The 56,971-nt window shown below is 68.5% G+C and carries 40 protein-coding genes and 2 pseudogenes; 19 read left to right on the top strand and 23 right to left on the bottom strand.

Annotation, left to right across the window (positions count from 1 at the left end; genetic code table 11):
* Positions 1-87: 87 nt before the first annotated feature.
* The 3 genes from dmpG to LDQ05_RS07010 are packed head-to-tail and all read right to left on the bottom strand — an operon-like array spanning position 88 to position 2,878.
* The gene (gene dmpG, locus LDQ05_RS07000) at positions 88-1,116 is read right to left on the bottom strand and encodes a 4-hydroxy-2-oxovalerate aldolase (RefSeq protein WP_226436177.1); all 1,029 of its coding nucleotides are present in this window, start codon (positions 1,114-1,116) and stop codon (positions 88-90) included.
* On the bottom strand, positions 1,116-2,057 hold the full coding sequence (locus LDQ05_RS07005; RefSeq protein ID WP_226436178.1) for an acetaldehyde dehydrogenase (acetylating): 942 nt from the start codon (positions 2,055-2,057) through the stop codon (positions 1,116-1,118). Before LDQ05_RS07005 ends, dmpG begins: the two co-directional genes overlap by 1 nt.
* Complete coding sequence (locus LDQ05_RS07010; protein ID WP_226436179.1) at positions 2,054-2,878, bottom strand: 2-keto-4-pentenoate hydratase; 825 nt, start codon at positions 2,876-2,878, stop codon at positions 2,054-2,056. The genes LDQ05_RS07005 and LDQ05_RS07010 overlap by 4 nt, the downstream gene beginning before the upstream one ends.
* 70 nt (positions 2,879-2,948) lie before the next feature.
* Between LDQ05_RS07010 and LDQ05_RS07015 the strand changes: the two genes are divergently transcribed.
* Positions 2,949-3,710: an IclR family transcriptional regulator gene (locus tag LDQ05_RS07015; protein ID WP_226436180.1), complete on the top strand. Its 762-nt coding sequence runs from the start codon at positions 2,949-2,951 to the stop codon at positions 3,708-3,710.
* A 3-nt stretch (positions 3,711-3,713) separates the two neighbouring features.
* Here LDQ05_RS07015 and LDQ05_RS07020 read toward each other — a convergent pair whose 3' ends face one another.
* Genes LDQ05_RS07020 through LDQ05_RS07035 form a run of 4 tightly spaced genes read right to left on the bottom strand, consistent with a single transcriptional unit; the run spans position 3,714 to position 10,232 of the window.
* A complete protein-coding gene (locus LDQ05_RS07020; protein WP_226436181.1) occupies positions 3,714-4,844 on the bottom strand; it encodes a DUF3322 domain-containing protein in 1,131 nt (376 codons plus the stop codon).
* Positions 4,841-8,149 (bottom strand): ATP-binding protein, encoded by a 3,309-nt coding sequence (locus LDQ05_RS07025; RefSeq protein ID WP_226436182.1) that lies wholly within the window; start codon positions 8,147-8,149, stop codon positions 4,841-4,843. The genes LDQ05_RS07020 and LDQ05_RS07025 overlap by 4 nt, the downstream gene beginning before the upstream one ends.
* Positions 8,146-8,763 carry a DUF4194 domain-containing protein gene (locus LDQ05_RS07030; protein ID WP_226436183.1) on the bottom strand — a complete coding sequence of 206 codons (618 nt, stop codon included), beginning with the start codon at positions 8,761-8,763 and terminating at the stop codon, positions 8,146-8,148. Before LDQ05_RS07030 ends, LDQ05_RS07025 begins: the two co-directional genes overlap by 4 nt.
* The gene (locus LDQ05_RS07035) at positions 8,760-10,232 is read right to left on the bottom strand and encodes a DUF3375 domain-containing protein (protein ID WP_226436184.1); all 1,473 of its coding nucleotides are present in this window, start codon (positions 10,230-10,232) and stop codon (positions 8,760-8,762) included. The genes LDQ05_RS07030 and LDQ05_RS07035 overlap by 4 nt, the downstream gene beginning before the upstream one ends.
* Before the next feature lie 164 nt (positions 10,233-10,396).
* Here LDQ05_RS07035 and LDQ05_RS07040 point away from each other — a divergent pair, with 164 nt between their 5' ends.
* Positions 10,397-11,446: a zinc-dependent alcohol dehydrogenase family protein gene (locus tag LDQ05_RS07040; RefSeq protein WP_226436214.1), complete on the top strand. Its 1,050-nt coding sequence runs from the start codon at positions 10,397-10,399 to the stop codon at positions 11,444-11,446.
* A gap of 27 nt (positions 11,447-11,473) precedes the next feature.
* Here LDQ05_RS07040 and LDQ05_RS07045 read toward each other — a convergent pair whose 3' ends face one another.
* From LDQ05_RS07045 to LDQ05_RS07060, 4 genes are all read right to left on the bottom strand, one after another.
* Positions 11,474-12,235: an 8-oxoguanine DNA glycosylase OGG fold protein gene (locus LDQ05_RS07045; protein WP_226436185.1), complete on the bottom strand. Its 762-nt coding sequence runs from the start codon at positions 12,233-12,235 to the stop codon at positions 11,474-11,476.
* Positions 12,236-12,292: 57 nt separating this feature from the next.
* Positions 12,293-12,865 carry a DUF3558 family protein gene (locus LDQ05_RS07050; RefSeq protein WP_226436186.1) on the bottom strand — a complete coding sequence of 191 codons (573 nt, stop codon included), beginning with the start codon at positions 12,863-12,865 and terminating at the stop codon, positions 12,293-12,295.
* Between the two features lie 125 nt (positions 12,866-12,990).
* On the bottom strand, positions 12,991-15,216 hold the full coding sequence (locus LDQ05_RS07055; RefSeq protein WP_226436187.1) for a glycoside hydrolase family 3 C-terminal domain-containing protein: 2,226 nt from the start codon (positions 15,214-15,216) through the stop codon (positions 12,991-12,993).
* Positions 15,217-15,225: 9 nt separating this feature from the next.
* A complete protein-coding gene (locus LDQ05_RS07060) occupies positions 15,226-15,798 on the bottom strand; it encodes a DinB family protein (protein WP_226436188.1) in 573 nt (190 codons plus the stop codon).
* Positions 15,799-15,860: 62 nt separating this feature from the next.
* Here LDQ05_RS07060 and LDQ05_RS07065 point away from each other — a divergent pair, with 62 nt between their 5' ends.
* Entirely contained in the window at positions 15,861-16,811 is a 951-nt protein-coding gene (locus LDQ05_RS07065; protein ID WP_226436189.1) for a helix-turn-helix transcriptional regulator, read from the top strand.
* Between the two features lie 119 nt (positions 16,812-16,930).
* Positions 16,931-18,754: a TerD family protein gene (locus tag LDQ05_RS07070; protein WP_226436190.1), complete on the top strand. Its 1,824-nt coding sequence runs from the start codon at positions 16,931-16,933 to the stop codon at positions 18,752-18,754.
* Positions 18,755-18,844: 90 nt separating this feature from the next.
* Here LDQ05_RS07070 and LDQ05_RS07075 read toward each other — a convergent pair whose 3' ends face one another.
* The 3 genes from LDQ05_RS07075 to LDQ05_RS07085 all read right to left on the bottom strand — a co-directional run bounded on the left by LDQ05_RS07075 (position 18,845) and on the right by LDQ05_RS07085 (position 22,411).
* Positions 18,845-19,747 (bottom strand): PDDEXK family nuclease, encoded by a 903-nt coding sequence (locus LDQ05_RS07075; protein WP_226436191.1) that lies wholly within the window; start codon positions 19,745-19,747, stop codon positions 18,845-18,847.
* A 334-nt stretch (positions 19,748-20,081) separates the two neighbouring features.
* Complete coding sequence (locus tag LDQ05_RS07080; protein ID WP_226436192.1) at positions 20,082-20,624, bottom strand: DUF3558 domain-containing protein; 543 nt, start codon at positions 20,622-20,624, stop codon at positions 20,082-20,084.
* A gap of 77 nt (positions 20,625-20,701) precedes the next feature.
* Positions 20,702-22,411 carry an alpha/beta hydrolase gene (locus LDQ05_RS07085; RefSeq protein WP_226436193.1) on the bottom strand — a complete coding sequence of 570 codons (1,710 nt, stop codon included), beginning with the start codon at positions 22,409-22,411 and terminating at the stop codon, positions 20,702-20,704.
* 189 nt (positions 22,412-22,600) lie between these two features.
* Between LDQ05_RS07085 and LDQ05_RS07090 the strand changes: the two genes are divergently transcribed.
* The 3 genes from LDQ05_RS07090 to LDQ05_RS07100 all read left to right on the top strand — a co-directional run bounded on the left by LDQ05_RS07090 (position 22,601) and on the right by LDQ05_RS07100 (position 28,845).
* Positions 22,601-23,248, top strand: a complete 648-nt coding sequence (locus LDQ05_RS07090; protein ID WP_226436194.1) for an Rv1352/Rv1906c domain-containing protein — start codon at positions 22,601-22,603, stop codon at positions 23,246-23,248.
* 29 nt (positions 23,249-23,277) lie between these two features.
* Positions 23,278-23,586 carry a hypothetical protein gene (locus LDQ05_RS07095; protein WP_226436195.1) on the top strand — a complete coding sequence of 103 codons (309 nt, stop codon included), beginning with the start codon at positions 23,278-23,280 and terminating at the stop codon, positions 23,584-23,586.
* Positions 23,587-23,868: 282 nt separating this feature from the next.
* On the top strand, positions 23,869-28,845 hold the full coding sequence (locus LDQ05_RS07100; RefSeq protein WP_226436196.1) for a PDDEXK-like endonuclease domain-containing protein: 4,977 nt from the start codon (positions 23,869-23,871) through the stop codon (positions 28,843-28,845).
* Positions 28,846-28,862: 17 nt separating this feature from the next.
* Here the strand turns inward: LDQ05_RS07100 and LDQ05_RS07105 are convergent, their stop codons facing one another.
* Entirely contained in the window at positions 28,863-30,149 is a 1,287-nt protein-coding gene (locus LDQ05_RS07105; protein WP_226436197.1) for a DUF7373 family lipoprotein, read from the bottom strand.
* Positions 30,150-30,227: 78 nt separating this feature from the next.
* Here LDQ05_RS07105 and LDQ05_RS19705 point away from each other — a divergent pair, with 78 nt between their 5' ends.
* Both LDQ05_RS19705 and LDQ05_RS07110 read left to right on the top strand, forming a co-directional pair.
* Positions 30,228-30,362: a hypothetical protein gene (locus LDQ05_RS19705; protein ID WP_264184562.1), complete on the top strand. Its 135-nt coding sequence runs from the start codon at positions 30,228-30,230 to the stop codon at positions 30,360-30,362.
* A gap of 192 nt (positions 30,363-30,554) precedes the next feature.
* Positions 30,555-35,534 (top strand): PDDEXK-like endonuclease domain-containing protein, encoded by a 4,980-nt coding sequence (locus LDQ05_RS07110; protein WP_308013169.1) that lies wholly within the window; start codon positions 30,555-30,557, stop codon positions 35,532-35,534.
* Positions 35,535-35,730: 196 nt separating this feature from the next.
* Here the strand turns inward: LDQ05_RS07110 and LDQ05_RS07115 are convergent.
* A pseudogene (locus LDQ05_RS07115) lies at positions 35,731-36,579 on the bottom strand (3'-5' exonuclease); the annotation flags it as partial.
* Between LDQ05_RS07115 and LDQ05_RS07120 the strand changes: the two are divergent.
* From LDQ05_RS07120 to LDQ05_RS07140, 5 genes and pseudogenes are all read left to right on the top strand, one after another.
* Positions 36,571-37,825, top strand: a pseudogene (locus LDQ05_RS07120) (FAD-dependent oxidoreductase); the annotation flags it as partial. The pseudogenes LDQ05_RS07115 and LDQ05_RS07120 overlap by 9 nt on opposite strands.
* Entirely contained in the window at positions 37,822-38,646 is an 825-nt protein-coding gene (locus LDQ05_RS07125; RefSeq protein ID WP_226436199.1) for a sugar phosphate isomerase/epimerase family protein, read from the top strand. The pseudogene LDQ05_RS07120 and the gene LDQ05_RS07125, both read left to right, overlap by 4 nt.
* Before the next feature lie 260 nt (positions 38,647-38,906).
* Positions 38,907-39,962: an excalibur calcium-binding domain-containing protein gene (locus tag LDQ05_RS07130; RefSeq protein WP_226436200.1), complete on the top strand. Its 1,056-nt coding sequence runs from the start codon at positions 38,907-38,909 to the stop codon at positions 39,960-39,962.
* Between the two features lie 418 nt (positions 39,963-40,380).
* A complete protein-coding gene (locus LDQ05_RS07135; RefSeq protein ID WP_226436201.1) occupies positions 40,381-41,619 on the top strand; it encodes a hypothetical protein in 1,239 nt (412 codons plus the stop codon).
* On the top strand, positions 41,606-44,425 hold the full coding sequence (locus LDQ05_RS07140; RefSeq protein WP_226436202.1) for an FtsW/RodA/SpoVE family cell cycle protein: 2,820 nt from the start codon (positions 41,606-41,608) through the stop codon (positions 44,423-44,425). The genes LDQ05_RS07135 and LDQ05_RS07140 overlap by 14 nt, the downstream gene beginning before the upstream one ends.
* Positions 44,426-44,437: 12 nt before the next feature.
* Here LDQ05_RS07140 and LDQ05_RS07145 read toward each other — a convergent pair whose 3' ends face one another.
* From LDQ05_RS07145 to LDQ05_RS07155, 3 genes are all read right to left on the bottom strand, one after another.
* Positions 44,438-45,427, bottom strand: coding sequence for a rod shape-determining protein (locus LDQ05_RS07145; RefSeq protein WP_226436203.1), 990 nt, complete (start codon positions 45,425-45,427; stop codon positions 44,438-44,440).
* 333 nt (positions 45,428-45,760) lie between these two features.
* Positions 45,761-46,456: a hypothetical protein gene (locus LDQ05_RS07150; RefSeq protein WP_226436204.1), complete on the bottom strand. Its 696-nt coding sequence runs from the start codon at positions 46,454-46,456 to the stop codon at positions 45,761-45,763.
* Between the two features lie 74 nt (positions 46,457-46,530).
* Complete coding sequence (locus LDQ05_RS07155) at positions 46,531-47,271, bottom strand: hypothetical protein (RefSeq protein ID WP_226436205.1); 741 nt, start codon at positions 47,269-47,271, stop codon at positions 46,531-46,533.
* 446 nt (positions 47,272-47,717) lie between these two features.
* On the opposite strand from LDQ05_RS07155, the gene LDQ05_RS07160 reads away from it, so the two are divergent.
* Positions 47,718-47,978: a hypothetical protein gene (locus LDQ05_RS07160; RefSeq protein ID WP_226436206.1), complete on the top strand. Its 261-nt coding sequence runs from the start codon at positions 47,718-47,720 to the stop codon at positions 47,976-47,978.
* A 400-nt stretch (positions 47,979-48,378) separates the two neighbouring features.
* On the top strand, positions 48,379-48,741 hold the full coding sequence (locus tag LDQ05_RS07165; RefSeq protein WP_226436215.1) for a VOC family protein: 363 nt from the start codon (positions 48,379-48,381) through the stop codon (positions 48,739-48,741).
* Here the strand turns inward: LDQ05_RS07165 and LDQ05_RS07170 are convergent.
* Positions 48,719-49,312: a hypothetical protein gene (locus LDQ05_RS07170; protein ID WP_226436207.1), complete on the bottom strand. Its 594-nt coding sequence runs from the start codon at positions 49,310-49,312 to the stop codon at positions 48,719-48,721. The genes LDQ05_RS07165 and LDQ05_RS07170 overlap by 23 nt on opposite strands.
* Before the next feature lie 289 nt (positions 49,313-49,601).
* Between LDQ05_RS07170 and LDQ05_RS07175 the strand changes: the two genes are divergently transcribed.
* On the top strand, positions 49,602-50,567 hold the full coding sequence (locus LDQ05_RS07175) for a trypsin-like serine peptidase (protein ID WP_226436208.1): 966 nt from the start codon (positions 49,602-49,604) through the stop codon (positions 50,565-50,567).
* The gene (locus LDQ05_RS07180; RefSeq protein WP_226436209.1) at positions 50,555-50,815 is read left to right on the top strand and encodes a hypothetical protein; all 261 of its coding nucleotides are present in this window, start codon (positions 50,555-50,557) and stop codon (positions 50,813-50,815) included. The genes LDQ05_RS07175 and LDQ05_RS07180 overlap by 13 nt, the downstream gene beginning before the upstream one ends.
* Positions 50,816-50,862: 47 nt before the next feature.
* Here LDQ05_RS07180 and LDQ05_RS07185 read toward each other — a convergent pair whose 3' ends face one another.
* Positions 50,863-51,168 carry a protealysin inhibitor emfourin gene (locus tag LDQ05_RS07185; protein WP_226436210.1) on the bottom strand — a complete coding sequence of 102 codons (306 nt, stop codon included), beginning with the start codon at positions 51,166-51,168 and terminating at the stop codon, positions 50,863-50,865.
* On the bottom strand, positions 51,165-52,346 hold the full coding sequence (locus LDQ05_RS07190) for a M4 family metallopeptidase (protein WP_226436211.1): 1,182 nt from the start codon (positions 52,344-52,346) through the stop codon (positions 51,165-51,167). Before LDQ05_RS07190 ends, LDQ05_RS07185 begins: the two co-directional genes overlap by 4 nt.
* A 592-nt stretch (positions 52,347-52,938) precedes the next feature.
* Between LDQ05_RS07190 and LDQ05_RS19835 the strand changes: the two genes are divergently transcribed.
* Entirely contained in the window at positions 52,939-56,052 is a 3,114-nt protein-coding gene (locus tag LDQ05_RS19835) for a DEAD/DEAH box helicase (protein WP_226436212.1), read from the top strand.
* A gap of 288 nt (positions 56,053-56,340) precedes the next feature.
* Here the strand turns inward: LDQ05_RS19835 and LDQ05_RS07205 are convergent.
* The coding region (locus LDQ05_RS07205; protein WP_226436213.1) for a hypothetical protein at positions 56,341-56,971 on the bottom strand (631 nt) is incomplete at its 5' end.

Here is a 56,971-nt window from a genome sequence, read left to right on the forward strand (position 1 = left end):
GTGGGCGGGGCGCATGTACGACCCCGGGCCGACCGGGCGACCACGACTGGTAGCTCCAGCTACCAGAAACGCGCACGGGTGGGGGTGTCAGGCGTTCGCGGCCTCGCGCTCGGCGACGAGGTTCAGCGCGATGTCGACGATCATGTCCTCCTGACCACCGACCAACTTGCGCTTGCCCGCCTCGAGGAGCAGGGTGCGCACGTCGATGCCGTAGCGGGCCGACGCCGCTTCGGCGTGACGCAGGAAGCTCGAGTACACACCCGCGTAGCCGAGGGTGAGGGTCTCGCGGTCCACGCGCACCGGGCGGTCCTGCAGCGGCCGGACGATGTCGTCGGCGGCGTCCTGCAGCTTGAACACGTCGCAGCCGTGCTTCCACTCGTACAGGTCGGCGACGGCGATGAACGCCTCGATCGGGCAGTTGCCGGCACCGGCACCGTGACCGGCGAGCGACGCGTCGACGCGGAACACGCCCTCCTCGACGGCGACGACCGAGTTCGCCACCGACAGCGACAGGTTCTCGTGCGCGTGGATACCGATCTCGGTGCCCTCGTTCAGCACATCCCTGTAGGCGCGGACGCGGTCGCGCACACCGTTCATGGTCAGGCGTCCACCCGAGTCGGTGACGTACACGCAGTGCGCGCCGTACGACTCCATCAGCTTCGCCTGCTTCGCGAGTTCCTCGGCGGGGGCCATGTGGCTCATCATCAGGAAGCCGGAGACGTCCATGCCGATCTCACGGGCCGTCCGGATGTGCTGCGCGGACACGTCGGCCTCGGTGCAGTGCGTCGCGATGCGCACCGACCGCACACCCAGATCCCAGGCGCGCTGCAGGTCGTGGACGGTACCGACGCCCGGCAGCAGCAACGTGGTCAGGCGGGCGTTGCGCAGCACCTCGGCCGCGGCCTCGATCCACTCCCAGTCGGTGTTCGAACCCGGACCGTAGTTGACCGAACCGCCGGCGAGACCGTCGCCGTGCGCGACCTCGATCGCGTCGACCCCGGCGTCCTCGAGCGCGCCGACGATGCGCTTGACGTCGGCCGGGGTGATCCGGTGACGCACCGCGTGCATACCGTCGCGGAGCGTGACGTCCTGAACGAAGATGGTGGTGTTGCTCATCAGGCGTTGTCCTTCTTCTGTGCGATGCGCTCCGCGATCTGCAGCCCGGCGGAGGTCATGATGTCCAGGTTTCCGGCGTACGCGGGCAGGTAGTGGGCGGCACCTTCGACCTCGAGGAAGATCGACACCTGGTGGGTGGGGCGGTTACCGTCCACCAGCAGGGTCTCCACCGGCTGGTCCTCGGGGATCTCGGTGATCTGCACCTGCTGCTTGAGGCGGTAGCCGGGTACGTACGCGGCGACGTCGCCGACCATCTTCTCGATGGACTGCCGGATCTCGTCGTGGGTCGCCGGGTCCGGCGCGTCCACGAGGCAGAACACGGTGTCGCGCATGATCAGCGGGGGCTCCGCCGGGTTCAGGATGATGATGGCCTTGCCGCGGCGGGCACCACCGACCGTCTCGATCGCCGACGACGTGGTCTCGGTGAACTCGTCGATGTTCGCGCGGGTACCCGGACCGGCCGACTTCGAGGCGATCGACGCGACGATCTCGGCGTACGCGACCGGCACGACGCGGGACACGGCCGCGACCATCGGGATGGTGGCCTGACCACCGCACGTCACCATGTTCACGTTCTGCGCGTCGAGGTGCTCGTCGCCGTTGACGGCGGGAACCACGAACGGGCCGATCGCGGCGGGCGTGAGGTCGATCAGGCGCTTGCCCAGCGGTGCGAGACGCTCGTTGTTCGCGATGTGCGCCTTCGCGGAGGTTGCGTCGAACACGATCTCGATCTCGTCGAAGTTCGGCAGATTCACCAGGCCTTCGACGCCTTCTGCGGTGGTGGGCACCTTCAGGCGCGCGGCGCGGGCGAGGCCGTCGGATTCGGGGTCGATGCCGACCATGGCACCCATCTCGAGAACCTCGGAGGTGCGCAGAACCTTGATCATCAGATCGGTGCCGATGTTGCCCGATCCGATGATCGCGACCTTGGTCTTGCTCATGCTTGCTTTCCTTCCACGAAACGGGCGGTCACGGTGCCGAGACCGGAGACGGTCACCGAGACCGTGCTTCCGGAGCCGACGGCCGCCATCGGACCCAATGCACCGGACAGGATCACCTGGCCGGCCTTCAACGGCTGCCCGAGCTCGCGGGCGGTCTGAGCGAGCCACACGACGGCGGCGACCGGATCACCGAGGCACGCTGCCCCGTTGCCGGTGGACACCTCGGTGCCGTCGATCGACATCGACATGGTGACGTCGACGGGGGTGACCTCGTCGAGGGTGCGACGTTCGGTGCCGAGGACGTACACACCCGACGATGCGTTGTCGGCGACGGTGTCGCCGAAACGGATGTCCCAGTCGGAGATCCTGCTGTCGCAGATCTCGAGCGCCGCGACGGCGTAGTCGATCGCGTCGCGTACCTGGGCGTCGTCGAGGGGACCGTCGACGAGGTCCTTCTTCAGCACGAACCCGACCTCACCCTCGACCTTCGGCTGGATGAGCCGGGTCATGGGGATGTCCGCGCCGTCGTCGAAGGCCATGTCGTCGAACAGCACACCGAGGTCGGGCCGGTCGACACCGAGCTGGTCCTGGACGGCCTTCGACGTCAGGCCGATCTTGCGGCCCACGACGACGGCCCCGGCCTGCGTGCGGGTCTCGTTGAAACGCTGCTGCACGGCGTACGCGGCGACGAGGTTGCTCTCGCCGATCAGCTCACGGATCGGGGTGCACGGGGTGCCGCTCGCGGCGGCGGACACGAGGCGGTCCGCTGCGGCGGCGATGTCGGCATCGCTGACCGCGGTGGTGTTCGTGGGTTGGCTCATGACCTCTACTTTCCTGCCTGCCGGGCCCACGTCACAACGTTTCGTCTCACTCAGCGATACGCTCGGGCGCATGGTGGCCCCAGCGAACCTCGACACCGTCCTCGGCAAGGCCGTCACCATCCTGCGTGCGTTCCGCCCGGACGACCACACCGTGCCCCTCGCCGAACTCGTCCGCCGCACCGGACTGCACAAGGCCACGGTGCACCGGCTCGCCGGAGAACTCGTCACCAACCGGCTCCTCGACCGTGTCGACGGCGGCTACCGGCTCAGCGGCGGACTGTTCGAACTGGGAATGCGCGCCTCCGTCGAACGCAGCCTGCTGGAGATGGCCATGCCGTTCCTGCAGGACCTCTACGAACGCACCCACGAAACGGTGCACCTCGGTGTCCGCGACGGATTCGAGGTCGTCTACGTCGCGAAGATCGGCGGCCACCGCCAGGCGAACTCGCCGTCGCGCACCGGCGGGCGGAATCCCTGGCACTGCACCGCCATCGGCAAGGCCCTCATCGCGCATTCCGACCCCGACGTCGTCCGTGACGCACTGTCGGCGCCGATGGTGCGCCGCACCCCGCACACCCTCGTCGCACCCGGGCTCCTGCGCACCCAGCTCGATCGGGTCCTCGAAACCGGGGTCGCGTTCGAACGTGAGGAGTCCGCGCTCGGCATCACCTGCGTGGCCGCCCCCGTCTTCGGGGTCGACGACACGGTCGTCGCCGCCGTCAGCGTCACCGGGCCCACCGGCCGGTTCGTGCCGGAGAACCACGTCGCCGCGGTCCGGGCCGCGGCCGAGGGGCTGCGCAGCACCGTCGCCCGCCGCGACCACCTGGTGTGAAGCTCACAGGGCCGCGACCCGGTCGAGGACGTACGGCCACGGGATCCGTTCCTGCTCGAGGCGCATCCCCTCGTCGCGGACCAACTCGAACGCCTCCCGTTCGCCGTCGGTGAGCCCCACGGGAACGTGCCCGGCGGGCGTGGGCTCCGGTACCGCGAGCTCCCGCCAACGTGCGAACGTGCCCGCATCCATCAACAGACTCCGCACCTGCGGTACCCGCCGCCGGAACCTGTCCAGGATCGCGAAGCCGTGCGTGTCGAGATCACCCCAGTACACGACGTCCGACGCCACGAGCCACGGCACGTCCGCGAGTTCGTGCACCGCATAGCCGCCGCCGTGCACTGCGACCGTCGCCGGACGATCCGGTAACGCGTGCACACCTTCTTTGTTCTCGAGCACCACCGTGACCGTCGGCCGCAGCGGCAACGCCGCCAACTCACCCAGTGACGTCGCGAAGATCCGCGGCGCCGCGGGCAGCAACGTCCGGTCCAGGACCGCCACCTCGCACAGGCGGGGCAGTGCCCGCACCCCGAGATCGCGGTCGCCGCGTACCCCCTCGAGCACGGATTCGACCGTGCCGCGATGCTGCGCGAGCCACTTCGTGTCCACACCCGGTATCGGAAGCTGCCGCACCAGCAATCCCGACGACGGGTTCGCGGCGAGCCAGCGCACCGTTGCGACGAGCCGTCCGAAATCGGTGTCGTCGAGGCCGAGCCAGCGCGAGTGCGTCGCCGCCACCGCCGCCGCCAGCCCCGCAGTGCCCGGACCCAGCTCGGCGAGCAACCGCTGTCGACGGTCGGTCAGCGTCCGCCATTCGGCGGCACGGCCGGCGGCCGCGGCGATCTCCGCGGCACCGGACAGCACCACCCGCACGGGCACGTCCTGGGTGCCGAAGCTCCGCCACCGGCGGGTCTCCCACGCGACGGTGCCGTGTCCGGCATAGCCGTGCCAGGTGCGCACCCACGCCACCGCCGCATCGGGGTCGGCGGCGACCGCCGTCTCCGACGGAGGGTGCAGCGCCACCGTCACCGACGCGGAGGCCGCGGCATCCGGATCGGCGATCCACCGGCCGCGCCGATTACGGTAGGTGGTGCGGGCCTTGTCGACGACCGCCGACGGCGCAACAGACTTCATCCGTCGCCTCCACCGGCGGCATCGCGGATCGGCACCAGCGACAACTGCGAGTACTGCTTGTCACGGATGCTCACGGTCGTGACGCCGTCGACGTAGTCGTCGAGGGTGCGCAGCAACTTCAGCGGGGTGGCGAGCACCATGTGGAAACCGAACCGGGTGAACACGTCCAGCGCCCGACGAGTGTAGGCGGGGTCGGCGCGGTCGAACGCCTCGTCGAGGATCACCGTGCCGTAGCGGGGCAGCTCCGCACCCGCCGGTGCCAGCTGATATCGCAGAGCTGCTGCGAGACAGAAGAACACGAGCTTCTGAGCCTGCCCGCCCGACAGCCCGGAACTCGAATCGTGATAGTTCGTGTCGTTGCCCTCCGGATCGACCTCCACCCCGACGAACCCGACGTGCAGGCGGGTGTCGAGCACCAGCCGCCGCCACCGCACGTCCGCGGGTTCACCGGAATCGAGTCGCTCGAGCACCGCCGCCATCCGCTCGAACCGCTGCTCCGCGTCGGCACGGTCCTCCTGCTTCCACGACCCGCTGACGAGCGAGACGAGTTCGGCGAGGAACTCCGACGCGGTCGCCGACCGGCGGTCCTTCACATCGATCCGCAGGATCCGGTCCGTGTCGAACGGCGACCGCCGCAGCGACTCGTTGACCGGTTCGATGCGCGACCGGATCTCACCCGGCGCACGCTGGATCGCGCGGGTCAGTTCGCCGATGTTGCGATGCGATTGCTCGCTGAGCAGCCGGAAGAACTCGTCCTCGTACGCCGGCAGACCGTCGTTGCGCAACCGCGACAGCACCGCCAGGGCCTCGTCGACGAACTCGGCCTCGGATCGCATCTCCGACCGCCGCGCCTCCCATTCGGCGAGATACGCGGTCAGGATGCGGGTGATGTCCCGTTCGGCGCCGCTGATCGCACCCGCCTCGACACGCTGCTCGTCGCCGATGGTCTTCCCGACGGTGTGCAGGGCACGGTCGATGTTGTCGTACGTGACGCGCCGCACCACCGTGTCGAAACGCGCCCGGATCCGGCCCGCCACCTCCTCCGGGGCGGCGGCGCCCATGTCCTCGCGGGCCCGACCGAGGCGGGTGGTGAGCGCGGTGAGTTCGGCGCGGTGCGCCCCGAGCGCGGCCTCCGCGGCCACCCGAGCCTCCCGAGCGCTGCGTTCCTCGTCCTCGGCGCGTTCGAGTGACGCTGCGAGCGTGGCGTATTCGGTGTTGCCGCGGAGCCACTCCCGCAACCGTTCGTCGAGCGTCGCGAGCTGCTGCTCCGCCGTGTCCACGTCGATCTCGGTCCACGTCACGTCCCGGAGCGTCGCGGCGGCGTGGCGGCGCCGCTGGATCTCGGCGTCGTCCTCCTCGAACCGGTCGCGCCGCTGCTCGAGCTCGGCGATCTCCGCGTCGACGGTGGCGATGCGGTCGCGCAACGCCACGAGTTTCGCTTCGTTGTCGAATCCGAGGACCCACCGGCTGCGGTCGCCGATGCGACGCCGATCGTCCTTCTCGAACCGGTCGCCGCCGTGCTTGACCTGACCGGCCCGGGTCACCCCGCGAGGGACGCGCCGCAGGTCGTCGACGGTGTCGACACACGCGTAGTCGAACCGCTCCGCGAGGTGGTGCCGGACCCATCCCGTGAGCGACCCGGCCTGCACGTCGAGCTTCCGGACGAGGGAGTTCTCGCCGGTGCTCGCGGTGCCCGGTGCCGTCGCCGCCAGGCGCACCCGCCGGTACACCAGGCGGGCACCGAGATGGTGCGCGTCGACCGCCGCTGCGACCCGCGGATACACCTCGTCCGGCACCAGGAGGGTGCGGCCGAACCCTCCCAGTACCCGCTCGATCGCCCCGCTCCACTCCGTGTGCTCGGGCAGCACCTCGATCAGTTCACCCGCGAACGGCAGCGTCTCCTCTGCGAGACCCGCTGCCGCACAAACCAGTTCACGGGCATGGAGCAGGTCGGTGTCGAGATTGGACCGGCGTTTGGCGAGTGCCTCCCGGTCGTCCAGGAGCGCGCGCCGCACCTTCTGACGTTCGGCGACAGCAGCGATCGCGGTGTGCTGCTGCGCGCGGCGCTCGGCGGCGCGGGCGTCGAGTTCGCGCAGCTCGGTATCGATCTGCGCGCGGAGATGCGTGAACTCGTCCGCGGTCGCGGGGGCGTGCGCTCCCCACGCCGCGAGCGCCGGACCGACGGTCCGCAGCTGCCGCGCCACCCGGTCGCGGGCGTCCTCGGCGGTGTCCCGCCGCAGCCGCAGCGTCGCGAGCTGTCCGTCGCCGGCGCCCGCGAGCCGTTCCTTGATGGAGAGGACGAGGTCGGCCGCGCTGTCCGCTTCGGTGGCGGTCTTGTCGGCCGCGGCCTCGAGCAGCGCGGTCTGCGCCGTTGCTTCCTCCACTCGTTCGGCGAGCAACTGCACGGTCATCGCGGCGTGCACCGCGTCGAGGTGGTCGGCCTCGTCCTGCAGTTGCCGCTGCCTCTGCAGGCCGTGGTCGCGGGCCGCGGCCAGCGCGACGAGCGGGTCGAGTGCCTCCACCTGCCGCCGCGCGTCGACCACCACGCGGTGCGCTTCGCGCAGGTCACGGAACTGTGTTGTGGCGCGCTCGGCGATGCCGAACGTGCCGGGTTCGTCGAGCATGTAGTCGCGGAGCAGCTGGTCGAGGCTGCCGAGGCTCTTCGCCGACAGGGTGCGGTGCAGCAGTCGTTGCGCGGCCTCCGAGGAGATACCGAGCCTGGTGCGGAACGCCCGCGCGAACGGTGCGTACCCCGGGTTGACGGTGGCGTCGGGCCACCGTTTGCGGATCGCGCGGGTGTCGATGCCGCGGCCGACGAACGGTTCGAACTCGGTGAGGTCGATGTCGGCGTCCACGATCAGGTGCAGCACCGACACGTCGCTGTTGGTGTTCGCGGCCCGCGCGAGATGCATCAGCTTGATCAACGTGGCCGGGGGAGTGTCGTCGCCGGTGCGGTAGGTCAGCGCGACGGCGCTCCACGTCGCACCGGTCCGCAGGTAGGAGGCGGTGAGCGCGTCGGTGTCGGCGTCCGCCTCGCGGCGCCATGCCCCGCGGATGTAACTGACCAGGTTGCGGCCCGCGCCGGAGGTCGTCTCCTGAGCGGCGGCATTGAACTTGACGCTGCCGACCGGCATGAGTACCGCCGAGATCGCGTCGACGAGCGTCGACTTGCCGGATCCGGAGGCACCCGTGATCAGAAAACCCTTGCGCGCCACCGGAATGTCGTGGTGGCCGTGGAGCGTGCCCCAATTGACGACCTGGATGCGGGCGAGCCGGAACTGGGTGGGGTGAATCGTGGCGGTCACGGCTCCTCCGCCCGCCCGGCGGGACCGTTCTCCTCGACGATGCGCCGGAACTCCGCCTCCACCGCGGCGACCTGGTCGGCGTCGAACAACTGACGCAGCACCGGCGACACCTCCATGCGTCCCTCGGTGGTCGTGGACACCAACAGCGAGTAGTCCTTCAGCTTGTTCCACGACGAGTTCACCCGCTTGCGGAATCCCGCCGGATCGGTGCTCGTCGCCGCCCGGTACACCTCGAGATGCCCGGCGACCTCGTCGAAGTCGACGATGACGCGTTCGCCGGGTTGTGCGCGCAGCAACCGGTGCCGCAACGCGAGGATCATGACGGTGTCCATGAACGTCAGCCGCTGGGTGCGCAACACCGTCGGTGTCCTGTGGTCGCCGGTGTCGGCGGGGCGGGTGAACGCGAGCTGTTCGTCCTCGTCGACGACGAGGTCGAGGAAGACGTCGGCGAGACGTGACCGCAGCACCCGCTCGTCGCGGATGATGGTGCGCCACACCTCCGGATGCTTGCCGGCGGTGACGAGCGGTCCCTTCAGCAGCTGCACGAGCGCCCGCCGTGCGTCGAGGTCCAGTTCACCGGTGTCGCCCGGGTACAGCCCGGCGGTGTCGGTCATGATCGCTCCCGGAGAGTGAAGGCGGGGTCGGTGGGGTCGAAGCGGTGACGACGGATCGTCGCGACCCGTCGCCCGCCGTGCGGGGCCGTCCACTCGATGTCCTCGGAGCCGTCGACGGGGTGGCCGTGTTCGGTGGCGAGCACGAGCAATCCCACGGCGCTCGCCAATCCCTGCGTGGCCGGGTGATCCTGCAGGACGTCGCCGATCGTCGCGGTACCCCGCTCGTGCAAGGTGGCGGCGACGTCGTCGACGAGTTCGTCCATGTCGATCTCGGATTCGCGGACGATGCGCCGCAGATCCTCGAGATCCACCTCGCCGACCCGGTTCGTCGCGACCGGTTCGGCGACGAGATCGTCGGCGGGGTTGTGCAGGTGCAGCGCCGCAACGGAATCGATGCTCATGCCGATCCGGACGAGTTCCACGTCGAGCACATCGTATGGTTTGCGCAACGGTGCGGCCCGCGTCGCCTGCTGTTGCGCCGACCGCAGCAGCCGCTGCAACCGACGGTGTTCCTCGTAGTGCCGCGACTGCACGAAGTGCCGCAGCGACCGCGACAGCGACGTCATCGTCGCGTGCACCTCGCTGCCCGCGACCTCCATCTCGGTGAACAGCGCCCGGAAACGACGCCGCTGCTCGGACCCGAGAAGCTGCGCGAACGGGCGCTGCAGCACCGTTTCGATCCACTCGTCGATCCGCGACGACCGTTCCGGGTCGATGATCATGTCGTAGAAGCCGGTGAAGCTGCGGCCGGCGTCGGAGTTGCCGATCAGATCGACGCCGCGGAACACCTCACCGAGGGTGTCGCCGCGATCGCGGTCGTCGTCGAGGATCCGTGCACGCAACTCCCGGTTGAGTGCGTCGAGTTCGGTGCGGACCCGCGCGAAGTCGCCGGGAATCTCCCCGGCCAACGCCAGGATCTCCCGGGACCGTTCGACGGCGCGGGTGCCGTCGAGGACGGAGAAGCGACCCGATGCGACGGCCTCGATCTCCCGGTCCAGTGCGTCACGTTCGGCGCGCAGCGCCGCGAGCCGGGTCTCGCTGCGCGGATCGGAGTTGCGGGCCAGATCCTGAAGCTGCCCGGCGAGTGTCGTCAGCCGCGATTCGGTGACGGAACTGGTGGTACCGGCCAATCCGGCGACGAACGCGAGCGCAGCGAACGTCGCCTCACTGGGCTCGAGTGTCTCCTCCCGCGACTCGGTGTCGGCGCGGCGCAGCAGGAATCCGGCGCGCACCCAGTCGGCGCAGTATGCCTGGCCGGTGCGGGGGAGGTCGAATCCTTCGTCGCGCATCGCCTGCAGGTCGACGTCGATCCGCGCGAACAGTTCGGGGGCGGGCAGCCTGCGGGTGCCGTGATCGAAATGTGCGCCCAGCAGCGACAACGTCACCGCGGCGTTGTCGGCGCGCAACAGCGCCCACGCCGCGTTCTCGCGTTGCAGGCGGGTGAGTCGGTGCAGGTCGGCGGTTGCCACGGAGTCCTCTCGGCGGGTGCGCCCATGCTGGCACACACCGCCGACATGTCCGCTGCGCGGTGGCGGAGGTCGGTGCCCACGGTGATCCGCGCAACGCGGCACGGTCGGCCCGCGAGCGTGGGATCCTGGTACACGGACCGGAGACCTACTCGGCGAAAGGGCCGATCACGAAGGCGCTGGTGTTCCACGGACCGGGCAGGCGAGCCTGGGAGGACGTTCCCGACCCCGCCGTCACCGACCCGACCGACGCGATCGTACGGGTCGACGCCGTCACCATCTGCGGCACCGATCTGCACATCCTCGGCGGCGACGTTCCCGCGGTCACCGACGGCCGCATCCTCGGTCACGAAGCCGTCGGCACCGTCGTCGAGGTGGGGCCGGGCGTGCAGACCCTGGCGCCCGGCGACCGGGTGCTGGTCTCGTGCATCACATCGTGCGGGCGCTGCCGCTACTGCCGCGAGGGCAGCTACAGTCAGTGCCTCGGGGGCGGCGGCTGGATCCTCGGACACCTGATCGACGGCACCCAGGCCGAACTCGTGCGGGTCCCGTTCGCCGACAACTCCACCCACCGCATCCCCGACGGAGTGTCCGACGAGCAGATGCTGATGCTCGCCGACATCCTGCCCACCTCCTACGAGGTCGGGGTGCTCAACGGCCGGGTGAAACCGGCCGACACGGTGGTCGTCATCGGCGCCGGACCCATCGGGCTCGCCGCGATCCTGGCCGCGAAACTCCTCAGCCCCAGCCACATCGTCGCCGTCGACCTCGCCGACAGCCGCCTCGACGCCGCGAGGGAATTCGGTGCCGACGTCACGCTCAACGGTGGTCGCGACGACGTCGCCGCGGTCGTCCGCGAACTCACCGGCGGCCTCGGCGCCGACGTCACGATCGAAGCGGTCGGCATCCCGCAGACGTTCGAGCAGGCCGTCGACCTGGTGCGTCCGTGCGGGCACGTCGCGAACGTCGGGGTGCACGGCACACCCGCGACCCTGCATCTCGAGAACATCTGGATCAGGAACCTCACGATCACCACGGGGCTCGTCGACACACGGTCCACACCGACACTCATCGGTCTCGTCGCGAGCGGTCGGCTCGACACGTCGCCGATGATCACGCACCGCTTCACTCTCGACCGGTTCGAGGAGGCCTATGACGTGTTCTCCCGAGCCGGGGAGACCGGGGCGTTGAAGGTGCTGCTCACCGCGACCGAATAGGCACGCCGTTCGGAACAGGCCCACCGTTCAGAACAGGCGGGGGGTGGCGTGGGAGCCGTCGCGTGCCTCCGCCAGCCGCGCATTCCAGCGTTCGACGAGCCACATCTCCACGAGTTCGGGCCGGGTGCCGATCTGTTCTGCCCACGCGACGATGAGCCCCACGTACCGCTCGTACCGTCGCAACGTGAAGTCCGCGACCGACGGATCCTCGAGCCAGCCCTCGTGGACGAGTGTCGACACGCCGTGCTGGTCGACGAGTTGCGCGGGCCCACCCTCGACACCCACGCCGACCGCCCACAGGAACGTCGCGAGCAGTGACACCCCCACACCGGGGGTGTCCGGCCACGACCGTCCCGCCACGGCCGGCAGTTTGCCGGTCTTGACGCAGTAGTCGAGGGTTCCCCGGATCTTCGCGAACGGGTCCCGGTCCTGCGGCCGGTGGGCGTCGGTGACGTTGGGGAATCGCAGGGCCGATCGGCGGCGCGTGTGCCCGACCCGCCATGCCGCGCACAGGAACAGCAACCCCAGTGCGTCGTGGTCGGCGTCGACGAGGTCGCTGTTCAGCCGCAGGTCGTGGCGCAGGATCACGGCCTTCCCCGATTTCACGATGCGGCCGTCGAGGTTGCGTCCGCGCAACTGCACCGTATGCTTCGCCGCGGTGAGGTGGTCGTTCCACCATTTCAGGTCGACCTGCACGCCGTCGTCGAGGACCTGCAGATCGAACATGCGCATGCGGCACCAGTCCACGCACGCGGACGGTGGCTCGAACCCCTCATCGATCGAATGCACGCAGGTCAGCCTGCCACGAACCGTCGGTGCAGTCGGGGACGACGAGCTCCCGGCGCGTCAGGCATCGATGTACTGCTCGATCGTTTCGGCGAAATCCTGCACGCTCTCGCAGGCGTCCCGGCGCTCGATCCCGCGTCCGTAGAACATCTGGTCGATGACGATGCTGCCGAATGCCGTGCTCAGGCTGAGTGCGCACGACCGGAGGTCGGAAGCGACGTCGTCGGCCTCCATGAGTCCACCCCGACCGTTGATGTCCACCCGTGTGGCGTCGTCGGCGTGGACCTGCGGATGCTCGTCGTGCGGACGAGTGGAGGCCTCGATGTCGACCAACGTGCGGGTCGACTCGCCCGAGGCACTGATGGACGGCCGCAGCGAGCACGTGATGGAGGCCGACACGCGATCCACGCGGGTGCTCAGTGTCGCCTCCGTCGGTTCCACACCGAGATCCCGGAAGAGTTGCTCGGGGATGTCCAGGCACGGATTGAAGGTGATCGAGTCGAAGGCCGTGAAGTCGATGGCACTCGCCGCGACCGCGGTGCCTTCGTCGCCGGACGCCGAACATCCCGTCGTGCCGACGACCAACGCGATGGCTCCCGCAATTCCCGCCGCGATCCGTACCGCTGTGTCCACCGAGCCCCCCGTGTCCTTCCCCCCGGGGGGTGCAAACAGCGGTCGGCCCGCCCGCGATTCCCCCGCGATCCCCGAAATGTGCGGGCAGACGGTAACACAGCGGCGCGGGCGGGTGCGCTGCCGGATCATCCGTCCGCGGCGGCGTCCAGCAACGCCTGCACCTGGTCGGCCTCGATCCCGAAGTCCCCGAAGCTCAGCACCCGGCCCAACGGCATCGACGCCGCCATGGCCAGCACCGCGGGATCGAGCGCGGCGGAGCCGCCCGCCGACTGCGCGAACATCCGCCCGAGCACCTCCGCCGCCGCAGGATTCGCGAGCACCTCGCCGATCGACGAATCCAGAGTCAACGGGACGCGCACCGCGTCACCGGCGATGTCGACGTCGCAGCGCACCCGGAGGTCGCGGCTCGACGCGCCGATCTCCACGACGTACCGACCGCCCTCGACGACCCACTCGTCGACCCGGGTGTCCCAATAGGCGAGGTCGCTGCGCCGCAACGGGATCCGCACTTGTCGTGCTTCACCCGGTTCGAGTCGGACCTTCGCGAATCCCTTCAGTTCCCGCGGTGGGCGGGTCACCGCCGACCCCGGCACCGACACGTACACCTGCACCACCTCCGTGCCCGCCCGGCCCCCGGTGTTCGTGACGGTCACCGCCACCTCCTCGGCGGTCGCCGACGCATCGGAATAGGCGAAACTCGTGTACGACAGGCCGTGCCCGAACGGGAACGACACATCGGTGCCGCGCGCGTCGAATCCCCGGTAACCGACGAACAGACCTTCGCCGTAGCGGACGTGGCCGTGTTCACCCGGAAAGTCCGTGTACGACGGGACATCCGCGAGTCGCAGCGGGATCGTCTCGGCCAACCGCCCCGACGGATCGACCGTCCCGAACAGGACGTCGGCGAGGGCACCGCCACCGGCCTGCCCGAGCAGCCACCCCTCCACGATCGCCGGAACCCGGGCCGTGAACCCCGACAGCGCCACCACACCACCGTTCGACAGCACCACCACGGTCCGCGGGTTCGCCGCGAGCACCGCGTCGAGCAGGCGCAGCTGCGACGCGGGCAGATCGATGTCGGTCCGGTCGAAGCCCTCCGATTCGAGTTCGGCGGGAACACCGAGGAACACCACGGCCACGTCCGCGTCCGCGGCGGTACCGGCTGCGGCGGTGAGCAGTGCGTCGGAAGTCGATCCGTCGGCGAGGTAACCCGGCGCGAACGGGACGTCGGTGGCCGACAGCGCGCGGATCTCGTCGAGAGCGGCGTCGAGACGTGTCGGCTCGATCCGCGACGACCCGGCACCCTGGTACCGCGGGGATTGCGCGAGGTCGCCGATCACGGCGATCCGGGTGTCGGGCGAGAGCGGCAGCGTCCCGTCGTTCTGCAGCAGCACCACGCATTCGGCCGCCACCCGGCGTGCCAGCGCGTGGTGCGCGTCGACGTCGAAGCGGGCAGCGGGATCGTCGACGGCCCGCGCGGCGAGCGCGACGACCCGGGTCGCGGCGGCGTCCAGCACCGACTCGTCGAGGGTGCCCGAGCGTACCGCGGCGACGATCTGCCGGTCGGTGCGGCCACCCGACGCCGGCATCTCCAGGTCCAGACCGGCGGCGAGCGCCGCAGCACGGTCGACGACGGCACCCCAGTCGCTGACCACGAGCCCCGCGAAACCCCATTCCCCGCGCAACACATCGGTGAGCAGCCACCGGTTCTGCGACGCGTACACCCCGTTGATCCGGTTGTAGGAGCACATCACCGTCCACGGTTGCGCATCCTGCACCACCCGCTGGAAACCGCGCAGATAGATTTCGCGCAGGGGCCGCGGATCGACGTCGGCGGACACCCGCATCCGGTCGGTCTCCTGATTGTTCGCCGCGAAATGCTTGACCGACGCACCCACACCCTGCGACTGGATGCCCCGAACCAGCGCCGCGCCGAGCACACCCGCCAGCAGCGGATCCTCCGACAGGTACTCGAAGTTCCTGCCGCACAACGGTGACCGCTTGATGTTGATACCCGGCCCCAACAACACCCCGACCTGCAGGGCCCGTGCCTCCCCGCCGAGGGCCCGACCGACCCGCTCCGACAATGCCGGGTCGAACGAGCACCCCAAGGCCACCGCCGGCGGGAAACACGTCGCCGGCACCGACCCGGACAACCCCAGATGGTCGCTGCCGCCGGTCTGCTTGCGCACGCCGTGCGGGCCGTCGGTGAGCATCGTCGACCGCACACCGAGCCGATCCACCGGTTTCGTGTGCCAGAAGTCCCGACCGCTGGTGAGCGCCGCCTTCTCCTCGAGCGTCAGCTCGGCGACGATCTCGGATGGGGAACGGGTGGTCGCGGATTCGCCCATGGACGCAGGTTAGCGTCCTTCGCGCCCGCGGGTGTGGGCATACAGATCGCGCAGCAGGCAGACCTCCGACAGATGATGGATGAGCTCACGGTGGATGTGCAACACCAGATCCGCCATGGTGAGCTCCGGGAACGGCTCCTTGTCGCCGACCGGCACGAGCAGACCGTCGTCGCCGAGGTCGCGCACACCCGCCAGCCACACGGTCAACTGCGCGTCGAGCTGGTCGAGGGCTTCCGCGGCGGTCCCCGCATACTCCCAGGATTCGTACGACACCGTCGGCGCCCCGAAATGCGAGGCGTTGCGGGCGGCGAGCACCCCCACGACGACGTGCCCGAGCTGCCACGCGATCGTCGTGAACGGTGCGGGCACCGGCTCCGGGTACGCGAAGTCGATCGTGAACGCGCCCGATCCGGCCTGCATCCGCGCCGTCGACGTGCCGCGCGGCCGCACACTCCAGGCGTCCGGCACCGGCGAGAAGAAGTACTCGTCGTCCGTCATCCCCTGCAGACGACCGCGGAGCTGGTGGTTCCAGTGGAACTCCCACTGTTCCCGCAGCGCGTGATTCCAGTCGAAGGTGTTCATGGCTCCACCCTCACCGGGCAAGAGGACAGGATCGGTCCGCTGCCTCTGGCATTCTTCGAGGGGTGGACGACACCACCGAACGAGTCCTCACCCTCCTGGGGCTGCTGCAACGTCGCCGGGTGTGGACGGGACCGGAACTCGCCGAGCGGCTCGGCGTCACCGCGCGCACCGTCCGACGCGACGTCGACCGGCTCCGCAACCTCGGCTATCCCGTCAACGCAGACAAGGGAATCGGCGGCGGCTACCGGCTCGGACCGGGGCGACAACTCCCGCCGCTGCTCTTCGCCGACGACGAGGCCATCGTCACCGCGGTCGCGCTCATCGCCGGCGCGGGCGGTGCCCTCACCAGCGGTGGCGACGTCGCGCTCCGCGCGCTCACGAAACTCGACCAGGTGCTCCCCGCACGGCTACGACACGAAGTGCAGGCGCTGTCCGGGACCGTCGACTCCTTCGGGGCCCGTCGAGAGCCCGTCGACCCCGACCTCCTCATGACCCTCGCCCGCGCGTGCCGCGACGAGGTCGAGGCCGGATTCGACTATCCCTCCCGGGACGGCACCGGACGGCGGCGGGTCGAACCGTACCGGCTCGTCGCGTCCGACCGCCGCTGGTACCTGCTCGCCTACGACCTCGAGCGCGACGACTGGCGCAGCTTCCGCGTCGACCGCATGCGCGACGTCGCCGCCCGCACCTGGCGGTTCACGCCGCGCGCGGCACCCGACGCGGCGACCTACGTGCAGGAAGGGGTCGCCGGTCGCGCCTACGCAAGGCAGGCTCGATTCCTGGTCCGCGCCCCGGCGGAGACGGTCCGCCGGCAGATTCCGGCGGCGGGCGGGGTGGTCCGCGCGCGCGACGCGACGAGCTGCGAGGTACTCAGCGGTGCGGACGATCTCGATGTCGTGCTGATGCACATGACGCTGCTCGGCCACGACTTCACCGTGCTGGATCCACCCGACCTCGCCGACCGGTGCCGGCGGTTGGGGGAGCGGCTCGTCCGCGCCGCCGGTGACAGCTGAGGGCCACGGCGCCTGCCGGGACCGTTCCGTTCCGGTGGGGGTGGTGTGACGCCTGTCGGTGTGTGAGTCGACAATGTTCCGGAGCCGCCGATCCCGACACGGCGGGCTGGGAGGTTGCCGTGATCGACACGCGTACGCACGACGGGCCGAGGTCGTTGCCGGACGGGCACCGCTGGGTGGTCGTCGACGTCGAAACATCCGGGTTGCGCGCGAACAGTCACCGGGTACTCAGCGTCGCCGCGCTGGCGCTCGGCGCCGACGGCCGCGTCGAACGCGAATTCTCGACGCTCGTCGACCCCGGCTGCGATCCCGGGCCCGTCCACATCCACGGGCTGACCCGCGACCGGCTCGCCGGTGCACCACGCTTCGAGGACATCGCCCGCGAACTGGGGGAATTCCTCGACGGGCACACGATGGTCGCGCACAACGCGTCGTTCGACCACGGTTTCCTCGCCGCCGAGTTCCGGCGCGCGGGCTCCGACAGCCCCGTCGAACAGCGGCTGTGCACGCTGGCGTTGTCGCGGCGACTCGAGATCGACGTGCCGAACCACAGACTGTCCACGCTCGCTCGGCACTGGCGGGTCGAACAGTTGCGCGCCCACGACGCGTACGACGACGCCCGGGTGCTCAGCGAGATCTTCGTGCAGAGCGCGTCGCTGGCCACGAGTCTGCAACTGCCGCTGCCCGTCGTGGACTGCCGCAGCGCCAAGAGCGCCTACCCCGACACGGTCCCGCGGGTGCCGTGCCCGTGGAAGGACCCGGGCCGCCTCGATGTCACCGCCGGGCTCGTTCAGGGCATGAAGGTCGTGATCAGCGGCGACACCCGCACCCCGCGCCTCACCCTGGCCGACCGGATGACCGCCGCCGGACTCGACGTCATGAACAACGTGAGTCGCCGCACCGCCGTCGTCGTGTGCAACAACCCCGACGAGGGGACGGGCAAGGTCCGCAAGGCCCGTGCGGAAGGGATCCCCGTCGTCGACGAACGCCGCCTCGACGAGCTGCTCGCGCACGTGCGGCCCGGACAACCGAAGGTCACGCAGGCGATCGACGTGGCGGACTTGGTGGCGCCGCCGCCCGTCGAGGCTGCGGCAGCACCGGTCGCCGACACGCCGCCGCGGACGCTGCACGGGCAGCAACCGAAGTTGTGGTCGGGGCGTCGCGTGCTGCTGCTGGGCGGCACCCATCTCGAGGCCGTCATGATGCGCTCGCGCATCACCCAACTGGGCGCCCGCCCGTCGCTGAACCTCACCGCCGGCGTCACCGACGTCCTGCTTCTCGCCGGCGGCGAGGACGACAAGCGGATGCCGCGGGTCCGCGCGCGTGACCTGCCCGTGCTCACCAGCGCGGACGTCGACTCGGCCGTCGAGAACGGTGTCGTCCCGCCCCACATGCGCACCGAGGCGCGGGCGGCGGCGCCGGTGCTGTCGCGCGGGGAGGTCACCGACCTCCCGGCCCGTGCGTCGTCGTGGGCCGTGAACGTGGCGTGGAAGGCCGAGACGGCCGGCAGCGAGTTCGACGTCGACGTCGTCGCGTTCCTCCTCGCCGCCGACGAACGGGTCGACGGCGACGACGATTTCGTCTTCTACAACAACCCCGTCGGTGCGGGTGGTGCCGTCGAACTGTCCGTCGACGGCAGCAGCGAACAGTGCCTGCGTGTCGATCTGCGTCAGGTGCCCGACGAATGCGCACGGATCACGGTGGCCGCCGCGATCGACGGCCCACCCACCTTCGGTGACGTCGGTGCGGTGTCGGTGAACGTCGACGGTGACGACGGGACGGTCGCGACGTTCGTGCTGGACGCCGGCACCACCGAACGCACCATGGTCCTCGCCGAGATCTACCGTCGCGCCGGGCGGTGGCGGCTCCGCGCGGTGGGGCAGGGATACGACGACGATCTCGCTGCCCTCGCCGTCCGGTACGGGGTCGACGTCGACGGGTGACACTGGGCCCCGGGTGTTCCCGCGGCAGTTTTCGTCTCGCGCGGTTGCAGTTGTGGCGGAGGGAAACCACTCCGTCCGCGGGATGCACAACTACCGACGCGACCGCGCGACAGCACGCTCGAAACGCGCCCGCACCCTCTCGAATCCGAACAACTCGGCCCACGTCCACCGGACCACCTCGTAGCCCAGATCGCGCAGCGTGTCCTCGCGCCGCTTCTCCCGACGAACGGCGTCGCTGCCACCCTCGTCGTACTTGATCATCCCGTCGAACTCGCCGACGATCCCGAATTCGTCCCAGAAGAAGTCGACGCGGGCCACGAACGCGCCGTCCGGATCGAGCACCGTCTTCTGCAGTGTCGGCGACGGCATCGAGAACTGCTTCATGCGTAGTCGGCTCAACGACTCGCCGGCGCTTTCACTGCGTCCGTCGAGGAAACCCACGATCTGCCTGGCCACCACGATGCCCTGACGACGCCCCGTCGTCGCGAGCAGCCGGACGATCGACTCCGCCACCGCAGGGTCGGCGGCCAGCGCCGAATCCCCGGCGATCACCGCTTCCTCGACGGTGAGTGTGCACGCGAGATCCACGACGGTGCGGGCGGCGGACGTGCACGCGATACCGGTGATGTCGACGATCTCGTTCGGCGGGAGTGACCCGACGTGGACATGCCTCCCGCCGCTGCGGCCACCGCCGCCGCTCCCGTCGCGCGTGATGTGGAGGCGACCCAGGTCCGGTCGCCACAGCGCGAACCCGTGCATCACCGCGGCCGAGACATGACTGAATGCGGCTCCGTCGGTGAGGCCGCGCGCCGCGGACCGGATCCGCACCTTGTGTCGGCCGAGTTCGTCGAGCCGTGACGCGACACCCGACGGCAGGTAGAGCCCGCGGTCGAGCCGCTCGAATTCGCCGTTCAGCAGGGCCTGCCGGATGCGCACGTCGCTCCAGCCCGTGGTGAGTGCGTCGCTCCGGCGCAGGGGTTCGGATGAGGTCATGACGCCCATGGTGCCGGTACGCCGGGGCGAAACCCGCCGGAGAACCGCCGATCGGGGATACCTGTGGATGAATCGACCCCCTGTGGACAACGCTTGCCGCGGACCGGATCGCCTCCCGCGGTTGCAATTGTGGCGGGGGGAAGCAACTCCGTCCGCGGCACCGGATTCGTAGGCTATCTCACCGCGCTGACGTGTCGCCGGCCGCGTGGATTCGGCGTGCGAACTCGAACTGTTCGGTGAGGAATGCCTCGCCCCCGCCGGATCTGTACGAGTTCCGCGATGGCGTCGGGGTCGAGTCTGACGAAGTCCGTCATTTCCAATCGGCCTTCCTCGTCTACAGGTATGACTCGAGCGTGGCGACCAGGTGTTCCATGTCTATGCACCATTGATCCCTTGGAACGGGCGTTGATCCCAACTTGTAGTGCGTGCGGCAGTACAACACCAGTCCGAACTCGGTTTCGAGGACGTAGGTGCAGTCGCCCGAGGACGACTCGTCGATTTCCAGGAGCGCCCGCCGTCCGTTGATCTGGGTCGGTGTGGCGATGTCTCCGACTTTGGCAAGTTCTTCGTCCAATGTGACGTTGCCGGCGAGGATGCTGAGGGAGAACTGTCGCAGTCCGTTCTCGACTGCAGGACTGCGATAACTGCAGCCGAGGAACGAATAGGCGCCCATCGGGTACGCGTCCACATCCTTGTCGCGGGCGTCGTAGCCGAGTTCCTCCATCGCTTCGTCGGGGATGTCGAGGCAGGGGTCGAAGGTGATCGGGGGACGGACGGAGTTGTCGGTGACGCGGGGGATCCGCGTGGTGGTGGTGGTGGTGGGTGTCGGCTCCGTGGCGGTATTTGCGCTACACCCCACCAGGACCACGGAAGTCATTGTGAGCGCTGCGTATTCCCATCCGGCCATGTGATCCCCCGAGTCGACCATGATCGGGCGTGACCATAGCACGGTCGTCACGGTTCGTCGCCCATGCGCGCGACCGCCTCCGCGACACGCTGCGTGTCGGCGAGTGTCCACTCGGCAGGTGCGGTGACCGCGGCCCACCCGTACGGGATGAGGTCCTCGTAGTTGTGCCCGTGCCCGACCGGCGGCAGTGTTCCCACCATGATGTCGGCTGCGACCTGCCAGAACGTGACGATCGGGTACCACCGCATCGACGGCGAGCGATCCTGGCCGGGTGGTTCCGACAGCCACGCGGGTCGCTCGATCAGCAACCTCGGTCCCCACCACACGACCGGGTCGGACGCATGCTGCAGATACAGGATCCGTGGTGCGTCCCACGGGCCCTGCTGCGCCCCGAGTGTGTGCACATCGGTCGCGAACCGCACCCCGCCGCCGTCTTCGTGCACGGGGAGCACCTCGGGTGATCCAGCGTCGCGGTCATCGATGATGGTGCGCCACAGAAGGTTCGAATTGGGCGGGCCGACGAACAAGGCGCCGTCCACGTCGCGACGCAGTTCGGACAGGTCGTCGAAGGCTGCCTCCGCCGACTGCGAACCCAGACTCTCCCCGTAGACGACGAGCTTCGGCCGTTGTCCTTCCGGTAGTTGCGACCACCTCTCGTGGACACCGCTGATCAGTTCGTCGCCCGCAGCCTGCGCTGCGGAGCCGTCGACGAGGAACGAGATCCAACTGGGAAGGAACGAGTACTGGATCGAGGCGATCGCCGAGTTGCCGTTGTAGATCATCTCGATGGAGTCGGCCGCCGCCGGATTCACCCATCCGGTTCCGGTCGTGCCGGCCACGACGAGAATCTCGCGGTCCCATGCCTCGGTGCGGTCGAGTTCGTCGAGGATCAACTGCACTTGTTCGCCGGTCGTGCCGTCGGCGTCCAACCCCGCATACACCCGAATGGGCTCCAGTGCCGGTGCGTCGTTCAATGCCGTGAGTTCCCCGGCGCGCATGCCGCCGTCGACGAACGTGCGGCCCTGGCGACCGAGACCCTCCCACGACGAAGCCGAAGCCGGACTACCGGATCGCTCCGGTTCCTGCGGCCGTGACACACCCGGGTCGGTGCTGTTGTTGTCGGCGGCGAAGACGACCCGTGCCGCGGTCGAACTGCTCGCCAACAGAACCTGGTCGACGAACACGACGGCCGCCACCGCGAGGATTGCGGGTGCGAGGATCCCCGCCGCGGCAACCGGAACGCGCAGCCGAGACGCCAGGAACTCCGCGAGCCCGCGCCCCAACCGGCGCACGCCACGCGCGAGGAACAGAACGGCCACGAACACCGCGACACTCACGAGTCCGGTACGCAGATAAGCGAATCCGGTGGTCTGCTCGATTCCCATCAGAGCGCGGACTTCGTTCTGCCAATCCGCCGCTGCGAACAGGCTTCCCGCCACCGTCGTGACCGTCACGATTGCGACCGCGATCTGCGCGACGACTCGAACCGTGTGCCGCCGATGCCACCATGTCAGGCGCGGAGCGATCCACCTGCGCGCGGGGAAGGCGAGGAGAACCCCGATCCCGTAGCCGATGATGCTCGTGACGCCGCTGACCGAACCCTGGTAATACCACTCGCGGGGAATCAGCGACGGGCTCAGGCTCCAGGCGAAGAAGAGCAGGGCGACGACGAGCCCCGCGAAGTCCAGGCCGAGCACCGTCACGCGGGGCGGGTTCTGCGGCTCGGCGGTCGCGCCGTCCGCGCTGTGGAGGGTCACAGGGGTGACAGTATCCGGTTCGGGCCGGTGCCGGACGTGTGCCGACTGGCCGATCGCCGCGGTCGTCAGGGAGTGATAAACGGGGTTATCGGATGAGTTCTACCGTCACCTGCTCCCGCCGCGGTGTCATGGGGATCGAACGCAGGGCCGCATCGAGTCGGTCGTGCCCCACCGCTTCCAGAGGACGAGATGACCGAGAACTACACCGTGCCGATGATGCCCCGGATCCCCGTCGACCCCGACGGTGCGTCGGCCCGCACACCTCGACGTTGGCCGTGGATCGCCGGGATCGTTGTGGCGGTCGCGGCCGGTGCCGGGGCCGGCGTGGCCGTCGGGACACCGTCGGCCGAGGAGAATCAGGCGAAGATCGATGCGGCCGTCGCTGCGGAGGTCGCTGATCAGCGGGCCCAGCTCGCGTCGGAACAGGACGCGGCGGCGGAGGCACAGGAGGCGGCGGTTGCCGCACTCGCAGATGCGAAGGACCAGGCGGCCGACGCGGCTGCAGCGCAGGCGGACGCGGACGCAGCCAACGCCGCCGCCGACGCACGTTCTGCCGAACTCGACGAACGCGAGGCCGCCCTCGAACCGAGGGAAGCCGACGCGGCACGATCCACCTTCGGAAACGGAATTCACCTGGTGGGGAGGGACATCAACCCCGGTACATATCAGGCACCGGGCGGTTCGATGTGCTACTGGGAGCGACTGTCCGGCACGTCGGGCGAGTTCAGCGACCTGATCGCGAACGACCTTCCGTCCGGCACTGCCGTCGTCACGATTTCCGGATCCGACGTCGCGTTCAAGTCCGATGACTGCGGGACGTGGACGAAGATCGGCTGACCCACCCGCGCGGCGAGAGGTGATCGACAATGAAGCAATTGATGGGGATCTTCGCGTTCTTCCTCGTCCTCGGGTTTGTCGTCGAACACTGGCGGATTCTGCTGGCGCTCGTCGTCCTCGGGATCGTCGCGACGGTGGCGGTCCTGTCGGCACCGAGGGTCTTCGAAGTCTCCAGCGCGGCGTGGACGCGGTCACGGCAGCGCCGGCGTGAACGTGCGGAGCGGGCTCGGGCGGCCCGGTTGCGGTTGGCGGCCCGCGCCGACGAGCAGCACACCCTCTACCTGGACGGTGACACGCGCGGAATCTACGGCGACTATCCACCCGAGAGCATCGAATGAGCTTCGACAACGCAACAAGGTGCGGCAGTTGCCGATCCGACCGTTGGCTCCCGCGGACGTAGTTGTTTCGCGCGGTTGCTGTAGCGGGCGCGGGAGACGATCGGGTCCGCGGGAACAGGTCGAAGTCGTCTCGGGTGGTGGTCGTGGGGGCGGCGATGTTCGCGCATGATGGGAGCGGGAACGGGGACCGGCCATGCACACTGTCGGCGATGGTTCCTAAGGTGGTGCCTACCCGTTCCGGCGACGGGTGGGTGAGGTCTCGGGACGGTGATGGGAGTGGGTGTGGAGTCGAGGGAGAACGACCCCGAACTGAGGGATCGTGTGCAGCGTTTGCTCGCCTTCTTGTCCGAGCTCGTCAAAGCCCGCAGCGCGCCGGTCCGCAACCTCGACGACCATCGGGGTGTGCTGCCGCTCGACGACGGCGATCTCGACATCGGGCTCAGCCCCGACGCCACCGCAGGCGAGGTCGTCCTCCGGGCACGGCGAGTGCATCTCGAGGAGCCACCGCCGCTTCCCGCAGTGGTTGCGCCGCACGTCAACGGCACAATCGACGATTCCGGTGCCGAACCCACCCTCACCTCCGGAGCGCCCGCGACGGTCGACGCCTTCGACACGTGGCTCACCGAATGGCGTGCCTGGGCGGCCGTCGACCGCGAGCGACGACCCGCAGCGCGTCTCTACAGCTTCCTGCAGCGCGCGATGCTCGACCTCGAAGCCCAACCCGAGTCGCTGGAGCTCGTCGTCGCGTCCGGGTTGCTGCACCTGCCCGCGGATGCGGCGGGCGAGGAGGTACGCACGCACCTGATCACGCAGTCGACCGTCGTCGAACGCCACGACGATTCCGGCGACCTGCTGGTCCTGCTGAACCCTGATGCCGGCCCGTCCCTCGAAGACACCCAGCTGCTCACCGGGCTCGGGGCATTCGACCCGTCGGGCACCCGTCACCTGCGTGAATCCCTCGCGACACGTGTCGCTTCGCCGATCGACCCGGCAGTCGAGGTGTTTCTCAAGGACTGGGCCGGCCGCGCGCTCACCGTGCACGTCGACCTCGTCGACCGAGCCGACGACACACGAGCCGACGACGCACCCTCGCCCGACCGGACGTTGACGGTGTCGCCGGCGCTGGTTCTCCGGCAACGTGGCGCGCATTCGCTCATCGAGTACTACGAGCGCATGATCGAGGCGGCGGCCGACGAGTCCAACCCGGTGCCGCTGGGCCTGGCGCAGCTCGTCGAAGCCATCGAGCCGGCCGACCGCGTTGCGTGGCTCGACCGCACCGGCAGCGGGTCGGCGGCGTTGCTCGCGGACGATCCGCTGTTCCCCCTGCCGGTGAACGAGGAGCAGCGCGACATCCTCGATCGACTCACCGGCGACAGCGGTGTCGTCGTCGAAGGGCCTCCGGGTACCGGCAAGACGCATACCATCGCGAATCTCGTGTCGGCGCTGCTGGCGCGCGGTCAACGGGTGCTGGTCACCAGTGAGAAGGCGCAGGCGCTGCGTGTTCTGCGCGACAAGCTTCCACCGGAACTGCAGGAACTGTGCGTGTCGGTCACCGACGCGGCCCGCGGAGGCTCGGCCGAACTCAACCGTAGCGTCAGCGAAATCGCAACCCGCAAAGCACAATTCAACCCGAGTCGGGTTGCGCGTCGCATCGAGGATCTCGCGACGCAACGCACCGAGGCGCTGAACCGCCGGGCGGTGCTGACGGAGCAGGTCCGGCAGGCGCGCGCGGAGGAGACGGTCGTCCACACCGAGGCCGTGCCCGGCTACGCCGGGACGCTCGCGGCCATCGTCCGTCAGGTTCGCACGCAGCAGGCCCGGCACGGGTGGCTGCCCGGACCGGTCCTCGCCGACACCCCGCCGCTGACCGTCGACGAGCTGCACACGCTCCTGTCCCTGCATCAACGTTCGACGGCGGAGCGCGCGCAGCGTCGACACCAGGTGTTCCCCGACCTGTCGCTCCCCACGGTGGGCGACGTCCGGTACGCGTGCGACGCCGTCGCGCAGGCGAACAGTGACGCGACCGGCGGTGAGCTGCCGGGGCTGCTGCGCGTCCTCGAAGGGGCCTCACCCGACGAACTCACCCGCATCCATGACCTGTGCGAACAGCTGCAGGGCGCCCTGCAGGAGGCGGAGCGACTCGACGCGCAGTTCCAGCGCATGGCGGACGCCGTCCTGTCCGGGCAGGCGCAGCACCTGTGGGGGAAGACCGCCGAACTCCAAGATCTCGTGCAGGCCGCGCAGGACGCCGACCGCCTCGTCGGTACCAGCATCGTCGAGACACCCGTCGCCGGGCGGAAGGCGTTCGAGGCGTACGACGCGCTGGCCCGCAGGCTGGACGCCGGCGACACGTGGCGCACCGGCCTCGCCCGGTTCCGGCGCAGCGACGAACAGTCGGCCGTGGAGGCGCTCGGTGAGCCCGCGACCGTCGACGGGGTTCCCGCGACCACCGCGTCCACGGTGCGGATCGTCGCCGAGCACATGCGTGCGTTCGACGCGGTGCGGGTGGTGGGCATCATCCTGCGTGATCTCGGCATCGAACTCCCCGCGGACGAGTCGCGTAGCCGCGCCGTCGGGGCTCTGGCGTTCGTCAACCGTGATCGCGCGATCATCGACGATCTCACCGCGCGTGCACGCGCGGTCGAATCGGCGTTGCAGGACATCAATCCGGGCGCGCCGCGGATCGCGACCATCGACCAGGCCCGGGCGGTGGCGGAATCCGCGCGGGCGATCGCGGCGGTCGGAAATGCGGAGGCGAACAAGACGTGGCTCGAGTCCGTCGCCGTGTATGTGCAGGACGAGACCGCGGACGGCGTGTCGCCGGAGGCCACCGCGTTGGCGCAAGCCTTCCACGACAGGGACTTCGACGCGATCAGCGCGGCGCTGGGCGCGTGGGAGCAGGCGGTCCACGAACACCGTGAAGAACTCGAACTCGTCGCCTTGCACGAGCGGTTGGCGGAGGCGGCACCCGCGCTCGCGCAGGCGATCGCGACGACACCGTGGGATCCGGGATGGCCCGCCTGCCTCGCCTACATCGACGGTGCGTGGGCGTGGCGGCGCGCGGAGCGGTGGGTACGCGACCGACACGAGAGCGCCGACGGACAGCTCGGGCGTGATCTCGACGCCGTCGAGCAGGACATCGCGCGGTTGACGGCGCAGCTCGCCGCGGAGCAGGCGTGGAGCGCGTGCCTCGAACGCACGACGGCCGAGCAGGTGCAGGCTCTGCACTCCTACCGTGATCACATCGCGAGCGTCGGCAAGGGCACCGGACGGTACGCGGAACGTTATCGTGCCGCGGCACGTGAGGCCATGCAGGTCGCGCAGGGCGCCGTCCCGGCGTGGGTGATGCCGTTGCAGCAGGTGTTGGCATCGATTCCGCCCGAACAGAATTCGTTCGACGTCGTCATCGTCGACGAGGCGAGCCAGGCCGACATCAGCAGCCTGTACCTGCTGTGGTTGGCGCCGCGCGTGATCGTCGTCGGCGACGACCGGCAGTGCGCGCCGAGCGAGGTGTCGTTGGGTGCACTCGACGGGGTGTTCAGTCGTCTCGACTCGTACCTGTCGGACATCCCGAAGTACTTGCGCGACGGGTTCACTCCGCGATCGAGTGTGTTCTCGCTGCTGCGTTCACGGTTCGGGAGCGTCATCCGGTTGCGGGAGCATTTCCGGTCGATGCCGGAGATCATCTCGTGGTCCAGCGACCGGTTCTACGCGGACGCACCGCTGGTGCCGATGCGGCAGTTCGGGTCCGACCGGCTTCCGCCACTGCGCACCAGCTTCGTCGACGGTGGTGTCGTCACCGGGCAGAACTCGACGTTGACGAACCGCGTGGAGGCCCGGGCGCTCGCCGACACCCTCGTGCACTGCCTGAACGACGACGCGTACGACGGGAAGACGTTCGGTGTGGTCGTCCTGCAGGGGCAGTCGCAGGTCGACGTCATCCAGAACGAACTGCTCGACCGGCTCACCCCCGCGCAGTGGGACGAACGCAGATTGCGTGTCGGTACACCCCCGGACTTCCAGGGCGACGAGCGGCACGTGGTGTTCCTGTCGATGGTCGTCGCGCCCGAACAGAACATCGCGGCGATGACGCGCACCGAATACCAGCGACGGTTCAATGTGGCCGCGTCGCGGGCGAAGGACCAGCTGTGGTTGTTCCATTCGCGGACGGCGGACACCCTGAGGTCGACGGACCTGCGGCATTCGCTGCTCACCCACATGCAGTCGATACCCCCGACCTCGGCCCCGCCGATGCCGGAGGGGGTGACGCGCGACGAGCGGCACGAGGCGTTCGGCAGCGTCTTCGAACAGAACGTGTTCCTCGACATCGCCGCCCGCGGATATCACGTGAATCCGCAGGTGGAGGTCAACGGGTATGTCCTCGACCTGGTGGTGACGGGCGACGCCGGCAGGCTCGCCGTCGCATGCGACGGCGACCGTTGGCACACGAACCCGGAGCGGCAACGCGAGGATGTCGACCGGGAGCGGGAGCTGCAGCGGAGCGGGTGGCGGTTCTGGCGGGTCCGGGAATCCGAGTACTACCTGGATCCGGTGGCGGCGCTGTCCGGGTTGTGGGGTGAGCTCGATCGGCGCGGCATCACCTGTGAGCCGTCCGGTGCCGCGAGGCCCGGCGAGGGGTGGGTGCCGCCGGAACCGGTGAACGACGCGTGGGTGTTCGAGGACGCCGGTGATGTCGGGGAAGCGCCGGCGGTTCCCGCTGCGCCGGCGCCCGTCGTCGTGCAGGTGCGCAGGCCGGAGCCGACCGTCGACGATGCGATCACGGAGATGATTCCGGTGATCACGGAGCCGGTCGCGGAGGACGCTCCGCTCCCCGAATCGTCGGTGGGGACGTCGGCGTCGTCGAGGCTCGCCGACATGATCGTGGATGCGCTGGGTGCGGAGTCGCACGCGGTGGTCGAACTCGCCGGGCGTCTCGACATGGACTGGACGGTTGTGCTCGCGGTGCTCGAGGAACTCGTCGTCGCGGGGGTCGTCGAGGAATCGTCCGCGCCGGGGGAGAGGGCCGAGTACCGGGTTGTCGGTGCGGGACCGGTCGCGGCGACCACGGAGCCGTCGAGGCTCGCGGACCGGATCGTGGACGTGCTGACGGAACGCGGAACGGTGTCCCTCGCCGATCTCGAGTTCTGGTTGGGGGAGCCGCGGGAGCAGATCGAGGCGACGATGGGTGGCCTCGTGGAACACGGTCGCGCCGAGAGCCTGCCCGAGTGGGGACCGAGTATCTACGGTCCGCGCGGGTAGGCGCGGCGGGCGCCCGATCAGCCGCCGGCGGCATCGCCCTCGAAGATGAGGTACTGCGCGGTCGCCAGCTGATGCGCCTGCTTCCCGGTGTCGCCGGAGACCTCCGCGACGTACGGCCCGTGCTGCACCGCACACGTCACGTGTTCCGTCAGGGCGTCGACGATCTCGAAGCACAGGCTGTTCGGCACCCCGGGTGGTCCGGGAACCTCGATGCTGCTACCGCGAGCACGGAGCAGGTCGGGCATCGTGCCCAGCAGTTCTTCGGCGCCCCCGACGGTCTCGGACCTGTAGATGTTCGTTGCGTTGACCGCGAAATGGTCGGTGCCGGTGGCGGTCAGCGCGTCGAGCGTGCCCGCCTGATCGGCGGCGAGGTGCGCGGCCCCTCGCACCCCGAACACCGACATGGCGTTGAAGTCCCCCGAGTCGTCGCGGCCGTACGGCACGGTGAGCCGAAGAACGCCGTCGGGGTCGACCTCCAGCGCCGTCAGGTCTGCCGGGTCGGTGGGGTGGAATCCGTCGAGCAGGGTTCGTTGCAGATCCAGGGTCGTTGCCATCGTGGTCTCGACCCACGACCACGGGTCGATCGTGGCGCCGGGAAAGGCCATGGCGTCGAGCTCGGTGTGGATGACGTAACAGTCGTACGGGGTGAACGAACTGCCGATCACGTAGCTGTCCCCGGTCTTGACACCCACGAAACTGTCGGGCAGCGACACCATCGGATACTCGGTGGGTGGGGGCAGGTCCGGGATGATCACCGAGCTCCGGGTGAGGCTGTCGCGGTGCAGGTCGGCGGAGGCGTGTACCGCGGACTCCGCGTCCGGGAACTGCAGCACCGCGTGCGTCATGATGCGTCTCGTCCCCACCTCGAACCCCAGGTCGGTCCGTCGCCGGGTGGTGAATCCCGCGTAGTACCCGTACTTCTCGGCGATCGCGGGAATCGCCTCGTCGATCTGCCCGGTGAGCGCGAACGAGAGAATCTTCCCGTCGGGGATGGAATAGGTGTCGCGTGCTGACGGTGTGACGAGTTCGGCGTCCACCTCGACGGGCAGAACGACGGCTTCCGCGAGGCGTTGACTCTCGCGGTAGCTGCCCGCCGCCGCGTTGGGCACGACCGGTGCGTCGATGTCGAGCGGCGTCCTGCGGTACGGGCCCGGATCGAGCTCACCCGGTGCGGCCGGGATCAGCGCCTGCGGTTGCGCCGCGGCACTGCTGCTCGACTCGCCCGCGCCCGTGCATCCGACCACCGCGACCGTCGCCGCCAGCGCGAGCACCGCCACAGTTGTTCGGGCATGCCTTCTCGCCATCGCAGGTCTCCGTCTCGTCCTCCGGTGAGAGGGTTCGCCGACGGCCGTGCGCGCGCCCACCTGCACCCCCTCCCGCACGTGGACGGACGAACCGTACCCACCCCCCGATCCGATCCGACCACCGGGACCGACGAGTGGGGGGCGGACGCGGTGCCGTGCGTCGACCAGGGGTTGCGTGCCCTGAAGCTCGGCGACAACCGGCCGACGGTGTAACACCCTCCCCTGCGCTGTGAGATGTACTGCATGATTGTTGTTCGCGCAAAACAGCTGCGGTGAGGGCGACGAGCGGGAAGGGCGGACGCCACCAGGGGCGGGCCGGGCACACACGTGTCCCCCCTCTTTCCTATGGTGAACTCGTCCGTTTCGTCGGATCACGGTCGAGGCTGCAGGGTGAGTGGAGTGGGTGTGGAGTCGAAGGAGAACGATCCCGAGCTGAAGGATCGTGTGCAACGCCTGCTCGCCTTCCTGTCCGAGCTGGTCAAAGCCCGCAGCGCTCCGGTCCGCGTCGCGGAGAAACACCGTGCCGTCATGCCCCTCGAGGGCAACCTCGACGTCGGTCTCAGCACCGACGCCGCGGCCGGTGACGTCGTCCTCCGCGCGCGGCGTGTCCATCTCGAGGATCCGCCGCGGCCTCCCACACCGGTCGCGACGTACCTCCGGGGATCGATCGGCGACTCCGCGGTCGAACCGACGCTCGGCGCGGACGCTCCCGCCGACCTCGACGGCTTCGACACCTGGCTCGACGAGTGGCGGGCGTGGGCAGCGGTCGACCGGGAGCGGCGTCCCGCATGGCACCTCTACACGTTCCTGCAGCGCGCACTGCTCGATCTCGAAGCGCAACCCGAGTCGCTGGAACTCGTCATCGCGTCGGGACTGCTTCAGCTGTCATCCCAGGTGGCGGGTGACCAGGTCCGCACGCACCTGATCACGCAGTCCACGGTGATCGAGCGACACGCCGCCTCCGGCGATCTGCTGGTGCGGTTGAACCCGGAGGCCGGGCCGTCGCTCGAGGACACTCAGCTCCTCACCGGACTCGAGGTGTTCGACCCGTCCGGCACCCGCAACCTGCACGAATCCTTGGCGACGCGTGTCGCCTCACCCGTCGACCCGGCCGCCGCCGTGTTCCTCAAGGACTGGGCCGACCGTGCCCTCACCGTGCGCGTCGACGTCGTCGACCGCGCCGAGGACGCATCGTCGCCCGACAAACTCCTGACGCCGTCACCCACGCTGGTTCTCCGCAAACGCGGAGCCTACGCGCTGATCGAGTACTACGACCGCATGACCGAGGCGGCTGCCGGTGAGTCGAGCCGGGTGCCGCTCGGGCTCGCACAACTCGTCGAAGCGATCGAACCCGCCGACCGGGTGGCCTGGCTCGACCGGTCGGGCACGGCGTCGTCGGCGCTGATCGCCGAGGACCCGCTGTTCCCGCTGCCGGCGAACCAGGAGCAGCGCGACATCATCGATCGGCTCACCGGCGACAGCGGTGTCGTCGTGGAAGGCCCACCGGGCACCGGCAAGACCCACACCATCGCGAACCTCGTCTCCGCGCTGCTGGCGCGCGGCCAGCGGGTGCTCGTCACCAGCGAGAAAGCCCAGGCGCTGCGGGTGCTGCGCGACAAACTTCCGCGCGAGATGCAGGAACTGTGCGTGTCGGTCACCGACGCCGCCCGCGGAGGATCCGCCGAACTCAATCGCAGCGTCAGCGAGATCGCCACCCGCAAAGCACAGTTCAACCCGACCCGCACCAGGCAGCGGATCGACGAACTCGCGGCGCAACGCGACGACGCACTGAGTCGTCGGGCCGTGCTGACCGAACAGATCCGGCAGTCCCGAGAATCGGAGACCTACGTTCATCCGGAGGTCGCGACCGGCTATCAGGGCACGGCCGCGTCGATCGTCCGCCAGGTCGACGAGCAGGCCACCCGGCACGGCTGGCTGCCCGTTCCGATCCTCGCCGACACACCTCCGCTCACCGCGGAGGAACTGCACACCCTGCTGTCCCTGCACCAACGGTCCAGCACCGAACGCGCGCGACGTCGCCGCCAGGTCTTCCCGGAACTCTCCCTTCCCCCCATCGCGGACCTTCAGAACGCGTGCGATGTGATCGCGCAGGCACCCGGCGCCGCGACCGGCGGTGAGGTGCCGGGCCTGCTGCGGATGCTGGAGGGGGCATCGCCCGACACACTGACCCGCATCCAGGGGCTCTGCGAGCAGTTGCGCGGCGCCCTACGCGATGTCGACCAACTCGACCCGCGCTTCCAGCGCGCGGCCGATCACGTCCTGTCCGGCCAGGCACATCACCTGTGGGGCAAGACCGCACAGATTCCCGAACTCGTCCGGATGGCGCAGGAAGCCGACCGATTCGTCGACACCCACACGGTGGAGACACCCGCGGTCGGCCGGGCAGCGTTCGACGCGTACGAGGCGCTGGCCGACAAACTCGACGCGGGGGAGTCGTGGCGCACCGGCCTGTCGCGGTTCCGGAGAAGCGACGAGCAATCGGCCGTCGAGGCGCTCGGCCCACTCGCGACCGTCGACGGTGTGGCCGCCACAACGGCACCGACCGTGCGGATCGTCGCCGAACACCTCCGCGCCCTGGACATCGCACGAGCAGTCGGCGTCATCCTGCACGACCTCGGAATCGACATCCCCCTCGACGGGTCGCGCAGCCGCGCCGTCGGCATCCTCACCCACATCGACCGTGACCGGACGATCGTCGACGCCCTCACCGCGCGCGTCCGCGACGTCAGCGACGCGCTGCAGGCGGTGAGCCCGGATGCACCGCGGATCGCGAGTATCGCCCAGGCACGGTCGGTCGGCGACTCGGCGCACGCCATCGCCGCCGCGAGCAGTGCCGAGGCGAGCAGATCCTGGCTCGAGTCGGTGGCCGCCCGCGTGCGCGACGCGACCGTCCGCGGCGCGTCACCCGAAGGCCAGGCATTGACGCAGGCCCTGCACGACGCCGACGGCGCCGGTATCCGCGCGGCGCTCGACGCCTGGGACGTCGCGGTCCGTGAACACCACGAGGAAATGCAACTCGAGTCGCTGCACACCCGGTTGGCCGATGCGGCACCGGCGCTCGCGCAGGCGATCGCGGACGACCCGACGAACCCGGACCGGTCGGCGCGACTCACCTCCATCGACAGTGCGTGGGCGTGGCGCCGGGCCGAAGAATGGGTGCGGCACCACCACGAGCGTCGGGACAGCCCACTCGAGCATGCACTCGACGTCGTGGAGAAGGACATCGCCCGGCTCACCGCGCAACTCGCGGCCGAAAAAGCGTGGAGTTCATGCCTCGACCGCACGACGGCGACGCAGGTTCAAGCACTGCAGACGTACCGTGACCACGTCGCCAGCATCGGCAAGGGCACCGGCAAGTACGCCGAACGGTACCGAGCGGGTGCGCGTGAAGCCATGCAGGTCGCGCAGGGCGCCGTCCCGGCATGGGTGATGCCGTTGCAGCAGGTGTTGGCATCGATTCCGCCCGAACAGAATTCGTTCGACGTCGTCATCGTCGACGAAGCGAGCCAGGCCGACATCAGCAGCCTGTTCCTGCTGTGGCTGGCGCCGCGCGTGATCGTCGTCGGCGACGACAAGCAGTGCGCGCCGAGTGACGTCGCGTCGGGTGCGCTCGACGGCGTGTTCAGTCGGCTCGACTCGTACCTGTCGGACATCCCGAAGTATCTGCGCGACAGTTTCACACCACGATCGAGCGTGTTCTCGCTGCTACGTTCCCGTTTCGGGAGCATCATTCGACTGCGCGAGCACTTCCGCTGCATGCCGGAGATCATCAACTGGTCGAGCAACCAGTTCTACGCGGACGCCCCACTGGTACCGGTGCGGCAGTTCGGTGCCGACAGGCTACCGCCGCTGCGCACCACCTACGTCGAAGGCGGTGTCGTCACCGGCCGCAATGCGTCGCTGACCAACCGGGTCGAGGCGCGGGCGCTCGCCGATGCGCTCGCGACGTGCCTCGACGACAAAGCATACGACGGCAAGACCTTCGGGGTCGTCGTCCTGCAAGGGCAGTCGCAGGTCGACGTCATCCAGAACGAACTGCTCGACCGACTCACCCCCGACCAGTGGGAAGAGCGCCGGCTCCGCGTCGGCACGCCCCCGGACTTCCAGGGCGACGAACGGCACGTGGTGTTCCTGTCGATGGTTGTGGCGCCCGAGCAGAACATCGCCGCGATGACGAAGACCGAATACCAGCGACGGTTCAACGTGGCGGCGTCGCGCGCGCAGGACCAGCTGTGGCTGTTCCACTCCCGGACCGCCGATTCGCTGCGGGCCACGGACCTTCGTCATTCGTTGCTCACGTACATGCAGTCGACGTCGCCGGCGCCGGCGGAACCCATGCCCGACGGCGTCACCCGCGACGAGCGACACGACGCGTTCGACAGTCTCTTCGAGCAACGCGTGTTCCTCGACATCGTGGCGCGCGGCTATCACGTGAATCCTCAGGTCGAAGCGAACGGACGACGCATCGACCTGGTGGTGACGGGTGCGGCCGGCAAACTCGCGGTCGAGTGCGACGGCGACCACTGGCACAGCAGCCCCGACCAGCAGCGAGCCGACCTCGAACGGGAACGTGAGCTTCAGCGATGCGGGTGGAAGTTCTGGCGGATCCGCGAATCCGAGTACTACCTCGACCCGGTCGGGTCGCTGACCGGGCTGTGGGCCGAACTCGAACGACGCGGGATCACACCCAACGTTGTCGGGGTTGCGGACGTAGCTGCCGCTCCCGAGGAGAACTGGGCCCCGGTCGAGTTGGTCGACGACGACACTTCGGCTGACGATGTTGTCGACATCGCCGAGCATCCGGAGGTGCAACCGGAACCGGCGGTGGCAGCGGTCGAGCCTGCGACGGTGGAGACGTCGAAGGTCGCTGACACCGAACTGCTGAATCCCGCGGAGGTTCCTGCGCGGCCGACGGTGTCGCCGCTGGGCGACACGATCGTGACGACGCTCGGGCACGAATCCCTTCCGGTCGTCGAGATCGCGGGTCGGCTCGACATGGACTGGAAGATTGTGCTCGCCGAGCTGGACGAACTTCTCGAAGCCGGTGTGGTCAGCGAAATCCCCGTTCCGGGCAAGCGGACCGAATACCGGGTCGCCGGCGAAGTCGAAGACACGGACGTCGAGGTCGGCTCAGGCTTCGGTGCCGCCACACCGATCGAACCCGATCCGGGTGCGGAGTCCCCACTGGCGTCGAGGATTCTCGGAGCACTCGAATCCGGTCCGGTCTCGTTGTCGGATCTCGCTCACCGGCTCGGCGAGGACCGCGAGCACATCGAGTCGACAGTCGTGGACCTCGTCTCGCAGGGCAGGGTGGACCGACTACCGGAACGCGGACCCAGCGTGTACGGCCTGGCAGCACGGTAGGACGACGATCGCCCGAATCGACGAGAGGTGGTTGGGTGACTCGTGGATTCGTGCATTGGGGCCGGCAGGGTCGAGTCCTTCGCATCGCGAATGGATTGGGCCTGGCCTGCTCGCGAGCCCAGGCGCCCATCGTCCGGATCGAGCGTTGCTGGCTGAACCGTATCGAAGTTGATCTGCAGGTCGACGCCGGCCAACCTCAACTGGGGCATGACGACCCGTCCTGTTCGGAGGGGCTGCCCAACAACTCCGACTTCTTCCCGCTCCACGTCACGACCAGTGCGTCACGTGCGCGCGAGGCGGCGACGTAGAGCAGCGAACGCTCTCGCAGCAGTGCGTCCGCCCGTTCCCCCTCTGAAACCGAGCGCAGGGTCGCGGCGGAGGGGACATGGGCATTGTCGATTCCGGCGAGGATGACTCGGGCGAACTCCATGCCTTTCGAGCGGTGCATGGTGAGTACCTGTACGAATCCTGCGGTGGAGGGGTTGTCGTCGAGTGCTCTGGCGTCGATGCCGCGTTCGCCCAGGGCGCGAATGAACTGCGTCCGGTCGGTCTTACCGCGCGTGAGCACGGCGATGCTCGACGGGTCGAGGGGAGCTTCGTTCGGGTCGGCAGGTGGTGCGAGCCATTCGCGGACCTGGTCGGCCACCTTGTCGAGTTCGTCTGAGGCGTCGTCACATTCGAGGAACTTCGGATTGGGTCCGAGGCGCGCCGACCGGTATCCGTCGGTGCTCTCCTCGCCCTGCTCGAGGTCCTTGTAGTCGGCGCCGGAGAGGATGCTGACGGCGAAATGCAGGTTTTGGGCGGTGGTGCGGTAGTTCAGCGTCAGGCGACGAGCACGTCCGACAATCTTGATTCCGAGTCGTCCCAGCACGACAGGTTGTCCATAGATCCGCTGGTGTGAGTCTTCGGCGATGAACAGGTCGTTCGGCCCTTCTGCCACGAGGTTACGCAGGAGAGCCCAGTGGGTGGCGTGGAGGTCTTGAGCTTCGTCGACGAGCACATGGTTCGTGAGGAAGTCCTTGTCGGCTTCTGCGCGCAACTGTACGAGACGTCGTTCCTCGGTATGGGCATCATGGCCGGACCCCGACCTGCAGGCGTTCCTGCATTCGACCCGGTCGCCGAAAGCCTTCCCGCACTGTGCGCGCCGGGTGTCGACACACCTGTTCGACCTCGTCACCGAACGTCGCGGCCAGCAGTTGGTCAACGGCACCGCGCTCGTCGGGAGGTTGCTGCGTTCCGCGCTGGACGTCGGTGTCGAGATCCGCGTGTCCACCGCCGCGTCCGCACTGGTCACCGACGACACCGGTGCTGTGACCGGTGTGCGACTGCGTGGCCCGGTCGGGGCGTACACCGTCACCGCGCGGCGCGGTGTCGTCCTCGCCACCGGCGGCTTCACTCGAGACCTGGACCGGCGCAAGGCGTTGTTCCCGCGCACCCCCACCGGTCGTGAACACTGGACGCTCACCCCGCCGACCACCACCGGTGACGGCGTCTCGCTCGGCGAATCCGTCGGCGGGCGCCTCGACCGCACGGTCGCCTCCCCGGTCGCGTACTGCCCGGTATCGCTGGTGCGGTACCGCAACGGCAAGGAAGGCGTGTTCCCGCACATCATGGACCGCGCCAAACCCGGAGTCATCGGGGTGCTGGCCGACGGGCACCGATTCGTCAACGAGGCGCTCGGCTACCACGACTACACTCTCGCGATGCTCGAGCAGGTACCGGACGGGCAGGAGGTGTGCTCGTGGCTGATTGCCGACGCGAACTACATGCGGCACTACCCGCTGGGCATGGCCAAGCCGTTCCCGATCCCGATCCGGCCGTACCTGCGATCCGGCTACCTCACCCGAGGTGCGACGATCCGCGACCTCGCCGCGAAGATCGGCGTCGACCCGGACGGCCTCGACAAAACGGTGCGCGCCTTCAACGAACATGCCCGCGTGGGAGAGGACCCCGACTTCGGGCGCGGATCGACGCTGTTCAACGTCCGGTCCGGTGACGCCGATAATCCGTGGCCCAACGCCTCGCTCGCACCGCTGGAGAAGGGGCCGTTCTACGCGGTGAAAGTGGTGCCCGGTAGCTTCGGTACCTTCGCCGGTCTCGTCACCGACGCCGACTCGCAGGTACTGGATGCGTCCGATACCCCGATCGGCGGGCTGTACGCGGTGGGCGTCGACCAGTCCAGCGTCATGGGCGGTCACTATCCGTCCGGTGGAATCAACCTCGGCCCGGCCATGACGTTCGGTTTCCGCGCCGGTCGCCGCCTCGCCTCTACGACAGGAATCTCCCGATGACCGCCCCGCTCGGACTGGCCGCACTCACCGTCCTCGACACCGCACCGCTCGCGCACGTCGATCTCGCTGAACGACACCGATTCGACACGATCGGGCTTCGCCTGCTGCCCGCCGCGCCGGGCACCACCGCCTATCCACTGCATGAGGACCCGGTGGCACTCGACGAACTCGTCCGTCGCCTCGCCGACTCCCCGGTGGAGGTATTCGACCTCGAAATCATCCGGATCGGAGCAGGATTCGACGCCGAGAAGTACCGGTCGCTGCTCGAGGCCGGTGCGCGGCTCGGTGCCCGCGCTGTACTCGTCGGGGCCGATGACTTCGACCGTGCCCGCCTCACCGATTCGTACGCGAGCCTCGCACACCTGTGCGCGCAGTACGGGATGGTCGCGAGTCTCGAATTCATGCCGTGGACGGCGGTGCCGGACGCGAAGTCCGCGGTCGAGGTCGTGTCGCAGGCCGACGGTCCCGCTCGCAGCGTACTCGTCGATGCCCTGCACGTGGACCGCTCCGCGACCACCCTCGATGACCTCGCCGCGATTCCCCGCGAGTGGCTGCACTACGCGCAGATGTGCGACGGGTCCGTCCCGGCTCCCCACGGCGACGCCGAACTGATCCGTCATGCCCGTGAGGAGCGCCTGGTGCCAGGAACCGGGGGAATCGACCTCGCCGGTATCTGGGCGACCCTGCCCGCGGGGCTGCCCGTGAGCATCGAACTGCCGAACGAACTACTGCGTCGCGCGACGGGGACGACCGCCTGGCTCGACCGTCTCGTGGCCACCACCCGGCGGGTATTGGGGGAGGTCGCAGGGGCGGTGCTGTGAGAGCCGCACGTGGACTCACAAGCCATTCGCCGGACGCGACTCCGGGGCTGCGTGTCGGGGCCGTGAGCGGATGGTTTCGTCCCCAGGCGCAGATTCGGCATCGCCGGAATCCGTACTGCTACCAGACTCGAGGTAGAAGCTGGTGGCCGAGACAGCGCGGATGTAATGATCAGTGAATTCCGACCGACAGGTCAGGTGAGCGGGTACGAGCGGATACGACTCGTGTGCAATTGATCTTGAATCACGGCTGCGAGGGCATCATGGCCGAGAAGATGACTCCATCGGAGGCGAAGGTCGTGGTGGAGCGACACCTGAGATCGCTCGGGTTCGTTCTCGACACCGGCCGGAGTCCGGGGCGAATGCTCGTTCGAGCCCAAGGAGTCGTCGCGAAAATCACCCTCCGTGCCGACCCCGTAGGGCGGTCGGAATTGGCCACGTTTCTGACGGACCGAAGCGCAGGTGCCGTCGATGCCAGGGCGTACTACTCGCTCAGTGGCTACCGTCCGACCGCGGTCGAGTATGCGACAGACCATCGGATTCAACTGTTCGACTTCGACACCTCAGGGCGGGTCACAGGGCGTAACCAGGTGGGTCTGCGAGCGCCGGACTCCGCGCGCTTCCCGCCTCTATCGCTCGACAAACGTGTCGAAGCCGGGCCGCAGTGGTCGTCTGATCCGATCGGAAAGGTGATGGCCGGATGGAGAAGCCCGGTAGCGGTCGCTGTGAGGGCGCTTCTGACTTCGGCGGGGACGTCGACGCGCGCTGCGCTGTTCTCCACAGCTGAGGAGGCAGTCGAGGCCCAACCTGTACGAGAGCCGACGACACCCGAGAATCGGCGAGCAAACTGGGGTTTCGTAGCGCTCGGTGGCACGATGATCGCTGTTGTCGGGGCGGCGGTGTTGCTCTCCGCGGTCGGCTCGGATCGAGAAGCCGTCGACGATCCGGGGCAGGTGGAATCCGTAACGGTAACTCGCACCGTGACGCAGCACACCGAAACGGAACCGGGCATCGGGGAGGGTGATTCGACGATGCTCGAGATCCAGTCATCGAGCCCGCGGCCGCTGCTCACGACGACTACCTCGTACACGTCACCGTCGCCGGTGACTACGCCGCCCCCGGCGACAACCGTGCCCATACAGCCTGCGCCCGCGTACACCCCCGAATACATACCCCCGCCTGCGCCTCAACCGGAGCCGAGTGTCTACTACGCGAACTGTACTGCGGCCCGAGTTGCCGGTGCCGCACCGATACTCCGTGGTTCTCCGGGGTACCGATCCGAACTTGATCGTGACGACGACGGAATCGCCTGCGAATAGAGTTGATGCATAATACGTTACGTACCGCCGGTCGTTGCCGATATTCGGGTTCTTCCAGGCCGCACCCGGCGCGACACCCGAATTGTTCCTGCTTCCGTTGCTCGCCGCCGCCCTTCCGCGATGCCGATGGGGTTCACAGCGCGATTGCGAGGCTCACAGCGCCGTCGGTGGCCGGTGAACCTGTGAACCTCGCGCCTGTGCTGTGAGCCCCGAGGGTGAGGCCGTCGACAGCGCCGGGTGTGAGCGCCGCGCAGACCGCAACGTTTTCGGACGAAAGCCGACGCACCTCCACCCCGAATGACCCACAATGTTTTCAACAACGAGAGTGCGGCGCACGAGAAGGGTGTTCGAAGGTCCACCGTCCACTCGCAGTGATCTAACCGAAAGCTGCGGGAGGCCTTGCGTTTCGGGATGCGCAATGAGCGAAGCTGTCTTGGGGCTCCACGCGAGGGATCACGAACCTGTCGAGGTTCCACCGGGACCTGCCGTGGAATCCGGCAGCCGCGCGGACAGCGGCGGTGTCACGCTCGAGTGTCTGCTCGCGGTCGCGACTCTGACACCCGCCCAAGCCGCGCTGCTCGTCACGGATGCGACCGATCAGTTCGGGTCGGTGCACGGTCGGGGGCGGGCCCCGGCGACCCTGCGGGGCGATGCCGTGACGGTGTCCGCGGCCGGCAGGCTCACGATCGGTTGCGCCGGCACGGCCGGGCCGCAGGACGCGATGCGTGATGCGGCGGCATGTCTGCTGCGACGCATCGCGGCGAACTGTCGCGTCGCGACGCTCGCGGATCGGGTGGATGACGCGATCGCCGGATCCTCGGACACGGACGACCTGATGCGACAGGTAAAGCACACTGCTGCAACAGAACTGGAGCGCGTCGATGTGGTGCGAACACGCTCCCAACTGTCCGCGCTCGTCGCGGCGGTCCGCGGGCGGGCACGGCCGGACGGGTCGGTGGACGTGCCGGAACCTCCGCTCCCGGTGACCGGAACCGTACTCGCGTCGAACCGCTGGCATCCCCCGGTGGGGGCGGTGTGGCATCGCAAGAAGCGACGGAGGTCGCCGCGCCGATGGGTGCTCGGCCTGGTGGCGATCCTCGTCGTCGCGGGGGCGGTGTGGGTGGCCCCCACCGCGTGGTCGCAGCTGCGGGAAGGATGGAGCACCCTGCTCGGGCCGGCCGAGTCGGCGATGCAGGATCGGATCGATCCGGTGTCGCCGCCGCCACCGCTCCCCGACGCCGCACCTCCACCCGGATCGACCGAACCGGGGCCCGTCGACACCGCACTACCGACCGGTGCCGGACCGATCACAGGACTCACGGCCGTCTTCGCCGACGGTTCCTGCGAGGCCGGACGAGCGTGCACGCTGCGCGTCGACATCGGCGTCGACCCGTCTGCGAATATCGCTGCGGTCACCTGGAACCCGGTCGTGTACGACCGGTGCACGGGTGCCGTCGTGCCCGGCGGTGCCGTCACCGTGCCGGTGCCGTCCGGCGGCCGGGATACCTACGGCATCGGCAGCGTCGACCTGCCACCCGGCACCGCCCTCGCCGTCGCCGCGGTCACCACCGACCCCGCCGAGGCCGCGTCGGCACCGATGTACGTGCCCGCGGAGCACGCCATCTGCCCACCCGAGGACGCCCATGAAGGCGGATAGGCGCCCGTCCGACCCGTGGCTCGTCACGGCGGCGGTCGCCCTCGTCGCCCTCGGTGCACTCAACATGCTCGCGGCGGGCATGACGTCGCTCGCGGTACGTCACCTGATCCTGGCGGCTGTCGGGCTCGGCGTGATGTGGGTGACCTCGCGCATGCGGATCGCAGCCCTCGGCCGGTTCGGGTGGATTCTGCTCACCGTCTCGGTCGTGCTGCTGGCGATCGTATCGCTCGTGGGGATCGCCACCAAAGGCGCGCAGCGTTGGCTGGACCTCGGTGTGTTCACGGTGCAGCCCTCCGAGATCGCCAAGCTCGCGCTCGTCCTGGTTCCCGCCGCGATCCTCGCCGGCGGCTACACACTCGCCCGGTTCGCCGCCGTCCTGGCGGTGGCAGCCGTGCCCGTCGTGATGGTCGCGCTGCAACCCGATCTGTCGACCGCCGTCGTGCTGGTGGTCACCGTGGTGCTGATGCTGGTCCTGGCGCGGGTACCGATGCTCCGGTTGCTGCCGCTGTTCGCGATCGGGATCGCGTCCCTTCCGCTGGCCGTGCTGTTCCTCCGCCCCTACCAGCTCGAGCGGATCCACGTGTTCCTGTCGAGCGACGCCGATCCGCAGGGATCGGGATGGGCGGCGTGGCAGGCGGACATCGCGATCGGCAGCGCCGGCTGGTGGGGTCTGGGACGGCAAGCCGACTACGGACTGCGGGCCGAATACCTGCCCGAATCGGAACACGACCTGGCGTTCGCGAGCGTCGTGTACGGGTGGGGGCTGGCCGCGGGTCTCGCCGTCGCGGTGGCCATCGCGGTCATCGTGTGGCGCGCCGCGGTCGCCGCGCGCGCGGCACGGACCCGAGAGGGGGCACTCGTCGCCGCGGGCATCGGTGGACTGTTCGGCATCCACGGTGCCGTGTCGATCGCGCAGAGCCTGTCGCTGCTCCCGCACACCGGCATGCCGATACCGGTGTTCAGTTACGGAGGTACGGCGTCGATCGTGGGGTTCGTGTCGATCGGGTTGGTACTCGCGGTGCGTCGCGACGGGGTGACGCGCACGTTGTGGGCCACCGAATCCGCGCGGCAACGTCGACCGCGTGGGGTGTCGACGGGGGCGGTGACGGTGACGGCCTCGCTCGTCGCGATGTCGATGTTCGCCTGGCAGTTGCAGACCGCGCACGGCGCGGAGTTGCGGGCGACGAGCGACACCCAGATGCTGCGTTGTATCCGCCTGCCCGCCGAACGCGGTCACATCCTCGACCGCGGTGGTGTTCCGGTGGCGGTCAACGTCGCCGAATACACTGTCGCGGTGGTCGCCCGCATGTTCGCGGAACGGAACGCCGCCGTGCACGACGAGCTCGCCGCGCTGCTCGGCATCACCCCCGACCGGCTCGCGGAGGAACTACGCGGCGACGGTGAACTGCAGGTCGTGCTCGCGCGGGTCGGACCCGAGCAGGCACGACGCATCGTCGACGCCCAGCTGCCGTGGGTTCTGGTGTATCCGACGGGACGCAGGCAGTACCCGCAGGGCGAGATGCTGGCGTCGGTCCTCGGGTATGTCGGGATCGCCGACGAGCAGGACATGCAACGCAGACCGAACCTCGCCCTCGGGTCACGGGTCGGCAAGGCCGGGCTCGAGAGACAGTACGATGCGTTGCTCCGTGGCATCGACGGCAAACAATGCGTGTACGTCGACCCGTCGGGGCGGCCGGTGGGCACGGGAGAGCGTATCGACCCGGTGCGGGGCTACGACCTGCGGCTGCACCTCGACCTCGGGCTGCAGCAGGCCGCAACGGATCTGCTCACCCAGGCGGTGCGCACCAGCGGCGGCGACCTCGGCGCCGCGGTCGTGATGGACGCGAAAACCGGCGCGGTGCTGGCGTTGGCCAGCGTCCCGGGCTATGACAACAACATCTACGGGCCGCCGGTCGACCCGGTGGCGCTGGCCGCGCAGACCGACGGAACCGGGCCGGGCCGGATGCTCAACCACGCCGTCCAGACCGCGGTGCCGCCGGGCTCGACGTTCAAGATCGTGGTGGCGTCGGCGAACGCCGCGACCCACGTGCTGCCGCCGGACGCCCTCCTCGCGGGCGGTGCGGCCTACACCTACGGTGGACACACGTTCGCGAACTGGCAGCCGATGGGACCGAACAGTCTGGTCGGGGCCCTCCAGTGGTCGGACAACGTCTACTTCTATCAACTCGCCGAACTCCTCGGCCCCGAGCGGATCGCGACGACCGCCGCCGAACTGGGCGTCGGGTCGCGGTCGGGGATCGACCTGCCGAGCGAATCCGAGGGTTTCCTCGGCACACCGGAGAACGTCGGCAGCATCGGCGGAACCTGGTATCCGGGGTCGACGCTGCTGATGGGGATCGGTCAGGGCACCGTCAACGCCACGCCGATGCAGGTGGCGCGGTGGACGGCGGGTATCGCGTCGGGCGCGATGGTGACACCGAGGCTCGCAGCCGCGTACGGACCAGCGGACGCGGTGCCCCTGGCCACTGTCGCGCCGCACCGGTTGTCCTTCGCCGACGAACTCGGTCCCGTGCGGGCGGGGATGCGGGCGTCCGCGGCTGCCGGTACCGCCGGTCAGCTCGCGAGCCTCCCGGTGCCGGCCGCGGCGAAAACCGGCACGGCGGAGGACCCGTCGGCACCGGGAGACGGACTCAACGCGTGGTTCTCCGCGGTGGTGCCCGCCGACGAACCCGAGGTGGTGGTGACGGCGCTGGTGCGGGGCGGTGGATTCGGTTCTGCGACGTCGGGTCCCGTCGTCAAGGGTCTCCTCGAGCGTTACCTCGCGCACACCGGCGGTGACCGGTGAAGAACCGGCAGGTCAGGACCCGTAGGCGGCGACGACCTCGGGGTGGTCCATGCACGCGGTCGCGCCTTCCGCGACGCAGGTGAGCGGACGCTCCGCGGTCTTGACCGGCAGCCCGAAGGACTCTTCGATCAACTGTGGCAGGCCCCGCAGCATCGAGCCGCCCCCGATCGCCAGGATGCCCTCGGCCAGCACATCGCTGATGGCTCGCGGAGGAAGATCGTCCAGGCAGGCAGCCAACGTCTCGACGATGTTGATCGTGGTGGACCGTACCGCGTCCATGATCTCCTCGGTCTCGAGCGTGATCAGGCGCGCCCGACCGGTCGCGGCGTCGCGGCCCTCCACCACCAGGGTGCGGTCGTCGGTGGCTTCGGGAGCACCGACTTTCGCGCGCTCGGCGGTGAGCTCGCCCACCAGGAGTTTGTGTTCCACGCGCAGATACCGGTGGATCGCGCGGGTCAGGTCGTCCCCGGCGGTCCTGCAACTGCGGTGTGACAGCACACCACCGAAGCAGAGGGCGGTGACTTCCGAAGTGCCACCACCGATGTCGACGACGAGATGGGTTCGTGGTTCGAGCGGGTTGATTCCGCAGCCGAGTGCCCCCGCAACCGGCTGCGGCACCAGGCCCACCTTCCGCAGACCGGATTCGTGCCCGACTTCGAGCAGCGCGCGCCGTTCGAGAGGGGTGGCGCCGGCCGGAACCGCGACGACACCCGTCGGCCGCAGACCGTAGCGTCGGTGCGGCGCGGCGTGTTTGAGGACGGCGGTGACGTACGCCCGAGCCGATTCGAGGTCCACGACGACACCACCTCGTATCGGACGGACCGGCGTGATTCCGGTCGGTGTGCGATCGACGAGGTCGCTGGCGTCCTGGCCGATCGCGATGGCCCGGTGCGGGTCCTTCGTGCGAACCATCATCAACGACGGCTCGTTGAGAACTATGCCGTCGTCGGGTGTGCCCACGACGGTGTTGGCAGTGCCGAGATCGATACCGAATCCGCGCACGTCGGCCTCCGAGAGGATTCCAGCGACATCGTCCAGGTGGTGTTCAACGGCAGCGGCATCGGGGGATGTCGCGTACCGAACAGGTTACCGCCGCCGAATCACCTTCTGCGCGGGGTTCGCAGGATTCGTCGGGTTGCGACGGTATTGCGAACGCATGCAGCGCACGTGTCTCCGCCGCGGCCCCGGGTTGTGCTTCCCGCGGACCGAACAGGTTCCCTCCGCCGCAAAGGCAGTCGCGGGAAACGGTCGGGTCCGCGGGAAGTTGACCTTCCGCGCTATGTCCACCGTCAATCGAACGGGTGTACCACTCGCTCAGAAGGTCGGGCTACCAAACTATTCACCTGAGTCGATTGCGGTGGGCCATCCCGGGTAGAAGGGTTCGACGGTTGGCGGTGCCGGTACGCGTGCGGTGTAGGGTGCGTCGTAGTCGAATCCGGGCAGGGCCGAGAGACAGTTGCTCCACGGTAGGCCGTCGTCCTTTCGGCGGTCGATCATGCCGTGGATTTCCCAGCCGTCGAAGACGTTCCAGGTGGGGTAGGGCATGCGGCGGCTGTAGTCGAGTGGCGGTGTCGACGGCGAGGTCCAGTTGGTCTGTTGGACGCGGAACGACTGGTATCCAAGGCTTTCCTTACGGATCCACCCATCGTTGAGCGGTTGGGCGGTGTTCATGAAGTCGATGCAGATGTGGACTTCGGTGGCGGGTCGTCCGAGGTGTGTGGTGGTGCGTGCTTCGAGGATGTTGTGGACGATGGTTCCGGTGCGCGGGTTGAGGTTTTTGAATCGGTCTTCGGCGACGTCGTCGTAGCCGGGGTAGGTGGCGGCGTAGTCGGCGGTGCGGATGAGGTTCCATTCGCTGTCGGCGTAGGCGCGGACCACCTGGATTTCCGGTGCGTCGAGGTCGACATCGGCGGGTGCGGTCCATTGGTGGGACATCACCTGAGAGTCGGCGGCGAGTACTGCGAACGGGTCGGCGGTGGCGTCGTCGGGGGTGGGTTCGACGGGGTTCGATGTGCACGCCGCCGTGGCCACTACGCATGCCGAAAGAGCCGCGATGCCGATGTTTGTGGGTGTTCGGCGTTGATGTATGCGGAAGAGTGAGTACGTCATCGAGGTGCAACCTCGTCCTGGCCGACTCGGACGGTCGGTGTGACCTGGCTGTATCCGGCCTCGTAGTAGTCTCGATAAGCGGTGGTGTCGATTCCGAATTCCTGTAGGGCGCCGTCGGCGGCGCTGGCGATGCTCAATGCGGATATGTCCCCGGTGGGGTATCGGAGTTCACCGGAGTCACTGAGGAACCCTATTCTGTTCAGATCTGCCAGTGCGTAATCCCCCTGCGGCAATCCGTGCTGCGCGACAGCGCTTTCCAAGAGGAAATACGAGTTCGATGCGCTGTAGCTGGAGAAGTCTCCGGTGAACGGCGAATTCTCCCGATCCTCGAAGGTGGGGACGAACGCACGTTGAACGTCGGTACTGCTCAGGTCCATGAGTAATCCGACTGTCCCACTCAGTCGGGGGTCGAGGGCAGTGAGGTTGCGGATCACGGTGTAACTCGTTGTGTACGCATCTGCCCGACGTTGGTGTGCGAATTCGTCACGGGCCCGGGCATCGTCGAACATTTCATCCGCTACGTTGTAGATTCCCTTGTCGACCAATGCCTGCAGTCGCCCCGCCCACGCTGCTGGTTCACGGCTGATGGACGCGTCGTCGGCGTACTCGGCGGCGAAGTGGCGGGTGTAGGTGGTGGCGGCGGTGCCGAAGGTAGCCATCGATTCGGAGTCGGTTGCCATCAGCGTGAAGACGCGCTGGGCATGCCGGAAATCGTCGATCGGCTCGAGATCGCCCATGCTCGGTCGGCAAGGATGAGGAGTGCACGTCGGGTCGCGTTCTCGGCGTCCCCGATCGCCGCGGCGGTCGCGGAGTTCTGCAGGAACGAGTGTGTTGTGTCGACCCGCATGGTGGACGTGTCGATACCACTGACTTCCTCGGCATGCGCATCGAAGCTCTCGGATACCACGCGGATCTGTGGCAGGTCGGCTTCGAGTGTGTCCGGCATCCCCATTGTTCCCCCTTCAGTCGGTCCCCGTGTCCGACGTTCGAACACTACAGTTGGCCGAAGTTTCGTCCGCGCGTGGCCTTCGCCCACCTCGCCGACGGTGAGCGAATGTACCACTCACTCTGCTCAATCGAGCGACCGATACATTCGCTCGACCGGGGGTGAGGGAAGGGTGGTCTGAGCCGGCCTCATGCAACTCGGCTCGCCGATGGTTTCCTGCTGTCGACGCTCGCGGTGATGATGGCGACCTTGCTGCCCGACGCGGCATTCGACTCTTGGGGGTGGCGCCTGCCGTTCCTCGCGAGCGCGGCGTTGCTGGTGATCGGCCTCTACATCCGGATGAGCATTGTGGAGAGCCTTGTCGTAGAGCAGGCCGCGGAGAAGCCGAAGGTGGCAGCGGCGGCGAAACCGACTGTGTTGCAGCGTCTGCGATCGCCGCGCGGTGAGTCTCACCGGTGCGGCAGCGGTGGTGCTGTACGCGTTGATCAACTCGGGTGACACCGTGCTGCTGGTGGTCGGTGTGCTGACGGGACAGATCATCCAGACGGTGATGTATGCGCCGCTCACCCCGCTGCTGTCCGAGCTCGTCGGTACCGGCGACCGCTACACGGGTGTGTCGCTCGGCTACCAGCCGGCGAACCTCATCGGTGCCGGCCTCACCCCGATGATCGCCGCGGGACTGCTGGTCGCGTCCGACGGATCGAGCCTGTCCCTGAGGCTGCTGCTCGCGATCACCGCGTGTATCACGATCGTCGCCGCGTGGGTGGCATCGGCGACCAGTAGGAAGAACCTCGCGGCGGACGACACGGTGCTAGTTTCGTACCGGCACTGCCGGGCTCCGTACAGATCGTCGGGCGCAGCGGGAGTGGCCCGGCAGCCGATCCGAAGGAGCACCTCCATGCACCCCACCGGACTCACCCCGAACATCAACGTCCCCGATATCGATGAGGCACGCGGCTTCTACGCCGACTACCTCGGTCTGTCGGTCGAGGAGATGAATCTCGGCTGGGTCGCGCGTTTCACCACGCCCGACGGCCGCGCTGTCGTCCAACTGGTGAGCGGAGACGAAACCGCGCCGATCGATTCGGCGATGTCGATCCACGTCGGCGACGAGGTCGAGGCCGCCTACGAGGAGGCGCAGCGACGGGGTTACGAGATCGTCCATCCGCTCACGACAGAACCGTGGGGAGTGCGGAGGTTCTTCGTTCGTGCACCCGACGGCACGGTCGTCAACATCGTCAGCCACTCGGACGATCAGTGAGCCGGTGGTTGCCCGGCGGGTTCACAGCACGGGTGTGAGGCTCACACGACCACCAGTTGACGTCAGTGCTGTGAACCTCGTCTTGGTGCTGTGAACCTCCTGTGACCACGACGGTGAGGATCATCGGCGCATCACCGTCGCACTGATTCAGCGACACCGCCACCGAACGTTCTCCGGTCACCGGCCCCCAGACGGCGAGGTCGCCGAGGCAGTCCTTGGCGACGAGCGTGCGGAAGGGTTCGGTGGTGGGCGGATTCGACAGTGCCGGCCCCATCGTCACGGTGCGGTGCGGACCCCAGCGGCGATCGAGCTCACCGACCAGCTCGGCCAGATGCCCTTCCGCCTCGGCCTCCACCTCGGTCCACTCGGGTCCGTACACACCGACGAGGTGGTTGCTCTCCCAGAGCGGTGTCAACTGGAAGCCGACACCGCGGGTGTGCGTCCACTCACCGGTGTCGGGTTCGCCCGCGTCGATCGTCGGGCCGGACTCGGGCAGTGGACCGGTGAGGATCGCGTCGATGTCGGCCACTGCGCGACCCATGTCGAAGACCTCGCCCGCACGGGCCGTCATCGCGTCGCCCCGACCCGCACGTCACCGATCATCTGCCGCACGTGTTGCCCCCTGTCGCTGTTCATCGACCCGAATCGTATGCGAGGAATCCTCGCACCGGGTGTCTTCGGCTTTCGCCGGGCGCCGCGCTCGGTCGTGACGATCGGGCGGCGACGCGCTACGTGACGTTCGCACGGGGATGACGACAGCGATCGGGTAGCACGCCACTCGTGTGCACAACCGACATCGCGACGATGCTCGATGTGTCCGACCGCCTGTGCTGTGCGGTGCCGGACGGAAGGAGCACATCATGACCATCACGCTCGACGGCGCAGTGGCCGTCACAGACCCCGCGGACGAGACCTCGCCGACCGATGTCGCCGTTGCGGAACAGGAGACCGCGCAGGCACCGCCGTCGTCCGGGCCGGAGTCCGGCGTCGCGGACACGGCGAGTTCCGGAATCGAACTCGTCGCTGGGTATTCCGGCACACCGCAACCCGCGGGAGCGAGCCTGGAGGAACTGCTCGCACGCGACGTTCCCGATGCCGCGGAAGCCACGTTCGGGTCTGCAGCCGAAGGGCAGCCGTCGCTGGAATCGGTGATCGGGGTGGATGATCGCATCCGGATCACCACCACGAACGTGTACCCGTGGCGGGTGCACGCCTCGCTGCTCATTCAACTGGCGGACGGCTCGTACGCGTCCGGAACCGGGTTCTTCATCGGCCCGCGCACCGTCATCACGGCCGGGCACTGCGTGTTCGTGCAGGGGAGCGGGCCGCGACGCGGCTGGGTGCGGTCGGTGACGGTGATGCCGGGACGCAACGGATCGGTACTACCGTACGGGTCGGTGACCGTGTCCGGATCGGGGATCCGGTCGGTCGTCGGCTGGACGCAGAACGGTAACTCCAACTGGGACGTCGGTGCGCTGATCCTGCCGACGGAACTCGGGTCACGTACGGGCTGGTTGGGGTTCGGGTACTACAGCGATGCCACTCTGCTGGCGAGTACCGCGAACCTCGCCGGGTATCCGGGCGACAAGCCGTCGGGCACTCTCTGGTACCACTCGCGTCGGTTGCTGTCGGTGTCGGCGGGACGGATCCACTACCAGGTCGACACGTTCGGCGGACAGAGCGGCAGCGCCGTGTACCGGCTGGTGGACGGCCATCGGTACGCATTCGGCATTCACACCAACGGTGCCGCACCCGGCATTCCGGTGAATTCCGGTGTGCGCATCACGAAGCCGATCTTCGACCGGATGAAGGCGTGGAAGGGGTGATCGTCGGCACCGTTCGTTCCGGTGAGGTCCCGGTCGCCTTCGCCCGCGTCATGGTGGAGTCGGCGCCGGGGCCGATGCCGGACATCGCGCTGCTGTCGGGGCCCGACGGCCGGTTCGCCGTCGACACCCCTTACCGCGGTCGCTACGTTCTGGTGGTCCACGCCGACGAACACCGGCCGGCCCGCATCGGGGTCGACGTACCGGACCCCGGGCGGTCGACGGAGACGGTCGTCGAACTTCCACCGTGAGTGACGGAACTGATCGGGCCCGCCTCGGATGCGGGCCCGATCGGTGGTCACTGCGATCCGTGCGCGGAGATCCAGTCCCGGAGCCGGATGAAGTCGTCTCCCGCGGTGGTGTCGGTCGCCGCGATCACCGTCGACCGATCCTGTCGGTCGATGGTGATCTCGTAGTTCGTTTCGTCGGGTCGAGGTTCAGTGTCCGCCGATGCTCGCGCTGCGCTGCCGGCGGCTGCGTCGACGAGCCGTCCCAGCTCTGCGGCGGCGGCGTCGTCGAGATCGTCGGTGTCGATGCAGAGCGGTGGACGGCCGACAGCGAGTGCTGCGGCCAGCCCACCGTGGACACCCAACGAGACCTTCACGTGTGTGCCGGGTCGAGTGCGCGCACGACCGTGGTCAGGTCCCGGATGTCGGCCGACAGACGTTCCAGCTGCGCGTGCAACGCGTCGAGGGTGTCGACGGATTCGTGATCCGGCGGCGCCGAGCGGCCACCGAGTGACACACCCACAGCATCCCAACTTTCCATGACCACCTGCTGCTCCTTGCTGCCCGTTCCGAACAACCGGGCTGCGATTGCGCCGGTGGTCTCGGCGAACTCCCGGAAGTCCGTGTGGCTGTTCGACGCACGCAAGGACTCGTACCAGATGTGAACCGGTGCCTCCCAGGCGTTTCCGCCGATACCGACTGCGGTGAGATGGAAGGCCCTGTTGGGGATGCCCGAATTGATGTGGACGCCACCCCAGTCGCCGGCGCGGGTATCGGGCAGGACGACGAATCTGCTCATGTGGTCGGGCTGGGGATCCTTCCCGAACAACGGGGTGTCGTAGGCGGAGCCGGGTGCCTTCAGCGAACGCAGTGCGTCCCCGGCGAACGCGGGGGTGAACACATCGCCGCCGATGAGCCAGTCGGCGACCTCCGCCGTCTCGTTCCTGGACCACTGCTTGACGACCGACCCGAACACGTCGGACATCGACTCGTTCAGCGCGCCCGGCTGATTGTGGTAGACGAGCCCGGCCGTGTGTTCGGTGACGCCGTGGCTCAGCTCGTGACCGATGATGTCGAGCGAGCCCGTCAGATCGTCGAAGATCCTGCCGTCGCCGTCCCCGAACACCATCTGCCTGCCGTCCCAGAATGCGTTCGCGTAGCGTCGACCGAAATGGACGAATGCGTCGAGCCGCATGCCGTGCCCATCGATGGAATCACGGCCGAGTACGTTCCGGAAGAAGCTCCGCGTTGTGCCGAGTCCGTCGAACGCGTTGTCGACGGAGGGGTCGGTCGACGCGGACGAGTCCTCGGTGCGAACCAGCGTGGCCGCCCACAGGTCCTCGCGGTTGTGTGCATCGAAGACCGACCGACTTCCCTGCGCGGGGGCAGCGAAGACACCCACCGTCGGATGGGCGTTCCTGGCGCCGCGCAACTGCTCGGTGACGAGCAGAGTGTCCATGATGGCTGAGCGGGTGGTGGTGTCCGCGCTGTCCATCAGGTGTTCGAGCAGATACGGGGGCATGATGCACGACGTGCACCGATCGATCGCGTTCATCGTGGTCCTCCCTGGATGGGTGACGGATCGTGAATGCCAGTGTCGTGCCGTCCGGTACCGCGGTCGCGAGTAGCGCGTTACCCGAATCCGCCGTCGAGTTCTACGTGCGGGCCTCGAACCTCGAACGCACGAGGTACGAGCGGAACGAGCGACGCCGCATCGGGTCTCGGCGGTCACCCACGACACCATCGTCCTCGGACAGGTCCGCACCGCCGACAAGAGCAACGAGACCCCCACCGTCCGGGCACTGTTGCGCGGATTGCCGGGGCGGTGGTCACCGTCGATGCGATGCATACGTAGAAGGCGACCGCCCGGTGTCTGCGCGAGCAGTGCCACGCCGAGCCCTGGAAGTGAACAACTACGGCGCCCCGGGATGTATCGGCGGGTCGACGAGCGTGCGCAACGCTCGGTGGCGTTTCGCCACGGCGAGGACGACGGGACGCGGAGGAGTAGCTGTCCGCCGATGGTGAGCCCGCACCTACCGTGATCGCACGAGCGACGTCTGTGGACCCATCGGCCCCTGACAGGCACTGGGTCGGTGCTCTTCACTAGGCTTCGCAACCGATCATGAAACCGGGGCAAGGGGGGAATGGTGAGCGCAGAACACCGTCGGCAGGCCGCCGTCATCGAGTTCTGGCGGGCGGTCGAGTTGTTCAGTCCACAGTCGGTGCCGAAAATCGACCGCTACTCCGATTTGTCGCCGGTAGACACGATGACACCGGGCGGCCTCCTGCCGTGGGAGGAGGGCCACCGCCTCCACCGACCGCCGCGACGCCCCGGCTACGAGCGTCAACACATCCTCTACCTCGGTGTGTATCTGATCGACGCCGCGTGGATCGCCATCGACGACCTCCTCATCCCCGGCGAGGAGAACTACGACGCCCGGCCGTCGGGGCAGTGCGCGCTCGCCACGATCGTCGTCGACCGCTACGGCCGGGTGATCGATGACTCCGCGGTACTGTCGGGTTTGGCGTGGGCGGTGGGACGCACGGTCGATCCCGGCCCCGGATCCCGCGACTGGCTGTCCGGATTGGATGACGCCCAGAAAGACCTGGCCGAACTCGTCGACAGGCAACAACACACCGACCCGGATACCGGACGCCGCCTGCCGCTGACCGCCGAGCGCCTCGAGGTGATCCGCGATCGGATCGCTCGATACGTCGGGGTGACGGGCCTGTTCGCCTGCGCGGAGATCCGTGTGCGTTCCGTCGAGGTCAAGCAATCCGAGGGCGTCGACGGCACGGATTTCCTCAACAGTTTCATCGCGTCCGATCTGAGCCTGGTGGCAGGCAGCGTTGCCACCGGAGACATCGGTGCCGGTCTTGCGAGGTACCTGACCGAGGATGCAGACGTCGATACTGCTGGGCGTGTCGACCTCGCGCAGGTCCCCGACGCGTCCTTCTGGGCGTGCCGGCCCGAAGCGATCCCCGCGGGTCGGTGGCCGAGCAAGCCTGCCCATCCGTTGGCGCTCGGGCAGCAGTTCGCCGTCAACACCGTCATGGACGAACTGCTGTCCGGTGCGGGGATCTTCGCCGTCAACGGGCCTCCGGGAACCGGGAAGTCGACGTTGTTGCGCGACGTGGTGGCATCGGTCGTCGTCGAACGCGCCGATCGGCTGGCGGCTCTGACGAACCCGACCGACGCGTTCACCTCCGTTCCGCACCGGTGGAAAGCGGGGGAGTACCCGCGGGTCGTCCAGCGGTGGACGGGCGCATTCCACGGTTTCGAGATGGTGGTGGCGTCGTCCAACAACGGTGCCGTCGAGAACATCAGCTTCGAGATGCCCGCGGCCGACGCCATCGACACAGGCACCTTTCGGCCCGAATACTTCACCGACATCGCATCTGCGCTGCTCGGCTCGGGTGGCGCTGCGTCAACCGACGCGTGGGGTCTGGTGGCGGCCAGGCTCGGTCGTAAGAGTTACCGCACCGGTTTCATGAGCACCGTGTGGTTCGGCGACAAGGCCACCGGCACCCGCGGGCTACAGGAGATCCTCAAAGAGTACGAGACCACCGGGCCTGCGCGGCCGTGGCGCGAGGCCGTCGCCGACTACCGCGCGGCACGTGACGCGGTCACCGCGATGATCGCCGATCGTCACCGCGGGTACGAGTGGTATCGGGAGCACGCGAATCGAGAAGCCGAACTGGGGTCGGTCGTCGACCAGCTGGCGGCGCACACCGACACACTCCGCACCGTCAGCGAAACCGAAGCTGTGCAGCGGCTTTCCGTCGACCGCATCTCGAAGGAACGTGACGGGATTGCGGCGGAACTCTCCGCGCACGATGCGCGACGCGTCGTGTGGTGGCGGATCGGCCGGAGCGCGCGCGAGGAACGGCAACGCTGGAAGTTGCACCGTACCCGTCTTGCGGATGCCCACGCGGCGTGGGACACCGCATTCGGTGAGGTGTTCGCCGCGCATCAGCACACGGTGCACGCGCTCACCGAGCTGCAGGCCACGCAGGCACGTCTGTCCGCGCATGCCGATGCAGTTCGTACTCGACGAGACGAACTGCAGGGTGCGCTCCGGGACGTGTCGACGCGGTGGGGTGCTGCGGTTCCCGGCCCGAACTGGGCCGACGAGCACGCCAAGGAACTGGCTGCTCCCTGGTCGGATGCGGAACTGAACGAGGCACGATCGCGGTTGTTCGTTGCTGCACTCGACCTGCACAAGCAGTTCCTCACGCAGGTGCCCCGGCAGATGCGCCAGAGCTTGCACGGGGCGATGGACGTCGTCACCGGAAAAGCCCCGTCCGACCTCGATTCGGCCGCGGTCGCCGATGCGTGGCGCGCGCTGTTCTTTGTGGTCCCCCTCGTGTCGACGACCTTCGCGTCGTTCGATCGGGTGTTCCGCGGCATGGGCCGCGAATCCCTCGGCTGGTTGCTCATCGACGAAGCGGGGCAGGCCACACCGCAGAACCCGGTCGGTGCCATCTGGCGGGCGCGGCGCACTGTGGTCGTCGGCGACCCGCTGCAACTCGAACCCGTGGTGACACTGCCGTTCCGAGGGCAGCAGGCGTTGCGAGACGCGTTCGGGGTGAGTGAGCGGTGGCTGCCGGTGTTGTCGTCGGCGCAGACGCTCACCGATCGCCTCACCCGCTGGGGCACCACTCTGCCCGGTGACGACGAACCGATCTGGGTGGGGGCGCCGCTACGGGTACATCGACGCTGCGCGGATCCGATGTTCTCCGTCGTCAACACCATCGCCTACGGCGGAACCATGATCCACGGTGGCACACCCGAACCGGTCGGTGAGCTTCCGCCGTCTCAGTGGTACGACGTGACGGGCACGGCCAATGGACATTTCATCGAGGCAGAATTCGATCGTCTCCTCGAGCTTCTCGACGACCTGATCGATCGCGGACACGGCATGGACGACGTGATCGTCCTCAGCCCGTTCCGTGACGTCGCCCGACGTCTCGACGGACTTCGTTCCCGCTACGACGGCATCACCGCCGGAACCGTCCACACGGCGCAGGGCCGGGAGGCGACGGTCGTCGTCCTCGTGTTGGGCGGCGACCCGGCGCGCGAGGGTGCGAAGCGGTGGGCGTCGTCGAAACCGAACCTGGCGAATGTCGCGGTGAGCAGGGCGAAGCAACGGCTGTATGTGATCGGGGATCGCTCGGCGTGGTCGCGGCATCCCCGGTTCGATGTGTTGGCCGGGGAACTGGCTCGTCACTCGGAGGAGTCGTGGTCGGCGAAGGGATGATCGTCGGGTGAGGTGGGGATCAGAGCGGTCGTCAGGGTGACGGGCACGGTGCCGTCCTTTCTGTTCTCGGTACGGTGCGAGGAGTTCGGTGAGACGTGTCTGCAGGTCGACGAGACCGTCGTGGTCGACGAACAGCGGGGGCTGCGCGAAACCGAAGTGAGGGCGACGAGCTCGACGAGCTGTTGATCAGCTGCGCGAGCGCGGATATCGCGACGGAGTTGGCACATCGACGCTGACAGCATTATTCGATGTGCGAAATCTCAGTCGGTGTATGCGAATACGAAGACACTACGGTGTGCCGGGGTCGATGGCGGTGGGCCAGCCGGGGTCGAAGGGTTCGACGGGCGGGGGGCCGGAGACGGGTTCGGTGAACGGTGCGTCGTAGTCGAAGCCGGGCATGGCCGAGTAGCAGTTCCTCCAGGGGAGGCCGTGGTCCAATCGGCGGTCGGTGAACGGGCGGACGTCCCAGCCGTCGAAGACGTTCCAGGTGGGGTAAGGCATTCTGTTGGCGTAGTCGAGTTGCGGCGTGGACGCCGTGCTCCAGTTGGTCCGTTGGACGCGCAGTGATTGGTATCGGTAGCTGTCCTTGCGCATCCATCCGGTGTCGGTCGGCCGGGCCGTGCTCATGTAGTCGTTGCAGATGTGGACTTCGGTGGCGGGGTGTCCGTTGTAGGTGACGGTGCGGGCTTCGAGGAGGTGGTGGTCGGCTGTTCCGGTGCGGGGCGTGGGGGAGGTGAACCGGTCTACGGTGACTTTGTCGTAGCCGGGATAGGCGGTGGAGATGTCGGCGGTGCGCCAGTAGCTCCATTCGCTTTCGGCGTAGGCGCGGGCGACGTGGATGTCGGGTGCGTCGAGGTCGATGTCCGGTGGTGCGTACCAGCGGTGGGACATGATCTCGGCGTCGGCGGCGAGTACGGCG

This window comes from Rhodococcus yananensis (assembly GCF_020515525.1).
Classification (GTDB): domain Bacteria; phylum Actinomycetota; class Actinomycetes; order Mycobacteriales; family Mycobacteriaceae; genus Rhodococcus; species Rhodococcus yananensis.

What these genes read in the sequence shown, in the direction of transcription:
- dmpG (WP_226436177.1), bottom strand. Translation starts at nt 1,116, where the DNA reads ATGAGCAACACCACCATCTTCGTTCAGGACGTCACGCTCCGCGACGGT.
- LDQ05_RS07005 (WP_226436178.1), bottom strand. Translation starts at nt 2,057, where the DNA reads ATGAGCAAGACCAAGGTCGCGATCATCGGATCGGGCAACATCGGCACC.
- LDQ05_RS07010 (WP_226436179.1), bottom strand. Translation starts at nt 2,878, where the DNA reads ATGAGCCAACCCACGAACACCACCGCGGTCAGCGATGCCGACATCGCC.
- LDQ05_RS07015 (WP_226436180.1), top strand. Translation starts at nt 2,949, where the DNA reads ATGGTGGCCCCAGCGAACCTCGACACCGTCCTCGGCAAGGCCGTCACC.
- LDQ05_RS07020 (WP_226436181.1), bottom strand. Translation starts at nt 4,844, where the DNA reads ATGAAGTCTGTTGCGCCGTCGGCGGTCGTCGACAAGGCCCGCACCACC.
- LDQ05_RS07030 (WP_226436183.1), bottom strand. Translation starts at nt 8,763, where the DNA reads ATGACCGACACCGCCGGGCTGTACCCGGGCGACACCGGTGAACTGGAC.
- LDQ05_RS07055 (WP_226436187.1), bottom strand. Translation starts at nt 15,216, where the DNA reads ATGGGCGAATCCGCGACCACCCGTTCCCCATCCGAGATCGTCGCCGAG.
- LDQ05_RS07060 (WP_226436188.1), bottom strand. Translation starts at nt 15,798, where the DNA reads ATGAACACCTTCGACTGGAATCACGCGCTGCGGGAACAGTGGGAGTTC.
- LDQ05_RS07075 (WP_226436191.1), bottom strand. Translation starts at nt 19,747, where the DNA reads ATGACCTCATCCGAACCCCTGCGCCGGAGCGACGCACTCACCACGGGC.
- LDQ05_RS07080 (WP_226436192.1), bottom strand. Translation starts at nt 20,624, where the DNA reads ATGACTTCCGTGGTCCTGGTGGGGTGTAGCGCAAATACCGCCACGGAG.
- LDQ05_RS07090 (WP_226436194.1), top strand. Translation starts at nt 22,601, where the DNA reads ATGACCGAGAACTACACCGTGCCGATGATGCCCCGGATCCCCGTCGAC.
- LDQ05_RS07095 (WP_226436195.1), top strand. Translation starts at nt 23,278, where the DNA reads ATGAAGCAATTGATGGGGATCTTCGCGTTCTTCCTCGTCCTCGGGTTT.
- LDQ05_RS07105 (WP_226436197.1), bottom strand. Translation starts at nt 30,149, where the DNA reads ATGGCGAGAAGGCATGCCCGAACAACTGTGGCGGTGCTCGCGCTGGCG.
- LDQ05_RS07125 (WP_226436199.1), top strand. Translation starts at nt 37,822, where the DNA reads ATGACCGCCCCGCTCGGACTGGCCGCACTCACCGTCCTCGACACCGCA.
- LDQ05_RS07130 (WP_226436200.1), top strand. Translation starts at nt 38,907, where the DNA reads ATGGCCGAGAAGATGACTCCATCGGAGGCGAAGGTCGTGGTGGAGCGA.
- LDQ05_RS07135 (WP_226436201.1), top strand. Translation starts at nt 40,381, where the DNA reads ATGAGCGAAGCTGTCTTGGGGCTCCACGCGAGGGATCACGAACCTGTC.
- LDQ05_RS07140 (WP_226436202.1), top strand. Translation starts at nt 41,606, where the DNA reads ATGAAGGCGGATAGGCGCCCGTCCGACCCGTGGCTCGTCACGGCGGCG.
- LDQ05_RS07155 (WP_226436205.1), bottom strand. Translation starts at nt 47,271, where the DNA reads ATGGGCGATCTCGAGCCGATCGACGATTTCCGGCATGCCCAGCGCGTC.
- LDQ05_RS07160 (WP_226436206.1), top strand. Translation starts at nt 47,718, where the DNA reads ATGATGGCGACCTTGCTGCCCGACGCGGCATTCGACTCTTGGGGGTGG.
- LDQ05_RS07165 (WP_226436215.1), top strand. Translation starts at nt 48,379, where the DNA reads ATGCACCCCACCGGACTCACCCCGAACATCAACGTCCCCGATATCGAT.
- LDQ05_RS07170 (WP_226436207.1), bottom strand. Translation starts at nt 49,312, where the DNA reads ATGACGGCCCGTGCGGGCGAGGTCTTCGACATGGGTCGCGCAGTGGCC.
- LDQ05_RS07175 (WP_226436208.1), top strand. Translation starts at nt 49,602, where the DNA reads ATGACCATCACGCTCGACGGCGCAGTGGCCGTCACAGACCCCGCGGAC.
- LDQ05_RS07190 (WP_226436211.1), bottom strand. Translation starts at nt 52,346, where the DNA reads ATGAACGCGATCGATCGGTGCACGTCGTGCATCATGCCCCCGTATCTG.